Annotated in this window: 57 protein-coding genes and 1 tRNA gene (2 of these 58 only partly in view); 26 read left to right on the top strand and 32 right to left on the bottom strand. The window is 65.5% G+C overall.

Translation table 11 applies throughout. From position 1 onward, the window contains the following. Both G6N44_RS25640 and G6N44_RS25635 read left to right on the top strand, forming a co-directional pair. A protein-coding gene (locus G6N44_RS25640; RefSeq protein ID WP_163668895.1) for a class I adenylate-forming enzyme family protein crosses the window boundary here: on the top strand, nt 1–276 show its end. The gene continues 1227 nt to the left of window position 1, outside the view; only the last 276 of its 1503 coding nucleotides appear in the window; its start codon lies off the left edge, out of view; it ends in the stop codon at nt 274–276. Continuing rightward, nucleotides 273–575 (top strand): hypothetical protein, encoded by a 303-nt coding sequence (locus G6N44_RS25635; protein WP_163668892.1) that lies wholly within the window; start codon nt 273–275, stop codon nt 573–575. The genes G6N44_RS25640 and G6N44_RS25635 overlap by 4 nt, the downstream gene beginning before the upstream one ends. A gap of 99 nt (nt 576–674) precedes the next feature. Here G6N44_RS25635 and G6N44_RS25630 read toward each other — a convergent pair whose 3' ends face one another. From G6N44_RS25630 to G6N44_RS25600, 7 genes are all read right to left on the bottom strand, one after another. Beyond that, nucleotides 675–1412: an SDR family NAD(P)-dependent oxidoreductase gene (locus G6N44_RS25630; protein WP_163668891.1), complete on the bottom strand. Its 738-nt coding sequence runs from the start codon at nt 1410–1412 to the stop codon at nt 675–677. A 69-nt stretch (nt 1413–1481) separates the two neighbouring features. Next, complete coding sequence (locus G6N44_RS25625) at nt 1482–2501, bottom strand: phosphotransferase (protein ID WP_163670341.1); 1020 nt, start codon at nt 2499–2501, stop codon at nt 1482–1484. 50 nt (nt 2502–2551) lie between these two features. Next, a complete protein-coding gene (locus tag G6N44_RS25620; RefSeq protein ID WP_163668889.1) occupies nt 2552–3754 on the bottom strand; it encodes a cytochrome P450 in 1203 nt (400 codons plus the stop codon). A gap of 101 nt (nt 3755–3855) precedes the next feature. After that, nucleotides 3856–4842 (bottom strand): LacI family DNA-binding transcriptional regulator, encoded by a 987-nt coding sequence (locus G6N44_RS25615; RefSeq protein ID WP_163668887.1) that lies wholly within the window; start codon nt 4840–4842, stop codon nt 3856–3858. After that, nucleotides 4839–6185, bottom strand: coding sequence for an MFS transporter (locus tag G6N44_RS25610; protein ID WP_276039245.1), 1347 nt, complete (start codon nt 6183–6185; stop codon nt 4839–4841). The genes G6N44_RS25615 and G6N44_RS25610 overlap by 4 nt, the downstream gene beginning before the upstream one ends. Before the next feature lie 70 nt (nt 6186–6255). Then, entirely contained in the window at nt 6256–6789 is a 534-nt protein-coding gene (gene ahpD, locus G6N44_RS25605; RefSeq protein WP_163668885.1) for an alkyl hydroperoxide reductase AhpD, read from the bottom strand. Nucleotides 6790–6791: 2 nt separating this feature from the next. Continuing rightward, nucleotides 6792–7379 (bottom strand): peroxiredoxin, encoded by a 588-nt coding sequence (locus G6N44_RS25600; RefSeq protein ID WP_163668882.1) that lies wholly within the window; start codon nt 7377–7379, stop codon nt 6792–6794. Between the two features lie 244 nt (nt 7380–7623). Between G6N44_RS25600 and G6N44_RS25595 the strand changes: the two genes are divergently transcribed. The 4 genes from G6N44_RS25595 (at nt 7624) to G6N44_RS25580 (ending at nt 12042) form a co-directional block, all read left to right on the top strand. After that, entirely contained in the window at nt 7624–9057 is a 1434-nt protein-coding gene (locus G6N44_RS25595) for a neutral zinc metallopeptidase (protein WP_170309427.1), read from the top strand. Then, nucleotides 9054–9584, top strand: coding sequence for a DUF4333 domain-containing protein (locus G6N44_RS25590; RefSeq protein ID WP_235682875.1), 531 nt, complete (start codon nt 9054–9056; stop codon nt 9582–9584). The genes G6N44_RS25595 and G6N44_RS25590 overlap by 4 nt, the downstream gene beginning before the upstream one ends. Before the next feature lie 94 nt (nt 9585–9678). Then, nucleotides 9679–11511, top strand: a complete 1833-nt coding sequence (locus tag G6N44_RS25585) for a fatty acyl-AMP ligase (protein ID WP_163668881.1) — start codon at nt 9679–9681, stop codon at nt 11509–11511. 114 nt (nt 11512–11625) lie between these two features. Then, nucleotides 11626–12042, top strand: a complete 417-nt coding sequence (locus G6N44_RS25580) for a hypothetical protein (RefSeq protein ID WP_163668879.1) — start codon at nt 11626–11628, stop codon at nt 12040–12042. A 13-nt stretch (nt 12043–12055) separates the two neighbouring features. Here the strand turns inward: G6N44_RS25580 and G6N44_RS25575 are convergent, their stop codons facing one another. Beyond that, entirely contained in the window at nt 12056–12412 is a 357-nt protein-coding gene (locus G6N44_RS25575; RefSeq protein WP_163668877.1) for a DUF732 domain-containing protein, read from the bottom strand. Nucleotides 12413–12575: 163 nt separating this feature from the next. Here G6N44_RS25575 and G6N44_RS25570 point away from each other — a divergent pair, with 163 nt between their 5' ends. From G6N44_RS25570 to G6N44_RS25545, 6 genes are all read left to right on the top strand, one after another. Further along, nucleotides 12576–14033 (top strand): type I restriction-modification system subunit M, encoded by a 1458-nt coding sequence (locus G6N44_RS25570; RefSeq protein ID WP_163668875.1) that lies wholly within the window; start codon nt 12576–12578, stop codon nt 14031–14033. A gap of 2 nt (nt 14034–14035) precedes the next feature. Continuing rightward, nucleotides 14036–15217 (top strand): restriction endonuclease subunit S, encoded by a 1182-nt coding sequence (locus tag G6N44_RS25565; RefSeq protein ID WP_163670333.1) that lies wholly within the window; start codon nt 14036–14038, stop codon nt 15215–15217. After that, nucleotides 15217–16440 carry an exonuclease domain-containing protein gene (locus tag G6N44_RS25560; protein WP_163668874.1) on the top strand — a complete coding sequence of 408 codons (1224 nt, stop codon included), beginning with the start codon at nt 15217–15219 and terminating at the stop codon, nt 16438–16440. Before G6N44_RS25565 ends, G6N44_RS25560 begins: the two co-directional genes overlap by 1 nt. Nucleotides 16441–16524: 84 nt before the next feature. Continuing rightward, nucleotides 16525–17070 (top strand): hypothetical protein, encoded by a 546-nt coding sequence (locus G6N44_RS25555; protein WP_163668873.1) that lies wholly within the window; start codon nt 16525–16527, stop codon nt 17068–17070. Between the two features lie 159 nt (nt 17071–17229). Continuing rightward, a protein-coding gene (locus tag G6N44_RS25550) for an IS3 family transposase (protein ID WP_163668872.1) occupies nt 17230–18368 on the top strand; the annotation gives its coding sequence in 2 pieces (ribosomal slippage) (nt 17230–17500 and nt 17500–18368; 1140 coding nt in all). Between the two features lie 88 nt (nt 18369–18456). Beyond that, complete coding sequence (locus G6N44_RS25545; protein WP_163668870.1) at nt 18457–19032, top strand: 3'-5' exonuclease; 576 nt, start codon at nt 18457–18459, stop codon at nt 19030–19032. Nucleotides 19033–19161: 129 nt separating this feature from the next. Here the strand turns inward: G6N44_RS25545 and G6N44_RS25540 are convergent, their stop codons facing one another. After that, a complete protein-coding gene (locus G6N44_RS25540; RefSeq protein WP_163668868.1) occupies nt 19162–19980 on the bottom strand; it encodes a hypothetical protein in 819 nt (272 codons plus the stop codon). 368 nt (nt 19981–20348) lie between these two features. Here G6N44_RS25540 and G6N44_RS25535 point away from each other — a divergent pair, with 368 nt between their 5' ends. Both G6N44_RS25535 and G6N44_RS25530 read left to right on the top strand, forming a co-directional pair. Further along, nucleotides 20349–22130, top strand: coding sequence for an HSP90 family protein (locus G6N44_RS25535; RefSeq protein ID WP_163668866.1), 1782 nt, complete (start codon nt 20349–20351; stop codon nt 22128–22130). After that, on the top strand, nt 22127–23017 hold the full coding sequence (locus G6N44_RS25530) for a hypothetical protein (RefSeq protein ID WP_163668864.1): 891 nt from the start codon (nt 22127–22129) through the stop codon (nt 23015–23017). Before G6N44_RS25535 ends, G6N44_RS25530 begins: the two co-directional genes overlap by 4 nt. Nucleotides 23018–23033: 16 nt before the next feature. Here the strand turns inward: G6N44_RS25530 and G6N44_RS25525 are convergent, their stop codons facing one another. The 3 genes from G6N44_RS25525 to G6N44_RS25515 form a co-directional block, all read right to left on the bottom strand. Further along, complete coding sequence (locus tag G6N44_RS25525; protein WP_163668863.1) at nt 23034–23402, bottom strand: SpoIIAA family protein; 369 nt, start codon at nt 23400–23402, stop codon at nt 23034–23036. A gap of 55 nt (nt 23403–23457) precedes the next feature. Further along, on the bottom strand, nt 23458–23877 hold the full coding sequence (locus G6N44_RS25520; protein ID WP_179964441.1) for a hypothetical protein: 420 nt from the start codon (nt 23875–23877) through the stop codon (nt 23458–23460). Nucleotides 23878–23985: 108 nt separating this feature from the next. Then, nucleotides 23986–24639 carry a nitroreductase family protein gene (locus tag G6N44_RS25515; RefSeq protein WP_235682874.1) on the bottom strand — a complete coding sequence of 218 codons (654 nt, stop codon included), beginning with the start codon at nt 24637–24639 and terminating at the stop codon, nt 23986–23988. Nucleotides 24640–24934: 295 nt separating this feature from the next. Between G6N44_RS25515 and G6N44_RS25510 the strand changes: the two genes are divergently transcribed. Both G6N44_RS25510 and G6N44_RS25505 read left to right on the top strand, forming a co-directional pair. Then, nucleotides 24935–28348, top strand: a complete 3414-nt coding sequence (locus G6N44_RS25510; protein WP_163668861.1) for a DEAD/DEAH box helicase family protein — start codon at nt 24935–24937, stop codon at nt 28346–28348. Nucleotides 28349–28381: 33 nt separating this feature from the next. Then, nucleotides 28382–29134, top strand: a complete 753-nt coding sequence (locus G6N44_RS25505) for a potassium channel family protein (protein WP_372508118.1) — start codon at nt 28382–28384, stop codon at nt 29132–29134. Between the two features lie 45 nt (nt 29135–29179). On the opposite strand, the gene G6N44_RS25500 is transcribed toward G6N44_RS25505, so the two are convergent. Next, nucleotides 29180–29263: transfer RNA gene (locus tag G6N44_RS25500), tRNA-Leu, on the bottom strand. Nucleotides 29264–29689: 426 nt separating this feature from the next. Here G6N44_RS25500 and G6N44_RS29620 point away from each other — a divergent pair. From G6N44_RS29620 to G6N44_RS25485, 3 genes are all read left to right on the top strand, one after another. Then, nucleotides 29690–30094, top strand: coding sequence for an LAGLIDADG family homing endonuclease (locus G6N44_RS29620; protein ID WP_235682873.1), 405 nt, complete (start codon nt 29690–29692; stop codon nt 30092–30094). A gap of 172 nt (nt 30095–30266) precedes the next feature. Then, nucleotides 30267–30647, top strand: a complete 381-nt coding sequence (locus tag G6N44_RS25490; RefSeq protein WP_163668857.1) for a hypothetical protein — start codon at nt 30267–30269, stop codon at nt 30645–30647. Next, nucleotides 30644–30988 carry a DUF3817 domain-containing protein gene (locus G6N44_RS25485; RefSeq protein ID WP_163668855.1) on the top strand — a complete coding sequence of 115 codons (345 nt, stop codon included), beginning with the start codon at nt 30644–30646 and terminating at the stop codon, nt 30986–30988. Before G6N44_RS25490 ends, G6N44_RS25485 begins: the two co-directional genes overlap by 4 nt. 99 nt (nt 30989–31087) lie before the next feature. Here the strand turns inward: G6N44_RS25485 and rdgB are convergent, their stop codons facing one another. From rdgB to clpS, 11 genes are all read right to left on the bottom strand, one after another. Further along, on the bottom strand, nt 31088–31693 hold the full coding sequence (rdgB, locus tag G6N44_RS25480; protein ID WP_163668853.1) for an RdgB/HAM1 family non-canonical purine NTP pyrophosphatase: 606 nt from the start codon (nt 31691–31693) through the stop codon (nt 31088–31090). Further along, nucleotides 31694–32473, bottom strand: a complete 780-nt coding sequence (gene rph, locus G6N44_RS25475; protein ID WP_163668851.1) for a ribonuclease PH — start codon at nt 32471–32473, stop codon at nt 31694–31696. A gap of 17 nt (nt 32474–32490) precedes the next feature. Then, nucleotides 32491–33258, bottom strand: a complete 768-nt coding sequence (locus G6N44_RS25470) for a cyclic nucleotide-degrading phosphodiesterase (protein ID WP_163668849.1) — start codon at nt 33256–33258, stop codon at nt 32491–32493. A gap of 64 nt (nt 33259–33322) precedes the next feature. Then, entirely contained in the window at nt 33323–34147 is an 825-nt protein-coding gene (gene murI, locus G6N44_RS25465) for a glutamate racemase (protein WP_163668847.1), read from the bottom strand. Nucleotides 34148–34151: 4 nt separating this feature from the next. Next, the gene (locus G6N44_RS25460; protein ID WP_163668846.1) at nt 34152–34826 is read right to left on the bottom strand and encodes a rhomboid family intramembrane serine protease; all 675 of its coding nucleotides are present in this window, start codon (nt 34824–34826) and stop codon (nt 34152–34154) included. 45 nt (nt 34827–34871) lie between these two features. Then, nucleotides 34872–35843 carry a cysteine synthase gene (locus tag G6N44_RS25455; RefSeq protein WP_163668844.1) on the bottom strand — a complete coding sequence of 324 codons (972 nt, stop codon included), beginning with the start codon at nt 35841–35843 and terminating at the stop codon, nt 34872–34874. Between the two features lie 3 nt (nt 35844–35846). Continuing rightward, nucleotides 35847–36131, bottom strand: a complete 285-nt coding sequence (locus tag G6N44_RS25450) for a MoaD/ThiS family protein (protein ID WP_163668842.1) — start codon at nt 36129–36131, stop codon at nt 35847–35849. A gap of 12 nt (nt 36132–36143) precedes the next feature. After that, a complete protein-coding gene (locus G6N44_RS25445; RefSeq protein ID WP_179964613.1) occupies nt 36144–36524 on the bottom strand; it encodes a M67 family metallopeptidase in 381 nt (126 codons plus the stop codon). Nucleotides 36525–36569: 45 nt separating this feature from the next. Continuing rightward, nucleotides 36570–37589 carry a P1 family peptidase gene (locus G6N44_RS25440; RefSeq protein ID WP_163668838.1) on the bottom strand — a complete coding sequence of 340 codons (1020 nt, stop codon included), beginning with the start codon at nt 37587–37589 and terminating at the stop codon, nt 36570–36572. 5 nt (nt 37590–37594) lie between these two features. Beyond that, nucleotides 37595–38173: an oxidative stress transcriptional regulator AosR gene (gene aosR, locus G6N44_RS25435; RefSeq protein ID WP_163668836.1), complete on the bottom strand. Its 579-nt coding sequence runs from the start codon at nt 38171–38173 to the stop codon at nt 37595–37597. A 6-nt stretch (nt 38174–38179) separates the two neighbouring features. Beyond that, a complete protein-coding gene (clpS, locus tag G6N44_RS25430; protein ID WP_090434916.1) occupies nt 38180–38494 on the bottom strand; it encodes an ATP-dependent Clp protease adapter ClpS in 315 nt (104 codons plus the stop codon). Between the two features lie 65 nt (nt 38495–38559). Between clpS and G6N44_RS25425 the strand changes: the two genes are divergently transcribed. The 3 genes from G6N44_RS25425 (at nt 38560) to G6N44_RS25415 (ending at nt 43441) form a co-directional block, all read left to right on the top strand. Further along, the gene (locus tag G6N44_RS25425; RefSeq protein WP_163668834.1) at nt 38560–39870 is read left to right on the top strand and encodes a nicotinate phosphoribosyltransferase; all 1311 of its coding nucleotides are present in this window, start codon (nt 38560–38562) and stop codon (nt 39868–39870) included. Beyond that, nucleotides 39867–41906: an ATP-dependent DNA helicase gene (locus tag G6N44_RS25420; protein ID WP_163668832.1), complete on the top strand. Its 2040-nt coding sequence runs from the start codon at nt 39867–39869 to the stop codon at nt 41904–41906. Before G6N44_RS25425 ends, G6N44_RS25420 begins: the two co-directional genes overlap by 4 nt. Before the next feature lie 92 nt (nt 41907–41998). Continuing rightward, nucleotides 41999–43441 (top strand): neutral zinc metallopeptidase, encoded by a 1443-nt coding sequence (locus G6N44_RS25415; RefSeq protein ID WP_163668830.1) that lies wholly within the window; start codon nt 41999–42001, stop codon nt 43439–43441. Between the two features lie 4 nt (nt 43442–43445). Here G6N44_RS25415 and G6N44_RS25410 read toward each other — a convergent pair whose 3' ends face one another. The 3 genes from G6N44_RS25410 to G6N44_RS25400 all read right to left on the bottom strand — a co-directional run bounded on the left by G6N44_RS25410 (nt 43446) and on the right by G6N44_RS25400 (nt 47718). Continuing rightward, entirely contained in the window at nt 43446–44174 is a 729-nt protein-coding gene (locus G6N44_RS25410; RefSeq protein ID WP_235682872.1) for an MspA family porin, read from the bottom strand. A 77-nt stretch (nt 44175–44251) separates the two neighbouring features. Continuing rightward, nucleotides 44252–45100 (bottom strand): Vgb family protein, encoded by an 849-nt coding sequence (locus tag G6N44_RS25405; protein WP_163668828.1) that lies wholly within the window; start codon nt 45098–45100, stop codon nt 44252–44254. Continuing rightward, complete coding sequence (locus tag G6N44_RS25400; protein WP_163668826.1) at nt 45097–47718, bottom strand: glycosyltransferase family 1 protein; 2622 nt, start codon at nt 47716–47718, stop codon at nt 45097–45099. Before G6N44_RS25400 ends, G6N44_RS25405 begins: the two co-directional genes overlap by 4 nt. A gap of 167 nt (nt 47719–47885) precedes the next feature. Between G6N44_RS25400 and G6N44_RS25395 the strand changes: the two genes are divergently transcribed. Both G6N44_RS25395 and glgB read left to right on the top strand, forming a co-directional pair. Further along, a complete protein-coding gene (locus G6N44_RS25395; protein ID WP_163668824.1) occupies nt 47886–49940 on the top strand; it encodes an alpha-1,4-glucan--maltose-1-phosphate maltosyltransferase in 2055 nt (684 codons plus the stop codon). Nucleotides 49941–49947: 7 nt separating this feature from the next. After that, nucleotides 49948–52155, top strand: a complete 2208-nt coding sequence (gene glgB, locus G6N44_RS25390) for a 1,4-alpha-glucan branching protein GlgB (RefSeq protein ID WP_163668822.1) — start codon at nt 49948–49950, stop codon at nt 52153–52155. 16 nt (nt 52156–52171) lie between these two features. On the opposite strand, the gene G6N44_RS25385 is transcribed toward glgB, so the two are convergent. From G6N44_RS25385 to G6N44_RS25375, 3 genes are read right to left on the bottom strand one after another with little or no spacing between them, the layout of a single operon-like run. After that, nucleotides 52172–53083, bottom strand: a complete 912-nt coding sequence (locus tag G6N44_RS25385; RefSeq protein ID WP_163668820.1) for a tetratricopeptide repeat protein — start codon at nt 53081–53083, stop codon at nt 52172–52174. 13 nt (nt 53084–53096) lie between these two features. Further along, entirely contained in the window at nt 53097–53480 is a 384-nt protein-coding gene (locus G6N44_RS25380) for a DUF3817 domain-containing protein (protein WP_179964440.1), read from the bottom strand. Between the two features lie 44 nt (nt 53481–53524). Then, nucleotides 53525–54718, bottom strand: a complete 1194-nt coding sequence (locus tag G6N44_RS25375) for an acetyl-CoA C-acetyltransferase (protein ID WP_163668817.1) — start codon at nt 54716–54718, stop codon at nt 53525–53527. A gap of 83 nt (nt 54719–54801) precedes the next feature. Here G6N44_RS25375 and mce point away from each other — a divergent pair, with 83 nt between their 5' ends. Then, a complete protein-coding gene (gene mce / locus G6N44_RS25370) occupies nt 54802–55278 on the top strand; it encodes a methylmalonyl-CoA epimerase (RefSeq protein WP_163668815.1) in 477 nt (158 codons plus the stop codon). Here mce and G6N44_RS25365 read toward each other — a convergent pair. After that, nucleotides 55275–55556, bottom strand: coding sequence for an Rv1322 family protein (locus tag G6N44_RS25365; protein ID WP_163668813.1), 282 nt, complete (start codon nt 55554–55556; stop codon nt 55275–55277). The genes mce and G6N44_RS25365 overlap by 4 nt on opposite strands. Continuing rightward, nucleotides 55556–56242, bottom strand: a complete 687-nt coding sequence (gene nucS, locus G6N44_RS25360; RefSeq protein ID WP_163668811.1) for an endonuclease NucS — start codon at nt 56240–56242, stop codon at nt 55556–55558. Before nucS ends, G6N44_RS25365 begins: the two co-directional genes overlap by 1 nt. A 46-nt stretch (nt 56243–56288) precedes the next feature. Between nucS and G6N44_RS25355 the strand changes: the two genes are divergently transcribed. Beyond that, nucleotides 56289–57671, top strand: the 5' portion of a protein-coding gene (locus G6N44_RS25355) for an adenylate/guanylate cyclase domain-containing protein (RefSeq protein WP_163668809.1). Its footprint extends 222 nt past the window's final position; the window shows 1383 of its 1605 coding nt (coding positions 1–1383); its start codon is at nt 56289–56291; its stop codon lies beyond the right edge, outside the window.

The raw sequence follows: 57671 nt of genomic DNA, 5'->3' as shown, positions 1-57671 counted from the left end.
GACGTCCTCGTCGAACATCCCGAAGTCCGCGACGTCGCCGTCGTCGGGCCCGAGGATCCCCAGTGGGGACAGATCATCGTGGCCGTCGTGGTGCCCGTCGAGGGCACTTCCCCCGACCCGGACGCGTTGCGCGAACATGTCCGCAGCCAACTGCGCGGATCGCGCACCCCCGACCGGGTGGTGTTCCGCGACGAACTGCCCACCAACCCGACCGGCAAGGTCCTGCGCCGCCAACTCGTCGAGGAACTCGCACCGATCTCTAAGGAGTCAGCATGATCAAGAACGGCACCCGCCTGCAGAGCCAGGTGTGCGACACCCAGGTCATCGTGGTGCGTAGCGCCGACAGCCTCGACGATCTCCGCGCGGGCGGCGTGGCCATGGTGGCGCTCGATGCCGACAAGGACTCGGGCGCAACGATCGACGCGGCGTTCTCGGACGGCAACCTGATGGGCAAGCGCTACGTCGACGACGCCGGTGCCGAGGTGCTCGTCACCAAGGCCGGCGCCGGCACCCTGTCGGTGGGCGGCACCGCCCTCAGCCTCAAGGAAGCCAAGCCGCTTCCCGCCAGCGACTAGTCCCGGGCCAGAACGGCTGAGTGGCCAGTTACGACACAGACTCTCCGAGTTCACGTGTCATAACTGGCCATTCGTCGTCGCGGTGCCTCGCCAGGCCACTCACGCGTGACGGCTGGTCACTCCCCCGTCGACCACGAGCTGCGTGCCGGTGATGAACGACGCCTTCGGCGACATCAGGAACGCCACGGCCGCCCCGATCTCGTCGGGTTGACCGAGCCGGCCCAGCGGCGCGGCCTGTTCGAAGCTCGCGCGGAGCTCCTCGACATCCAGCGCCATCTGGAGCATCGGCGTATGGATGAAGCCCGGGCATACCGCGTTGACACGAATTCCCGACGGGCCCAACTGCGCAGCCATCGACCGCGTCATACCGAGCAGACCGGCCTTGGAGGCACAGTAGGCCGGGATGAACGGATTGGCGGCCAGGCCTTCGATGCTGGAGATGCCGACCACCGCCGGTGATCCGCCGTCCTTCGCGGATTTCTCCAGGTGTGGCAGCAACAATTGCACCAGCAGTGCCTGTGCACGCAGATTCACGTCGAGCACCGCGTCCCAGGACTCCTCGGTGAACGCGCCCACCGGTTCGGGAAGTACCCGCCCCGCGGCATGCACCAGTCCGTCGATACCGTCGAGCGCCTGCGCCGCCTCCTCGACGGCCGCCGTCATGGCACCGGTGTCGCACACGTCGATCACCGCGCAGGGCATTCCCAGACCCTCGGCCACGTCGCGGACCTCGGGCGCCATGTCCCACAACGCAACCCGCCGACCATCTGCGATCAGCGCCTCCGCGCTGGCCCGGCCGATCCCCGACGCTGCACCTGTCACCACCACACCTGTCATGCCGGACACCGTAGTGGCTCGGCCGGAGTCTGGATCGACGATTCCCGTCAGGCGGTCCGTTTGACGGGACTAACCGGTGAGATCGGCCAGCGCCTGTGCGGTCTGCAGGTCCTCGTAGGCCGCGGAATACCGCTGCGCCAGCGCCAGCGCGATATCGGGACGCTGCCACAACTCGCCCGCGCTGGCCGTCGCCAGCCAGGTCATCAGGCCGTGGGCGACCGATGCCCGGTAGCGCAACCAGATCTCGTCGGGCGACGGCAGTTCGTCGGCGGGCAGCCCGAGTTCGTCGCGATATTCCTCGAGCAGCGCACGCTCGGACACCCGGCGGTCCTCGGTGGTCAGCGCACCCTGCAGGAAGTAGCCGAGATCCAGGGAGAAGTTGCCGTGACGGGCCACCTGCCAGTCGAGGAACCCGAGATCACCGTCGGGCACCAGGTAGGTGTTCCCGATGTGCGGGTCCCCGTGCAGCAGCGTCTGGGACGTACCGGGCGAGGTCAACGTGCGGATGAAGGGTTTCCAGATCCCTTCCACCAGATGGTCGATGGTCAATGCGTGCACACTGGCCGGGGCGTCGTCCCCCAACCGCTCGAGCGCCGCGGGCAAGGGCGCCCACTGCATGCCGTCCCACGGCTCGAACGGTTCCAGCCACTCCAGGCCGGGCCGGTGCACGCGCTCACCCCAGTACGCGCCGTGCATCCGGGCCAGGCCGCGCACCCCGTTCGCGGCCTGCTCCACGGTCAGTGGACGGGTCGCATCGCGCGGATCGGCACCACGGGCGGTGAGATCCTCCATGACCAGCACGAAATCTTCGTCGCCCTCGTCGATCGGCGCGGCGTAAACCGTCGGATGTTCCAGCGGCAGAATAACTTTGGAGTTGAACAACCGGGGCTCATGGAGCAGCCCGCTGGTGTACTTGATCATCTCCTTGTGGCCGGGATCGACGGCCTTGGCGAACACCGTGGCAGGTCCCGAACCCGAGGAGTACGTGACCGACAGGCGGGCCCGACGGTTGGTGCCGTCGTCGCGCATGTCGATCGTCACGCGGTCCACCACCGCACCCGGGTGGTGGTCGGCCAGTGCCGCCGTCATCCACTCGGGCGTGACCTGCGTCCAGTCCTTGGGGACGGTCAGTGCGGCCGTCACCGGATAAACGCCGGCATCGAATCCCAGCCGCGGACAGTCGAAGTCGGCGACAACACCGCGTTGGACAGGTCGACATCCCACTCCGGGAAACGCTTGAGCATCTCCTCCAACGCGATCCGGCCCTCCAGCCGAGCCAACGCCGAGCCCAGGCAGTAGTGGGTGCCGACGCTGAACGCCAGATGCTGGCGCTGCTCGCGGTGGATGTCGAAAACCTCGCCGTCGGGCGGGAACTGGCGGCCGTCCCGGACGGCCGCGCCGATGAGCATCATCATCACGCTGCCCTCCGGGACCGTCTGGCCGTGGAGCTCGACGTCACGGGTGACGTAGCGGGCAACGTGGGGGGCCGGCGGCTCGAACCGCAGCAGCTCCTCGATGGCCTGCGGGATGAGCGCGGGGTTCTCGACCAATTGGCGACGCTGATCGGGATGCTCGGCGAGAACCTTGGCCGCCCAACCGATCAGCCGCGTGGTGGTCTCGTTGCCCGCACCCGCCACCACGTTGATGTAGATGAGCAGTTCTTCGCGGGTGAGCTTGCGGGTGACGCCGTGCTCATCGGTGAACTCGACGTTGAGCAGGTCGGTCATGATGTCGTCGGACGGGTTGTCCTTGCGCCAGTCGATGTAGGTCTCGAAGATCGAACCGTCGACCAGACCGTCCTGGGCCGCCTTCATCGGCTTGCCTGCCTCGGTCCGCATCTGATCGTTGCCGTGATCGCGGATCATCTCCTGGTCGTCCTCGGGAATACCGAGCAGCGCGCTGATCACCCGCATCGGCATGATCGCGCCGAAGTCCTTGATGAAGTCGATCTCGCCGCTGCCGACCAGCGGGTCCAACGACTGCGCGCAGAACTCGCGGATCTTGGGCTCCAGCGCGTTGATCTTGCGCGGCGTGAACATCCGGGCCAACAACTTGCGATGCACGGTGTGGATCGGCGGATCCTCGAAAATCAGTGCGCCCGAAGGTATGTCGATGTTGGCCTTGATCAGTTCGATGATCGCGCCGCGGGCCGAGCTGAAGGTCTCGTGATCGACGAGGCCCTTGTTGACATCGGCGAACCGGCTCAGCGCGTAGAAGTCGTACTGCTCGTTGTAGTAGAGCGGCGATTCCTCGCGGAGCCGAGCGAAGGTCGGGTACGGGTTGGCGTTGATCTCGACGTCGTAGGGATCGAAATATACGTCATTGGTGGTGCTCACACTCACGGCGGTCCGCCTCTCTGAGGGCTGCGGAGAGTTACTTACACGCGTAAGTTACACGCCGGACAATCACCGGACAAGGCCCGTCTGCCGGTCCCGCGTACGGCTCAGGTGGTGTCCCGCACGATCAGCCCGGCGGGGTCACTGGCCTCGACATCGGCGAGCGTGGGATATCCGAGTTCGGCCATCATGGCCGGTACTGCGGCATCGACGATCGTCTTGGCGTCGAACACGACTGACGTCAGCGGCGGACAACTCACCGCACCCAGCGGTATCGCGTCGACCCCCATGACCGCGAGGTCCTCCGGGCAGCGCACCCCGGCCCGACGTATCCCGTGCAACACCACGAACGCGGTCTCGTCGCTTTGCGCGCACACGGCCGTGACACCCGCTGACAGCCATTCCGACACCACGCTGGCCGCATCGGATCCGTCGGTGGCCACGGTGCCGACCTCGATCTCGGGCAGGCCGTGTTCAGCGGCGGCCACCCGAAGGCCCGACAACCAGTAGTCGCCCAATGGCCTCAGCACATCGGCACCGGAGTAGGCGAAGGCCAGGCGGGTGTGGCCGCGCGATATGAGATGTTCCACCCGCATCGCTCCGACGGTCAGGTGCAACGACCCGAGCGCGCGCAACTTCTCGCTGCCCAGGTAGATCTGCGGAATCCGCGCCGCCTCGACAGCCGCGGCAGCCGCACCGGTGAGCGGGAACACGCCCGCGACAGCCACCGGGTTGAGGCTCGCCACCGCGTCGACGATGTTCTGGCCGTCGTCCGTCTCCAGCTGCATCGACAGCACGATGCCGTGCCGGCCCAACGCGGTGGTGAGGCGACTGCCGACCTCCAGGGGCAGTTCGCCCAGGTCGGTCCGCGGCACGATGTAGAGCACCACACCACTGCCGCCGACGGCGAGGTTGCGGGCCGCGAGGTTGGGCCGGTAGCCCAGATCGGCGGCCGCCTTGCGCACCGCGGCCTGAGTCTGTTCCGAGATCCGTTGTCCCTCGACATTGTTGAGGACATAGCTGACGGTTGCGGTGGAGACGTTGGCCAGCTTGGCAACGTCGGCTTTCGTCGGGCGGCCTCTCGTCGTGCTCACGGTGTCATCGTGGCACGTTGCTGATCCGACGGGTCGTCGACGCCACGCATCGGTTGCCCCGCGCTCTCGCGCAACGTCAGGACGGTGAGAACCGAGACGACGCCCGCGGCAACCAGATACAGCGCCGGTGCCAGGCTGTTGCCGGTCGCCGCGGTGAGCCAGGTGACCACATAGGGTGTGGTCCCGCCGAACAACGCGACGGCGATGTTGTAGCCGATCGAGAAGCCGCTGTAGCGGACCCGGGTGGCGAACAGCTCCACACCGGCCGTCACCGCCGTTGCGACGTACACCGATTCGATGGCCGCCAGCAGGCAGTGCCCGACGATCGCCGCCGTCACCGATCCCGAATTCATCAGCAGGAAAAGCGGATACGCCAGCACGACGAAGCCCGCAGATCCCGCCAGCAGCAGTGGTCTGCGCCCGATCCGGTCCGACAGCGCGGCCAACGGCAGGATCAGGATCAACGCCACCAGACTGGCCAGGGTGATCGAGACGAATGCCTCGGTCTTGCTGAAGTGCAGGGTCTTGATGAAGTAGGTCGGCAGGAAGGTGAAGACGACGTAGTAGCCGACGTTGAACACGATGAACATTCCGATGACCTGCAGGATCGCGCGCCGTGCCGTGCCGACGGCTTCGCGTAGTGGCGAGGTCGACACCCGGTCCGCTTCGTCGAGCTTGGCGAATTCAGGGGTGTCATCGAGTCGCAGCCGGATGTAGAGGCCGACCAGACCCAGTGGTGCGGCCACCAGGAACGGGATGCGCCAGCCGTAGCTCTCCATCGCCTCCGACGGCAGATATGCCTGCAGCAGCGTGACGGTGACCGAGCCGAGCAGGAAGCCCAGCACGCCCGACCACGCGATGAACGTGACGGTGAACCCGCGCCGTCGGTTGCTTGCGTATTCGGCGAGATAGACTGCACCGCCGCCATATTCGCCACCGGCCGAGAATCCCTGCAGGCACCGCAGCAGGAGTAGCAGCAGCGGTGCTGCCACACCGATGGTGGCGTAGGTGGGCAGCAGGCCGATGCCCAGCGTGGCGGCCGACATCAGCAGGATCACCACGGCGAGCACCCGTTGGCGCCCCAATCGGTCCCCCAGCGGGCCGAACACGAACCCGCCGAGCGGACGCATGAAGAAGGCCGCGGCGAAGATGGCGAAAGTGTTGAGCAGCGCGGCTGTTTCGTTTCCCGTCGGGAAGAAGTTCGCGGCGATGTAGGTCGCCAGGAATCCGTAGATGGCGAAGTCGAACCACTCGACCGCATTGCCGATGGACGCACCGGTGATCGCCTTGCGCACGGTGGCATCTATGCGGGTGCCACGGGTGCCGCTTCTTGATTCCGTCAACAGAAAACTCGCCTCTCGGATTTCGAGAGGCGAGTTTATCTGTTCGGTTTTGAGCCCGGAGGCTTCTACATCAGACTCCGGCGAGCGCGTCCGCGGTGAGCAGCGCCTGGGCTACCCCCGAGACGATCGACGCCAGCCGGATGGCCTCGAAGATCGCCGTGCGGGACACCTCGGCGTCGCGCAGCACCGTCTCGTGCGCGGACAGGCAGTACGAGCAACCGTTGATCGCCGAGACAGCCAGCGACCACAGCTCGAAGTCCGCCTTGGGCACACCCGGGTTGGCGATGATGTTCATCCGCAGCCCGGCCCGCAGGTCGTCATAGCGGCCGTCGAGCTGACCCTTGCTGCGGTAGAAGACGTTGTTCATCCCCATGATCGAGGCAGCGCCGAGGGCGGCGTTGTACGCCTCCGCGCTCAGCACGTCGAGGGCGTCCTCGGAGATCTCCTTCAGCAGCTGCTGCGACTTGGTGGCAGCCGCCGTAGCGACCAGCGCGCCCCACAACTGCTGCTCGTTGAGCTCCGTGGACTTCACGATGCTGCCGAAGTTGAGCTTGAGGTCCTTCGCGTACTCCGGAAGTGCTTCCTTGATGTTGTCGATGCTCACGACTACACCGCCTCGGACAGCAGCTCACCGGCGTTCAGCGTCGGGTCGCCCTTCTTCCAGTTGCAGGCGCACAGCTCGTCGGACTGCAGCGCGTCGAGAACCCGCAGTACCTCGTCGACGTTGCGGCCCACCGAACCGGCGGTCACGGAGACGAACTGGATCTCGTTGTTGGGGTCGACGATGAAGGTGGCGCGGTCGGCGACACCGTCGGCGTTGAGCACGCCGGCCGCAGTGGTGAGTTCACGCTTGAGGTCGGAGACCATCGGGAAAGGCAGCTTCTTCAGGTCCTCGTGCTGTGCACGCCACTGGAAGTGGACGAACTCGTTGTCCACCGAAACGCCGATCACCTTGGCGTCGCGATCCTCGAAGTCTTCGTTGAGCTTGCCGAACGCGGCGATCTCGGTGGGGCATACGAAGGTGAAGTCCTTGGGCCAGAAGAAGATGATCCGCCACTTGCCGTCGTCATCCTTGTTGGTGACGCGCGTGAAATAATCGTCGGGCTGCTTGGCATCGACCTTGGACAGATCTCCGCCAACCACGGCCGTCAGGTCGTATTCCGGGAACTGAGAACCAATCGACAAGAGTGCCATTGCAACCTCTCCAATCTCGCATATCTTTCTGGAATGATTCCAGATTTACAACTCAATTCTGGCTCCCACCGGCGGTTATAGCAAATCCCTCGACCGTGATTGTGGACACAAACGACGGCCGGGTGAGGCGGGCCTCACGCGCGGTTCAGCCCGCCGAGTCCGCACCCGCCATCGACGACCCGCGCCGAATGTCATCGCGAACAGGTAGAACTGGCTGAGGTGAATCGCGTGGAAGGCGGATCAGTTGGCGAGGCTTCGCTGGTGGCTCGGTCTGGCCTGTTGTGCGGCACTGCTGGCCGGGTGCGGGAACGCCACCGTGATCGGAGGCAGGGCAACGTCGATGCTGTTCCTACCCGACCGGGTGGGCGGCCTGCCGGTGACCGACGGCCACAGCGGCACCCGGCCCGAGGCACCCGCTCCGACCCGCCGGGCCGAGAACACCGACGGCGGCCAGATCGACGATCTGACCCTGCTGGCCGTCGACGACATCGAGGACTTCTGGTCACAGAACTACAGCGGCGGCTCACTGCCGGGAACCTTCACCCCCGTCTCCCGACTGGTGTCCTACAACTCCGACGCCTCCCCCGGAATCGAGATCTGCGGGGAGAGCACGGTCGGCCTGACCAATGCGTTCTACTGCCTCAAGAGTGACGTGATGGCCTGGGACCGGGGCGTCGCAATTCCGGTGGCAGCGCAGTACTTCGGCCAGATGGGCGTGGTCGGGGTGATGGCCCACGAATACGGTCATGCCGTCCAGCAACAGGCGCGGCTGATCAACGAGGGCACGCCCGTACTGGTGGCCGAGCAGCAGGCCGATTGCCTGGCGGGGGTCTACCTTCGCTGGGTGGCGGCCGGAAAATCGCCGCGCTTCGAACTGAGCACCGGCGACGGACTCAACCACGTCCTGGCCGGGCTGATCTACATCCGCGATCCCCTGATGACCCGGATCGATGCCACCCTTACCGGAAACGAACACGGGTCCGCGCTGGACCGGGTCAGCGCCTTCCAGATCGGCTTCAGCGGCAACGTCGACCAGTGCGCGGCCATGGACTCCGACGAAATCACCAAGCGCCGTGGTGATCTGCCCAAATTCCTCGACTTCTTCGGCGGCCCGCAAAGTGCCAACAGCACGATCACCGCCAACCTGTTGGACCAGACCATGCAGTCGCTGCGGCAGGTCTACGCACCCACCAATCCACCCACGTTGAGCACCGAGCCCAGCGTGTGCCCCGACGCCGGACCGTCACCACCGGCGTCCTATTGCCCGGCGACCAACACCATCGTCGTCGACCTGGACGGACTGAAAGCCTTGGGGGAAGCCAGAAGTGAGAACGACGAACAGGAGCTCCTGCAGGGCGACAACTCGGCGATCTCCGTCCTGACATCGCGGTACGCCTTGGCCGTGCAACACGAGAAGGGCCTGACGCTGGACACCCCCGTGGCCGCGATGCGCACCGGCTGCCTGACCGGTGTGGGTCAGGCCGGGATGGCCGAGCCCGGCCTGCCGATCACGCTGTCGGCCGGTGACACCGACGAGGCGATCAGCAGCCTGCTCACCAACGGGCTGGCCGCCAGCGACGTCAACGGCCGGGTTCTGCCGGCGGGGTTCACCCGCATCCTGGCCTACCGGTCCGGCCTGCAGGGCGATGACGCACAGTGCTACCAGAGGTTCCCGTGAGCGGCCCCGAACAGCCATGGTGGGCGCGGCCGGGCGGCGCGCCCGTGCCGGGTGGAACGCCGCGACCGGGCGCTCCACCGCCCCGGCCGGTGCGGATGCCCCCACCGGCCCGACCGCCGTCGCCTCCGCAGCCGCCGCACCGTGCGCGGCCCGCAACACCGCCGTCGCCGCCGCCGCGGCCCAGCCCCCGCCCCGGGGACCGACGCCTGCTCATCGGTGCGGTGATCGCCGTCGTGGCAGTCGCGGTGATCGGTGCCGGGCTCTGGGCGTGGAGCCGCGCGGACACCAACGGCACCCGGCTCGACGTCCGTCAGGCCGAGGCCGGGGTGGCACAGATCCTGACCGATCCGATCAACGGCTACGGGGCCAACCGCGTCGCCGCGGTGGCGTGCAACAACGGGAAGAATCCGGTCGTCCGGGTCGGCTCGACGTTCACGTGCGCGGTTGAGATCAACAACACATTGCGCCGGGTGATCGTGGAGTTCACCGACGATAACGGCACTTATGCTGTCGACGGACCCCGCTGAACAGAGACGCACGCCACACTTTCGAGACCGCGTGAGAACCCACACCGGACCGCGCTGCCAGGCTTTATTAGAACCGCTATTAGTCTTACGGGTTATGGGTCGGGATCCCTCCACAACCAGTGCCGTTGATTCGTCGACGGCGAATATCGAGAACTACGTCCGCGACGACGGCACGATCGTCGTACCCGACGGCGTCACTCTCACGTCGTTCCTGGATCGCAATCGGTTGATCTACGGGGACGAGCCGTCCTACCGCTTCCTCGACTATTCGACGGATCCCGACGGCCGAGCCATCGAGCTCAGCTGGAACGCCCTGTGGTCACAGGTGTGCGCTGTCGCCGCACGGTTGCAGCAGGTCACTCAACCCGGCGACCGGGTGGCGATCCTGGCCCCGCAGGGGGTCGAGTACGTCGCGGCCTTCTTCGCGGCGGTACACGCCGGCAACGTCGCCGTCCCACTGTTCGCGCCGGCGCTGGCCGGTCACACCGAGCGACTGGCCGCGGTGCTGGCCGATGCCAAGCCCACCGTGGTGCTCACCACGACCGCCGCAGCCGAATCCGTCCGCACCTTCATCAAGACCCTGCCCGCCGCCGAGCGGCCCCGCATGATCGCGGTCGACGCCGTCCCGGACACGCTCGCCGAGATGTACGTCAGCCCCGAGGTCGACACCGACGACATCGCCTACCTGCAGTACACGTCGGGATCCACCCGCACACCCGCCGGTGTGGAGATCACCCACCGCAACGTGTGTACCAATGTCATCCAGATGGTCCTGGCCGGCGACCTCGACACCGGTATCCGCAGTGTCAGCTGGCTGCCGCTGTACCACGACATGGGCCTGATCATGATCATGTTCCCGGCGCTGTGCGGTGGCCACATCAGCCTGATGGATCCGATGGCCTTCGTCCGCCGTCCGTACCGCTGGATCAAGCGACTGGCCGAGGAGGCGGCCCACGGGCGCACCTTCGCCGCTGCCCCGAACTTCGCCTTCGAGCTGGCTTCCGAACGCGGTCTGCCGCCGGCCGGCGAGACGCTGGACATGACCAACGTGGTCACGCTCCTCAACGGATCCGAGCCGGTCACCATGGCCGCCGTCGAGAAGTTCACCTCCGCGTTCGCCCCGTACGGGCTGCCCGCCACCGCGATCAAGCCGTCCTACGGCATGGCCGAGGCCACCCTGTCGGTAGCCAGCATCGCGCCGAGTGCCGCGGCCGGTGCCGTGTACCTCGACCGCGACCAGCTCAGCGCCGGGCGCGCGGTGACCGTCGCTCCCACCGATAACGGCGCGGTGGCCCACGTGTCCTGCGGACAGCCGATTCCCAACCAGTGGGCCGTGATCTCCGGCCCCGACGGCGACGAACTGGCCGACCGCACCGTCGGCGAAATCTGGCTGCACGGCAACAATGTCGGCCAGGGGTACTTCGGCCGCGCCGAGGAAAGCCAGCGGGTGTTCGGCAACAAGCTGCAGACCCGGCTCACAACCGGCAGTCACGCCGCCGAGGTCCCCGACAACGGGCACTGGCTGGCCACCGGCGACCTCGGCGTCTACATCGACGGCGAGCTGTACCTCACCGGCCGGATCAAGGACATGATCCTGATCGACGGACGCAACCACTACCCGCACGACATCGAGACCACGGTCAGCGCGGCGTCACCCGCAGTGCGCTCGGGCTACGTCGCGGCGTTCTCGGTGAACGGGGACCGCGGCGAGGAACTGGTGATCGTCGCCGAACGCGCCGCCGGAGCCGGACGCGCCGAGCCCGGCCCTATCGTCGATGCGATCCGCGCTGCGGTGTCACGCCATCACCAGATCCGGGTCGCCGATGTACGGATGGTCGCCGCCGGCGTCATCCCCCGGACCACGAGCGGCAAGCTCGCCCGAAATGCCTGTCGCGTCGAGTATTTGAACGGCAAGTTCGACAAGTAGGGCTGGTTTGGGCTTCTGCACGCCGAGCGCAACGCTATGGTTGCGCTTCGACGCGTGGAGCGACCCTAGCGTTGATTTCGGTGCTTTCCCCTCCGAACCGTAGAGGCGTCGTAGATGACCCGACGTAAGTGGCTGATTCTCGGCGGGATCGGCCTTGTTGCGACGTTGGCGCTTGCTGCGAGCGTATTCGTGCTTTCCAATCGTCCGGCCTCGGATTGTGCCGTCATACGGTCGATGCTCGACTACAACAAGCAGTTCGCCCAAGATGTCATCTCCAAGAAGGATGCTGGGGTCGAAGTCACCGCAGCTGATTACACGCAGTGGTCGGCTCAGCTACATGGGTTCGCTGATCAGATCCACGGCGACCCGGGCCTGGCCGAACGAGCCGACACGATGGCCGACCGGGCAGACGAGATGGCCAAGCTCACTCCACGCGCTACCGGGCTAAAGCCATCGCTTCGCGAGTCCTTGTATGCGTCAGCGGAATTCAATGAAATTCTTACCGTGCTCGAGGGCGCGTGCTCAAGTTAGCGTGCAGCCGCATCTAGGTGTGGGCGACAGGACCGGCATCGGCGTTGGCGTACGCAGCCAGGATCGGCATGACGTCGGGGCACATGTTCTGCGCGGCAGCCACGGTGATGATGACCGCCTCGTAGTCCGCGAAGCCGTCGCCGGCGGCGTAGTTGAGTGCCGCAGGCACGCTGGCGCCACCCCGCAGCATGCGGCAGACCATCTTGCCGTCGTCAATCACGCCGATGATCGACGAGTAGTACACACCGCGACTGTCGATTTGCGCGACATAGTCGTACTGGTCTGCCTGTGCAGGGACTGCCAGCAACAGGGCCGACGCTCCCGTGATCACCGCGGCTGTCACGATCCGCCTCGGTAGGTGCGTGTTCATGGCGGACCTCCTCCTTCTGTTCGGATGCCCGCAACTGCGAGCCCCACAAAATGGCACTTGCCACCGACAAGGCGCGCCGATGGCGATATCGGTCCATTTGTCGGCGCGGTCCTATATACAGTTCGGTTCGGTTCGGTTCTTTTCGGCAGCAAGGGGCAGTGCAGTGATCACGGGTGAGTTGAAGAGCAAGGTCGACAGGGTTTGGGACGCGTTCTGGTCCGGCGGTATTTCCAACCCCCTGGAGGTGATCGAGCAGATCACCTACCTGCTGTTCATCCGCCGCCTCGATGATCTGGAGATCCTCGCCGAGAAAAAGGCCCGGGTGACGGGCAAGTCCGAGGGGCTGCGGTTCGGCCCGGATCAGCAGGGTCTGCGATGGTCGCAGTTCAAGAACGCCGAACCGGCGGTGATGTTCACGACGGTCGCCGACAAGGTGTTCCCGTTCCTACGGGACCTCGGCGGGGACGGGTCGACGTACTCCGAGCACATGCGTGACGCACGATTCACCATCCCAACGCCGGCGCTGCTGTCCAAGGTCGTCGACATGCTCGACGACATCCCGATGGCCGACCGCGACACCAACGGCGACCTGTACGAGTACCTGCTGTCCAAGATTGCCGCCGCCGGGGTGAACGGGCAGTTCCGCACGCCCCGCCACATCATCGAACTGATGGTCAAGATGACGGCGCCCAAGCCCACCGACGAGATCTGCGATCCGGCGTGTGGAACTGGCGGATTCCTGGTGGCGGCGTCGGAGTATGTGCGCGACGAACATTCATCGGTGCTGACTGACGCGGCCCAACGTAAGCACTTCCACAACAGCATGTTCCACGGCTATGACTTCGACTCGACCATGCTGCGGATTGGTTCGATGAACATGCTGATGCACGGCATCGAAGCCCCCGACATCCGCTACCGGGATTCTCTGTCGGAAGGCGCCAGCGAGGACGCCGAGAAGTACACCCTGATCCTGGCCAATCCCCCGTTCGCCGGCTCACTGGACTACGAGGCCACCTCCAAGGATCTGCAGCGGGTGGTCAAGACCAAGAAGACCGAACTGCTGTTTGTCGCACTGTTTTTGAAGCTTTTGAAGCCGGGCGGGCGCGCGGCGGTGATCGTGCCGGACGGCGTGCTTTTCGGTTCATCGAAGGCCCACAAAGAGTTGCGGCGAGCCCTTGTCGAGGATCAGAAACTCGACGGGATTGTGAAGCTTCCGTCTGGTGTTTTCAAACCGTATGCCGGGGTTTCAACGGCAATCTTGTTGTTCACCAAGACCAACTCCGGCGGCACTGAGAATGTGTGGTTCTACGATGTGACTGCCGACGGGTACTCGCTGGACGACAAGCGGAATCCGGTGGAGGCCAATGACCTTCCGGATGCGTTGTCGCGGTGGGTTTTGAAGGACTCATCGGAGCTGGAGCGGACGCGGACCGGGCAGTCGTTCTGTGTGCCGAAAGAAGACGTCGTCGCGCAGGGATACGACTTGTCGTTGAACCGGTACAAGGAGATTGTCCACGACGAGGTCGAGCATCGACCTCCGTTGGAGATCATCGCTGAGATCGAGAAGCTCGAAGGCGAGATCGCTGTTGGGCTGGCCGAATTGCAGGCGATGTTGTCGTGAAGATGCAGACAGTGCCGCTAGCGTCCATCGCTGAAGTCAAATTGGGTCGGCAGCGTTCGCCGCAGAACCACAGCGGCCCGTCGATGCGAAAGTATCTGCGTGCAGCGAATGTGGGTTGGAACGGCCTGATTCTCGCTGACATCAAGACTATGAACTTCACCGACGAGGAGATGGCAACCTTCCAACTCAAACCCGGCGACCTTCTCCTCAACGAGGCATCCGGATCGCCGAAGGAAGTCGGCAAACCTGCCCTCTGGAGCGGTGAGATCGACGACTGCGCCTTTCAAAACACACTTCTCCGCGTACGGCCCTCGTCCGAGGTCGATCCAAAATACCTTCTCCAGTTCTTCAGGCAACAAGCTGCCATCGGCGCATTCGCTCGCGGGTCACGAGGTGTCGGGATACATCATCTTGGTCGAGAAGCTCTGTCTAAGTGGCAAGTTCCCCTCCCTCCGATCGACGAGCAACGCCGTATCGCCGCGATTCTCGACCGCGCTGACGCTATTCGCGCCAAACGTAGGACTGCAAACACGTATTTCGGCGATCTCATACTGTCGATTTTCATCGACTGCTTCGGCGCGCATCCAGAAGCCACGACAGCACCACTTGACGAGGTAGCCGTGGTGACATCAGGAATTACGAAAGGACGCAAGACGTCCGCACCAACAACCCCGGTACCGTTTCTGGCCGTCGTCAACGTCCAGGCTGGACATCTCAACATGAAGGTCGTCAAGGAGATCGATGCCACTTCGGCGGAGGTCGAACGGTACGCGCTCCGAGATGGCGACCTCGTACTGACCGAAGGCGGAGACCCCGACAAGCTCGGTCGTGGAACTGTGTGGCGGGGTGAGCTTCCGCTATGTCTGCACCAGAACCATATCTTTCGCGTTCGGATTCGCGACGATACCAGAATCCACCCCGACTACCTCTCGGCATTCATTGGCAGTCCCCCTGCTCGGTCCTACTTCCTCCAAGCGGCAAAGCAGACGACCGGTATCGCTTCCATCAACATGACTCAGCTCAAGGCCCTCCCTGTGCATATACCGCCGGCCGATAAGCAGCAGCGTTACCTCGATCGACTTCAAGCCATCAATGCTCGAGGGACCTCGCTAGCAGCCGCCGCAACCGCCCAAGACGAACTCTTCGCCTCCCTCCAGTCCCGCGCGTTCCGAGGAGAACTCTGATGCCCTACGCCGTAATCGATTTCGAGACGACCGGCGTCGTACCAGAGCGCACCGATCGGGTGGTCGAGGTCGGAATCGTGTTGACCGACGACACCGGCCGCATCGAGGACGAGTGGACCACACTCGTCAACCCCAACCGCGACCTGGGACCCACGAATATCCACGGCATCACTGCCGCCGATGTTGCCGATGCTCCTGTCTTCGCCGATGTCAGCGATCACGTCCTCGACATGCTGGACGGCCGCGTCGTTGTCGCCCACAATGCCTCATTCGACATGCGGTTCCTCCACCGCGAACTGCAGCTGGCCCGCTACCAGATTGTCGAACGCCCAGCCGCACTGTGTTCGATGAAGTGGGCCGGCCGCATGATGGGTGCGGCCAAGCTGGCGCATTGTTGTGAGGCACTGGGCATTTCGTTGGTCGACGCGCACTCCGCGCTCGGTGATGCCCACGCTACTGCCGAACTGCTGCCACACCTGATCGGCACCTGCCGCACCTCCTCAGAGTGGCGTGCCGATCACCAACGGTGTTCCACATTTACATGGCCGGCCCGGTTACGCCGGGCCATTCGGGTGGGCACGGTACGTCGTGGACATACCGCCACCGATGGCCATTCGTGGTTGAAATCAGTGCTGCGGGCCGCGTGGATTCCCGGGAATCCCGAGAACGAGGCCACCTACATGACGGTGTTGGACAACGCGCTGCTCGACCGGTCGATTTCACGATCCGAGGGCAAGCAACTCCTTGCCACAGCGGAGGCGGCCGGGCTCGCCCGCGGCACCGTCGCTCAGCTCCACCAGGACTACCTACGCTCTGTGGCCGTCGAAGCTCTGGCCGACGGCGTGGTGACCGACGAGGAACGCGCCGAGTTGCAATCTGTCGCAACGGTATTGGGACTCGGCGCGCCCTACGTCGATGAAGCGTTGGACTGGGCGAAAGAAACCGCCCAGGACAAGGACCGTGGCGGCGCCGGATTCGCGCTGTGCCCTGGCGACCGAGTCGTTTTCACTGGCGAGATGAGCCGCCCCCGCGACGAATGGGTGGCCGAGATCTGCGCGGCGGGCCTGGCCACCGGAGGGATCAGCAAGTCGACCCGACTCGTGGTAGCCGAAGACCCGGACTCCTTGAGCAGGAAAGCCGTCAAAGCCCGTCAGTACGGCATTCCCGTCGTCGACGAGAAAACCTTCGCGCGATTCTTCGCCAGCTACCGGGCCGCACACTGACCGAGCCGCAGAACCGATTTCACCTACCCCTGTCGGCATTCGCCTCAGGATTGCGTTCGACACCACGATGACGAGAGGGATTTCATGACGACCAATGCCGATGTTGTGGCACTCATCAACAAACACGGCGATCGCCTCGCGATCTGGCACGTCGTGATCGACCCGAGTTGGCCCATGAGCCGGTTGTGCGGGGCCTGGGTCGACACCGTGGCTCCGGCGCTCTACCAGCAGCGGTATCTCCTGCCGTTCGACGAACGTTTACCCGATGAACTGGCCCACCTCACGCCTCACAGTGCGGGCGCGTTGGACGCCAACGCAACCCGCGAGGCGATCGTATCCGTCATCGACAAACTGGAAGCGCGGCATAAAGAGTCGCTCACTAAGGCCGGTAAGCCACGTGCCCCAATCACGTGGCCGCGCCTGCCCGCACCGTTGGATTGGGCGAGCCTTCCCGAGCCACCCCGCGGCGTGGCCGACGACCCGTTGACCAGCGAGACAATCGCCGTCGCCTGCTGGGTCTCCCAACTGGCCGCCGCCTGGTCCAGCATCGAGGTAATTCGACTGTCACGTGACTACCTCGCTGATGATGACGTGACGCCCCGACCGATGCCCGTTGTCCTGCGCAACTAAATCCCCATCAGCAGTAACGAATTTCGTCACCTACCGGCAGTCGACGTCCTCGCAGCCCCTAGGTGAATCGGATGTGCGTTTGAGGTGAGCCCTTCGTAGTGGTCCAGTTGTTGTGCGACTCTGATGCCCGGTGTTCGGGCAGGAAGAATCGACGACGACATGGCATCGAACAAGCGCCGGCGGCACACGCCGGATCAGATCATCCGCAAGCTCGCCGAGGGCAACAAGCTCCTCGGGACCGGGCAGGAGCTGGCCGAGGTGTGCCGGCACCTGGAGGTCACCGAGTCGACCTGGCATCGCTGGGTCGCCCAGTACGGCGGCATGAAAGCCAACGAGGCCAAACGGCTCAAGGAACTCGAGGCCGAGAACGCCCGGCTCAAGAAGCTGGTCGCCAATCAGGCCCTCGACATCGACATGCTCAAGGAGATCTCGTCGGGAAACTTCTGACCCCGGATCGCAAGCGCAGCGCCGTCACGGCGTTGCGTGAGCGGTTCGGGGTCTCTGAGCGTCGAGCCTGCACGGTGGTCGGCATTCACCGCTCCACGATGCGACTGACGCCGCCACCGATCACCGACGAGGAAGCCGAGCTGCGGGCCTGGCTGCGGAAATTCTCCACCGACCGGCCCCGCTGGGGCTGGCGACGAGCGGCGATTGCCGCACGAAAAGCGGGCTGGGTCGTCAACAACAAGCGCGTCCGCCGACTGTGGCGCGACGAGGGCCTGCGAGTCCCGCAGCGCCGCAAGAAGAAACGTCTGACCGGCATCGGGACCGCGGTCGGCGCGATGTGCCCGATCCAGCCGAACGTGATCTGGGCGATGGACTTTCAGTTCGACACCACCGCCGACGGGCGCACCATCAAAATGCTCAACATCATCGACGAGTTCACCCGCGAAGCCCTGGCGATCCACGTCGATCGCGCCATCAACGCCGACCGGGTCGTCGACATCCTCGACCAACTGGTCGACCAACATGGCGCGCCGCACTACGTGCGCTTTGACAACGGGCCCGAGTTCGTCGCCCACGCGGTCAACGACTGGTGCCGGTTCAACGGCACCGGCTCACTTTTCATCGACCCCGGATCACCCTGGCAGAACGCATGGATCGAGTCGTTCAACGGCCGACTGCGCGACGAGCTGCTCAACTCCTGGCGCTTCGACTCACTGCTCGAAGCCCGGGTGATCATCGAAGACTGGAGGATCGACTACAACGCCAACCGACCGCATTCGGCCCACCGCGGACTCAGCCCAGCCGAGTTCGCCCTACAGTGGACCACGACCCACCAACCCCAAGCCGCATAGCGACTGGACCACCGAATGGGTCCCCCTCACGTTGCCCTTCCCCCGCCCTTTTCGTGGCACGACAGGTAGTCAGGAGAAACGACTTCCAATGGATTTCGTCGCAATAGATTTCGAAACTGCCAATCCCAACTACGCATCGGTGTGCGCCATGGGCTGGGCGACCGTACGCAACGGCGTCGTAGCGGACCGGGGCTCGTGGTTGTGCCGACCGCCAGCGGGGCTGCACGAATTTGGACCGTATAACGTCCGGGTTCACGGTATTACGGCCGAAACGGTGGCCAACCAACCAACATTCGCCGAGCGGGTACCCGAGCTCCTCGAATGCCTCAACACAGGACTGCCCATCGTGGCACACAATGCGGTATTCGATATCGGCGTTCTGGATCAGGCACTCGCTACCTGCGGCCGGTCAAGGCCACCGATCCCCCATCACTGCACGAAGGTCTGGGCGAAACGGCTGATTCAGCTTCCCAAGTACACCCTGCCCCAGGTTTGTGCGCATCTTGGTGTCGTTCTGGGCAAGCACCATGAAGCCGGTGACGACGCTCACGCTGCTGCGCTGGTCGCGATCCGCCTCGCAGAATTTGCCGGCGTCTCGACAATTGGCGAGTTGGACTCCACCTCGGCAGCTCGCTCCAGAGCTCTACCCCGTAGTCGGCGGTGAGCCTGATGAATTCTCCGTGATCCGTCTGCACGGGACCGCATTCTGATTGTCGATTTGATAGAGAAAACACAGGCCATCAGAGGGCGGCTGCAGTCGGTGATGGCCCAGCCCGCCTGAGGCACCGCACCGTCAGGGACTGCACTCCCGCGTGAACCACGCCAGGTCACTTTCCCAGTCGGCGATCGCCTCTGAATAGTCGGCGTTCTTGCGCCGGTTGAGTTCGGAGAAGCCGGCCAGACACCGTTCGATCTTCGCCGCGCGTTGCCTGCTATTTGGAGCGCCCCATTCCCCCACGTACGACTCAGCCTCGGGCATTGTGGCCACCAACTCGACTATCAACGCGTTGCGGAGGATGTGTCGCCTCACAGACGGGCCGAGACCGTTCTTTCCAACCTTGTAGCCCAATTCACCCAGAACACCGGAGGTGGGCCACGAACCCGTATCGATGTTGACGACCAGCCGATAGACCGGTCTGGCGTTGATGTCATCGGCCGTTTCCATCGGTGACCAAGGATCGGCGGGCTGCTCAGACGCAGCATTGCCCTCTGATTTGGCAGGGCGGGAAACCTTTTCGGGTTCGTCGTGCACCCACGGCAGAAACCCCACCACCTGTTGCCAAAAGCTCTTGGATCTCGGCGGTTTGGTGTGGCTGAACCGTTGCTTGTCGGTATCCACCACGGCCAGCGCCTGATCTGTGTCAGCCTCCAGGTCAGTGAAGAAGCGTCCGCCGCGCTCCACGAGCAGAAATCCGCCCCCGCCGTTGATGTGGCGACAGACATCCGCAGCCTCGTCCAGTAACCGCGACAGCCCGCTGACGAAGATCTGATATCGGCCCGTGAGGTCAACGGTGGAAACGGCGCCGTTAGCTTCGACACCAAACACTGCCGGCCGAGCCTTGGGCGAGATCGCACGCAGAATCCAAAGCTCGACGGGATCGGCGGCAAGCATAGCCGGTCGGCCCCGGGGCGGGGCGTCTGCGAATCGCGTCATCGGCGGCAGCGCACCGCCCCACCAATTCTCGACTCGTCGCCCGAGTTCAGCGACAGCGCGTTTGTGGACACCATCATCAGCGATTGGCAGCTGGCGCAGCCTCTCCATCATCCGTGACCGCTGGGTCGCCAGTTGCGCAAAAGGCAGTCGTTCCACCCTCCCAAAACCTCCTCCGCACGCCGCTCGGTCCGCTGCGGAGTCAACCTAGCGCGACTTGAGCGCTCAGTGGTGAATTTCAAGGCTGCAGAACGGCTGCACTTCAGACTTGTCGGTACCCCATGCGACGCTGTGCGGCTCTCGAGTGAACCGACATAGGAAGGCCGGAAATGCACGAGCTTCAGCAGCAGAACTTCCGAGTGAATCTCGGCGGGGTGATCGCACTACTCAGTACGAACCTGTATTCCAGCCCCGGTGTGTACGTGCGGGAGCTGATCCAGAACGCGATGGACGCCATCGTCGCCCGCGACGCCCTGGGCGGCGCTCCCGCCCCGCGCACCATCTCGATCTCGCCCTATGGGGTTGCCTCGCCGGACTCGCCGGCCGACGAGTTCATGCTCACCGACGCCGGCATCGGCGTCAGCCCGGAGCAGGTCGAGCAGTTCCTGGCGACCGTGGGCGCCAGTTCCAAAGCTGACGAGCTCCAGCGGGGTCGTCGGACCTACATCGGCCAGTTCGGCATCGGCTTGCTGAGCTGCTTTCTCGTCGCCGATGAGATCACCGTCGTCTCCCGCAGTGCGACCGGTGCCGAGCCGATCGAGTGGGTCGGCCGAAGCGACGGCACCTACACGATCCGCACAGGCACCGAGGACATCCCCGCCGGAACGACGGTGCGGCTGCGACCCCGCCCGGACATGATCGGGTGGGCACGGGCCGAGCAGGTGCGTCCCCTGGTGCAGAAGTACGCCGAATTCCTCTCGGTCGAGGTCCGTGTGCTGACAAGCCAAGGACCGAAGGACGTTTCGCGCGAGTATCCGTGGGAGCGCGATTTCGGTGCCCACCGTTCCGCTGTGCTGCAAGGTGTTTCACCGGTCTACGGCGGCTTGGGCGTCGGCAGACAGTTCGACGCCATCGAGGTCGCCGATACGGACCTTGGGTTACGTGGCGTCGTATATATCGGCGCCACCCCGGCGAGGTCCAAAACCGCTGCACGCAACCGCGTCTACGTCAATGACATGCTCGTCAACGATGCCGAGGGAGCGCTGCTGCCGCCGTGGGCGTTCTTCGCCTGGGCCGTCGTCAACTCGACCAAGCTTGAGCCGACCGCCAGCCGCGAGGCCGTCATGAACAACGCGGCTCTGACCGAGACCCGGCGCACACTCGGGCAGGCCGCGCTGAAATGGCTGCGTTCCCTTGCCGACGCCGACCCGGAGCGGTTCGCCGAGTTCGTCGCCGACAACGAACTCGAACTCAGATCCGCAGCGACCCACAGCGCCGACGCCGAGAATCTGGAGCTGGCCGAGGTCGTACTCCCGATGCTCACCATGCAAACGACTGAGGGGCGCATGCGGTTGGTCGACGTGGTCGGGCGGAACCCGAACCTCCTCTATGCCGCCTCCGTCAACGAGTTCCGCACCATCGCGAGCTTCAACCCGGGCGGACGGATCGTGGTCAACGCCGGCCACGCCCTGGACCAAGAGGTGCTGCTGATGCTGCCGCAAGTGATGTCCGGGGTGACCGTCACCCGCGCCTACCCGGCCTCCGAAATCGCCGGGCTGGCAGGACCATCGGCCGACTCCGCCGGGGAGGTACTGGCGCTGGAACAGCGCGGCACACAGGCGCTCTCGGCATCCGGTTGCCGCGTGGTGGCCCGCCAGTTCCCATCGACCGATCTGCCTGCCGTCTTCATCGGCCGCGGGCAGATCGACATGACGTCACCCGGCTATGGCGACCTCGCGCACCTGGTGGTCAACTGGGACAACCGGGCCGTGCGGGCACTGACCCGAACGACCGACGACCTCGTGTTCAGCCGGCTCGTGCAACTGCTGTTCGTCCAGGCCCGGATGGCCGCCCAGTGCGACGGCCCCGAGGACCGGGTCCTGCTGTCGGAGGCGCTCGACGACATCATCCTGCTGGCCGCCGGCGTCGACGGTACGGAGGTCACCCGATGAACGAGCAACCGACAATGTCGGCTGAAGAGCTCGAACAACTCGGCGATGAGGCGCTCTCCGCCGAGCAGTTGGAACAGGCCCTACAGCACTACGAGGAGGCACGCCAGATCCTTGGCGTGGCACTCGATCTCGTCGTGGAAGCGGATGCAGATTTCGAAGTATTCTCCATGATCACCGACGATCTGAGCCGCGTCCGCGATAAGGCCCACGACGCCTGGAGCCGCCTTCAGCCGCCGCCGAAGTCGCACGAGGAGCAGGCAGCGGAGCTGCGTGCCATGGCGGACAAAGCCACGGAGGAAGGCGATCTCGCTCACGCCTCGCACATGAGCTTCCGGCTCGGTGAGACGCTTGAGGACCTCGGTGACCTCGAGAATGCCGAGTCTGCCTACCGACAGGCTGTGGTGCTCGCACGGGAAGTCGACGCGTGCGACCCGGAGTTGATGCTGGCGGCGTTCACCTCGCTGATCCACTTCCTCTCCCCCTCAGAGGAATCGGTGGCCCTCGCCCAGGAAATGGCGGCGAACCTGATCGACCGCAAGGAGATGTATCACCCGATGCGGGCGGCCGACGCCGCCTACCACTGTGCGATCGCTGAACTGGACTTCGCCGAAGTGGCACCGCACCGGATGGATCACGCGATCGAAGCGATCGCGCGTCCAACAATCAAGATGCTCGACGACATCTGTTTCCACGACAAGAGCCAGTCACTGCAGCGGTTGGTCGCCGACGTCCTGCGCAGCGCCGGTCGCGATACCGAGGCGGACCAGTGGCAGGCCGATGCGGACAGGTACGAGGACTGGGAAATGTTCATGGACCAGGGGATCCCCGGCCACGTCCACCTGTGGGACATCCGGTTCGACGCCCCCGACGGCGCCGGGGACGAATGACGGCGATCCGTCGATCTCAGCCCGCGGCCCACTCCTTGGCCGCGTCGAGCTCCTCAAGTCCGAATACCTTGAGCTCCCCCGGAATCATCCACGCGAACGCATGCATGGCGTGGGCTACCCAATCCTTGTCGGACACCACGGCGATCCGTTTGAATGCGGAATGATGGCGCAGCAACATGCCGAAGCCGACCTTCATATCCGCCACCAGCCCGCCGGGCCCGAAACCCTCGTAGTCGGGTGAGATGACCTCGACGATCCTGATCTCACCGGACGCCAACATTTCATCCATCTTCGGCCGGAAGTCGCTCAGGTCATCACCACGCACCCGGCCGGACACACGGATACCGAACACACCCTCGGGCATATCGGGAAGGACATCGATCATCGGTTCTCCTCCGTTCGCACACCTCGAGTCTGCCCCTCATCGATGGCCGTGTGGCTCAGGAACGCGAAGACTCCCAGCGGCCCGATATCTCCGCGGGTACGTTCTCGGTTTCGACGCCGGCCCTGGTCCATCCGCCCTTGGCACCCGGAGCGATCTTGTGGACCCCCACATCGCCCGAATACACCCAGAGCTGTTCGGGTTCGGTGGACAACCAGCTGATCATCACACCGTCACGGGGGTTGTATGCGGAACGGTCACGAAAGACCTCGTTGCCGGCCTGGTCCCGAACCAGCACGACCCAGGCTTTCACCCCGTTGTCCTCAGGCCCCTCCCGGATGTAGGCGGTATACGTGCCCGACGGTGATGTCTGGGCTTGGTTGGGCGTGACGATCGCAGCGGCCGCGTCATCGCTCTTGCCACAGCCCACGGCGATCGCTATCACTGCCAGAATCACTGTGAGTATCCGCTTGCTCACGTGTGTTGATTCCTTTCCGCGCTGACGAGACGCCGTACGACATGAATGTTCCGGAGAGGTGGAACGATACGGTCTGGCCGGCGCGGGCCACCCAGCCAGTCGCGTTGCCTACAGAAACGCTCGATTGCCGTAGCGGTCGAGTGAGACGAATTCTCCGACCGGCCGACGTGTCGTCGGCCCGTACTTGCCCTTCGGCCAGCCCAGCGGGATGACCGCACACGGAGTGACGTTCCACGGCAAGCCCAGGGCGCGCCGCGCCAACAACTTGCTCCACAACGGCATGGTGATCAGTGCTGCGCCCAACCCAGCCGCACGTGCCGCCAGCAAGAGGTTCTGCACCGCGGGGAAAATGGAACCGTAGGCACTGCTCACCGCCACCGACGGCCAGAGCGGAATGACACCCTTGAGGCAGGCGACGACTACGACGGGGATCTCGTCGAAATGATCCGCCTGCCATTGCACCGCCTTCTCGATCCGCAGCATCTGGTCATCCATGCGGCGGACAACGACGCGCTTGTAGATCGGACCGCCGAACTTCAAGGCTCGGCGATTCAAGCCGCCGAGTTTCGCGACGACCTCGCGGTCCTTGACGACGATGAACTCCCAATTCTGTGCGTTCGAACCCGTCGGCGCCTTCATCGCGAGTTCCAGAATGTGAAGCACGAGTGCATCATCAACGGGCTCACCCTTGAGCCGACGGATCGCCCGTTGAGTACGCATCGCCTCTTCGAGCGGCATGGCCAAGGGCTCGTGCTGCGTCATGACCACAATTCCAACACGCCCGGTCCCGCCAAGGGGCGTTCTCAGCCGAACGGTCGAAACCTTGCAGGCACGGAACCCCAGGGCGATGTCGGAGGCATCTGGTACACAAACCGGTTCGGTTCCACCTGTGCGCATGAGGAGATGCGATGTCCGACGGCTTTTTGGCGCCCGAGTTGGCATGTTCTCGACCGGTCGATAGAAGTTGGCAGACCGAAGTTGATAAGTTCCATTCACCAGCCGATCAGGCGATCAATTCGCATTACGCCGATAATCGGGCCAGCGCAGAGGGGGCGCCGTGACCAACTTCGCTTTCGTCGGCGCCGCAGACTGGCCCGAGATCCACGAAGACTGTGCCCGCGCCGAAAGTTATCTCAGCACCGATCCACGCTCGGCGTGCATCTACAGTCGGCGGGCCATCGAACAACTCGTCGGCCTGATCTACGACATCCTCGATCTGCCGCTGCCCTACAAGAACGACCTGTCGGCCCGGATCAACGAGCCGCCGTTCCGCTCCAAGGTGCCACCGGCAATCGTGCAGAAGCTCAACCTGATTCGTAAAGCCGGCAATGCGGCCGCACACGAACAGAAACCGATCGCCCCGAACATCGCACTGGCCGTACTGCGCGAACTGCACCACATCATGGTGTGGGCGGTGTTCCACTATTCGGCCTATCCGAAGGCCGCGCCGCTGAAGTTGCCTTTCGACCCGAAACTGGCGGCCAAGGCTGCTCCGCTGACCCGCCAGGAAGCCGGCCAACTCGCCGCGAAGTTCGCCGCCCAAGACGAGAAGCACGCCAAAGCGCTGGCCGAGAAGGACGAGCTTGCCGCCGCTCGGGATGCCGAGATCGACCGGCTGCGTGAGGAAATCAAGAAGGCCCAGGCCGCCAATAAGCAACCCGACGACCGCGATTACTCCGAAGCACAGACCCGCGACACCTTCATCGACCTGCTGCTCAACGAAGCGGGCTGGCCGCTCGCCGACGCCAAGGATCGCGAGTACGAAGTCACCGGCATGCCGACCGAGGGTGGACGCGGCTTCGTCGACTATGTGCTGTGGGGTGCCAATGGCCTGCCGCTGGCCCTCGTAGAAGCCAAGCGCACCAGCAAGAGTCCGCACATTGGTGAGCAGCAGGCCACGCTGTACGCCGACTGCCTGGAGAAAATGACGGGCCAGCGCCCGGTCATCTTCCTCACCAACGGCTATGAGCATTGGATCTGGGACGACGCCGCCGGCTACCCCTCCCGACAGATTCAAGGGTTCTACACCCGCGACGAGTTGGAACTGATGATCCAGCGTCGCCAGACCCGTCAGGCGCTCGCCGACGCTCCCATCGACTCGGCGATCGTCGAACGTCACTATCAGCACCGCGCCATCCGGGCGATCGACGAAACCTTCACCGGCAAGCGCCGCGAGGCCCTGCTGGTGATGGCCACCGGTTCGGGTAAGACCCGCACCGTCATCGCCCTGGTCAAGCAACTCATGGAGGCCAACTGGGCCAAGCGCGTGTTGTTCCTGGCCGACCGCACCGCACTGGTCACCCAGGCCGCCAACGCGTTCAAGACCCACCTGCCCGACGCCACCACGGTGAACTTGCTGACCGAGAAGATCACCGACGGGCGCGTCTACGTCAGCACCTACCCGACGATGATGAACCTCATCAACGACACCGGCACGGGGACAAAGAAATTCGGACCCGGATACTTCGACCTGGTGGTCATCGACGAGGCCCACCGGTCCGTCTACCAGAAGTACCGGGCCATCTTCGAGTGGTTCGACTCGCTGCTGGTCGGGCTGACCGCAACCCCCAAGGACGAGGTCGACCACAACACCTACCGACTGTTCCACCTCGAGGACGGCGTGCCGACCGACGCCTACGGTCTCGACGACGCGGTCAAGGAGGGATTCCTGGTGCCGGCAGTGGGAATCTCCGGTGGCACAAAGTTTCTCGACCGCGGAATCCGCTACGCAGATCTACCGGAGGCCGAAAAAGACGAGTGGGAAGCCCTGGACTGGGGTGATGACACTCCCGAGGACGTCACCACCGAAGAGATGAACAAGGTCCTGTTCAACGAGAGCACCGTCGACATGGTGCTCGCCGATTTGATGGCCAAGGGGCACCGCGTCGCCGCCGGTGACCGCCTGGGAAAGACCATCATCTTCGCCAAGAACCGCGACCACGCCGAGTTCATCGCCCGCCGCTTCGACATCCAATATCCACATCTGGCCGGGCATTTCGCGCGCGTCATCACCCACGGAACCTCCCACGCGCAATCACTCATCGACGACTTCTCCGTCGCCGACAAAGCCCCGCACATCGCAGTCTCGGTCGACATGCTCGACACCGGCATCGACGTACCCGAGGTCGTCAACCTGGTGTTCTTCAAGCTGGTCCGCTCGAAAACCAAGTTCTGGCAGATGATCGGACGCGGTACCCGGCTGCGCCCGGACCTGTTCGGGCCGGGGCAGGACAAACAGAACTTCTACGTTTTCGACTACTGCGGCAACCTCGAATACTTCAGCCAGGACCTGCCCGGCTCCCCTGGATCGTTGCAGAAGTCGTTGAACCAGAGACTGTTCGAAACCCGGCTGGGTTTGATCACCGCGCTCGATCACCTGCAGCCACCCACCGACGCCGATCCGGGCGAAGGACAGGGCACCGAGACAGACCGTGGTCTGCGCGTCGATGTGGCGTGGTCATTGCACCGCATCGTGGCCGGCATGACTCTGGACAACTTCCTGGTGCGCCCGCATCGACGCCTGGTCGAGCAGTATGCGCGGTGGGAGCCGTGGGCCGGCACCCTGAGCACCGAGACTGCCGGCGACGTCGCCGAATCCCTGGCCGGGCTACCGTCGACACACAAAGACGACGACGAGGACGCCAAACGCTTCGACATGCTGGTCCTGCGCCGCCAACTCGCCCAGCTCGAAGGCGACGCCCTGGCCGCCGAACGGCTACGCGAGAAGATTCAGGACATTGCGTCAGGACTGTTGAATCAGACCGCGATTCCCTCGATCGCCGCGCAGCAGGAGCTGCTGGACGAGGTCGCCGGCGACCAATGGTGGGTCGACGTCACGCTGCCGATGCTCGAGCATGCACGCCGCAAATTGCGTGGGCTGCTCCGCTTCCTGGAGAAGGCCAAGAAAGTCATCGTCTACACCGACTTCGCCGACGAACTCGGTGAGTCCACGCTCGTCGACCTGCCCGGCATCACGCCCGGCACCAATTGGGAACGATTCGAACTCAAGGCGAGGGCCTACCTCAAACAGCACCAGGACCACGTCGCGCTGCAACGCCTGCGCCGCAACAAACCACTCACCACCGCCGACCTGGCCGCCCTGGAACAGATGCTGGTCGACAGCGGCACCGGAGGCGCCGACGACATCGCGCTGGCCAAGGAACAGGCGCACGGACTGGGATTGTTCATCCGTGGGTTGGTAGGCCTGGACCACGAGGCTGCCGTCGACGCCTTCTCCGCATACCTGGACGGCGCCAAGTTCGGCGTCGACCAGATCCGGTTCATCAACCTGATCATCACCGAACTCACCGCCACCGGCGTGGTTGAACCGGCCCGCCTGTACGAATCGCCCTACATCGACCACGCACCAACCGGCCCCGATCATGTGTTCGCCGATGCCGACGTCGACAACATCGTGCAGATTCTCAACACCGTGAAAGGCAACGCGGTACCCATCGACGGGGTCGCCTGAGCTCACCGCGGATTCCTACCGCACACTTTTCCGGTGACGATGCAACAGCGCCTCGACAGGTGGGAGGCACGCGCCGAATGGCCACTGGCCTCGGTGGCCGCCGTGTTTCTCGCCGCCTACTCGGTGGAGGTGCTGGTGCAACCCCACGGAGTGGCGGCCCGGCTTGTCGAGTTGGCGACCCTGGTCACCTGGGCGGTGTTCACCGCCGACTATGCGGCCCGGCTGTATCTGGCCCCCAACCGCAAACATTGGTTCCGGACGCACCTCGTCGACCTGGCGATCGTGGTGTTGCCGCTGCTGCGACCGCTGCGACTGTTGCGTCTCGTCGTGTTGATCGGTGTGCTGCAGAAGGCGGTCGGCCACGCGATCCGCGGCAAGGTCATTGTGTACACGATCTCGGGCGCGATCCTGCTGGTGTACGTCGCGTCGTTGGCCGTCCTCCAGACCGAACGCGGCGCACCCGACGCCCACATCACCAACTTCGGTGACGCGCTCTGGTGGGCGATGACGACGATCACGACCGTCGGCTACGGCGACATGTATCCGGTGACCACGACCGGGCGAGTCATCGCCGCGCTGTTGATGATCGGCGGGATCAGCCTGGTCGGCTCGATCACCGCGACGATCGCGTCGTGGATCGTGCAGACCGTGGCCGTCGATGACGCCGCCAGCGCGGCCGTCACCGCGGCCCACATCAACGACCTGCGCACCGAGATCGCGGCGCTGCGGGACGAACTACGTCGGGTGCCTGCCGTCGACGCCTCTGGAAGCGACCCCCGACCGTGAAACCTGGTACCGCGTGCGGTACCAGGTTTGGAGGAGTGGATTGAGTGCGGGCGGTGGGACTCGAACCCACACGCTCTTTCGAACACGGGCACCTAAAGCCCGGGCGTCTTCCAATTCCGCCACGCCCGCAGAGTCCTGATAGTACCGCCCTGCGTCACAACCGCATCTGTCGGTCGGCGCCAATACGTTGGAGGCATCGGCGGTCGAGAGGGGCCCGATGTGCGGTCGGCGGACGAGTTCAACAGAGTCCGGGCGCTTATCGCGCTCGGTATGAATGACTGCGCGATCGCGCGGCAAACCGGCATTCCGCGTCTGACGGTACGTGACTGGCGAACCCGGCCACCCAAACGGCTCCGACTCCCCGGTGCGTCCTCGGCATGCGGTGTTCATCACGACTTCTCGGTGCTGCCCCCGCGCGAATATGCATACCTGCTCGGCCTGTACCTAGGCGACGGATGCATTTCGCAACACGCACGGGCGTTTCGGCTCAGGATCACGCTTGATCGCAAGTACCCGGGGATCATCGATAGCTGTTGTGCAGCCATCGACGCCCTGATGCCTGCACAACACGCGTCGGTCAAGCAACAACCAACTGCGTGCGTCGTGGTGTCCCTGTACAGCAAGCACTGGCCGTGCTTGTTTCCTCAGCACGGTCCGGGCAGGAAGCACAACAGACCAATCCAGCTCGAACCCTGGCAGCAGGACCTCATCGACCGAGCCACCGAGGAGTTCGTGCGCGGTCTGATCCACAGCGACGGTTGCCGGGTGGTCGCGAACGACCGCGGCGTCAAGAGCATCCGGTACCACTTCACGAATCACTCGGAGGACATCCTGAACCTGTTCACCGCTGCACTGGACCACCTCGGCATCCCGTGGACCCGTTCCACCAAGTACGTCGTCTCGATCTACCGCAAGGCCGCCACGGCTCGCCTTGACGAATTCATCGGCCCCAAGGTCTAGACAGCCGGACGCGCCTGGCCCGACATGTCGATCAACCGGTCCCGTTCGTCGAAACGGAACTCGGCTTGCCTGTCGGGCAGCGCGATCCGCAGATCCCCGGCACCTCGTCGACCTGGGGCCCCATCCGGGCACGTATTTTCAACCCCCGAGCTCCTCGCGGTACCGTGGACGAATGTCCACTACACGGCGTAGGAGACCAGCGCTCATCGCGCTGGTCTGTCTTGGCGCCGCCGGCTGCCTGGCACTGGCGTGGTGGCAATGGACGCGCTATGAATCGGCGTCGGGCACTTTCCAGAACTTGGGCTACGCCTTGCAGTGGCCGATGTTCGCCGGGTTCTGCTTCTACTCGTACTACAAGTTCGTCCGCTACGAGGACGCACCGCCGGAGCGACCCGCCGGCGAGGTCACCGAGATCCCCGCCGGTCTGCTGCCGGAACGTCCCAAGTCCGTGACCGCAGACGCCGGCGACCAGGAACTCTCCGAGTACAACGCCTACCTAGCCGAGTTGGCCAAGTCGGACCAGTCCGACACGAAAGACAGGACCGATAGATGACCGAACCGCAGGCCGTCATCACCCCCAAGGAGACCATCCGCAAGGCCCTGGTCAAGTACCGAGCGTTGGCGTGGATCACCGGTGCCTGGCTGATCGTGCTGTGTGCCGAGATGGTCGCCAAGTACATCTTCGGAATCGACTACTCGTGGTTCAAGTTCATCGGCATGATCCACGGCGCCTTCTACATGCTCTACGTGTTCTTCACGCTCGATCTGGCGATCAAGGCGCGGTGGCCACTCGGTAAGGCCGGCGGGATCATCCTCGCCGGAACGGTCCCGTTGCTCGGCGTCATCGTGGAGCATTTCGAGACCCTCGCACTCAAGAAGCGCTTCGAGCTGTAACGCAGTCCGCGTTCGTAACGTGGTGGCGGCCGGATCGCGAAATCCTCGCCACCAGGTTACAGACGCGACGTCGCCCTGCGACCGCCGTCGGTGAGACCCCTACGACCCGGCCAACTCCCGCAGCGCAGGCACCAACAATGCCAGCGCCCGGCCGCGATGCGATACCGCGTCTTTCTCGGCGGGCGTCAATTCCGCTGCGGTGTGGGTAGATCCGTCCGGTAGGAACACCGGGTCGTACCCGAACCCGCCGTCACCCCGGGGCTCGTGGGTGACGGTGCCGGGCCACTCGCCGCGCACCACGGTCTGGCCGGATGCGGAGACCAACGCACACGCCGACACGAAAGCGGCGCCACGGCGCGAATACGGCACATCGCCCAACTGCGCCAACAGCAACGCGGTGTTGGCGGCGTCGTCACCGTGTACACCCGACCAGCGCGCCGACAACACGCCCGGCATACCGTTCAGTGCATCCACCGAGATACCGGAATCGTCTGCCACACAAGCCAACCCGGTGGCCCGGAAGCCGTCCATCGCCTTGGCCAGTGCATTGTCCTCGAACGTCGCGCCGGTTTCGGGCGCCTCGTCGTATGCAGCCACGTCGGCCAACGACAGCAGCTCCAAACCAACCACCCCGGCGGCGTCCAGGACCCGCCTCAACTCGGCCAGCTTCTTGGCGTTACGGCTGGCCACCAGGAGCGCAGGCACTCAGCTACCGAACGACTTCTTGGGCGCGGGACCCTCCGGCAGCACACCCGGATACGGCAATTCCAATGCCTCCTGCTGGATCACGAACAACTGCTCGCAACCCGCCAGCGCGGCGTCGAGCATCTTGTCCAGGGTGGACCGCGGGAAGGTCGCGCCCTCGCCGGTGCCCTGGATCTCCACCAGGGTGCCGGTGTCGGTGGCGACGACGTTCATGTCCACCTCGGCACGCGAATCCTCGGTGTAGGGCAAATCCAGACGCACCCGGCCGTCGACCACGCCGACCGACACCGCCGCGATGGCGCACGACAGCGGGCGCGGATCGGAAAGCCGCCCGGCCGCAGCGAGATACGTGACCGCATCGGACAGCGCCACGTACGCGCCGGTGATGGCGGCGGTGCGGGTGCCGCCGTCGGCCTGCAGTACGTCGCAGTCGATCGCGATGGTGTTCTCCCCCAGCGCTCCGAGGTCGATGCACGCGCGCAGTGAGCGCCCGACCAGGCGGCTGATCTCCTGGGTCCGCCCGCCGACGCGCCCCTTGACCGATTCCCGGTCGGAGCGGTCATGCGTGGCGGCGGGCAACATGGCGTATTCGGCGGTCAGCCAGCCCTGCCCGGAACCCTTACGCCAGCGCGGCACGCCTTCGGTGACCGAGGCGGTGCACATGACGCGGGTCTGGCCGAACTCGACCAGTACCGAGCCGGCGGGATGCAATGTGAAACCGCGGGTGATGGTTACCGGGCGCAGCTCGTCGTCGAGACGACCGTCTTCTCGCTTGGACACCCGCCAACCCTAGCGGGTCAGCGCCGGGTGACGTCGAAGGTCTCGCCGCTCAGCACGGCGTGCACCGGGCCGTCGAACTCGGCCTTGGCCTCGCTGATCACATCCTCGCGCGACGTCCACGGCGGAATGTGGGTGAGCAGCAGCTCACCGACGCCGGCTTCAGCGGCGGCCCGCCCGGCCTCGGTGCCCGACAGGTGCAGGTGCGGCGGCCGGGACGGGTCGTGCGTCCACGATGCCTCGCACAGGAAGACGTCGGCCCCACGGGCCAGCTCGACGAGCGCGTCGCAGTATCCGGTGTCGCCGCTGTAGACCAGGATTGCCCCGGACGGATCGGTGAAGCGCATGCCGAAGGATTCGGTGGGGTGACACACCAGCCGCGGCGTCACGCTGAGCGTGCCGAGCTGCACCGGGACGCCGTCCTCCCAATTGCGGACGTCGAAGATGTCGGTGAAGTCGTCGATCTCGCCGCCCTCCGGCGATGACGCCGCACCGAGCCGGCCCCAGGTGTTGGCCGGCCCGTACATCAGGCCACGTTCGGTCGCCGGAGCGGGGTGATAGCGCCGCCACACGAACAGGCCGGGCAGATCCAGACAGTGGTCGGCATGCAGATGCGACAGCAATACGTTGACCGAATTCGGATCGGCGTAGCGCTGCAGCGCACCCAGGACCCCCCCGCCGAAGTCGACGACCATCGGAGTGGTGTCAGGTGCGGTGACGAGATAGCCGGAGGCTGCCGAATCCGGGCCGACGACGCTGCCGGAGCATCCGAGGATGGTCAATCGCACAGTGTCCAGCTTGCCATGCTCGGTGTGGGCGTTGCCAAGACATCGCCGGTTTGGGCGATGGAGATCATTTTCCGGCTCCCACGTGACGCCGGACCTGTCGCGCACCGTCCAGCCCCGGCCCCAGGAATCGGGTGGCGAGCGTGGTGAACGCCTCGGGATCTCCGGTGGCCTCGAACACCCGTTGGGCCGGACCGGATTCGTGCGGTTTGAGCAAATCAAGCTCGGTGAGCACCCGCAGCAGGTCCTTGGCGGTCTCCTCGGCCGAGGACACCAACGTGACGTTGTCGCCCATGGCCAGCTGGATGAGCCCGGACAGCATCGGATAGTGCGTGCACCCCAGCACCAGGGTGTCCACCTCGGCGCGCTGCAGTGGCTCCAGGTAGCCCTCGGCCAGACCCAGCACCTGACGTCCACTGGTGACCCCGCGCTCCACGAAGTCGACGAACCGCGGGCAGGCCACCCCGAACACCTCGGTGTCGCGTGCTGCGGCGAACGCATCCTGATAGGCGCCCGAGGCGATGGTCGCGGCGGTGCCGATCACCCCGATGCGTCCGTTGCGGGTGGCGGCCACCGCGCGCCGCACCGCGGGCAGGATCACCTCGACCACCGGCACCGGTGAGTAGCGTTCGCGCGCGTCGCGCAGGGACGCCGACGACGCGGTGTTGCATGCGATCACCAGCGCCTTGACGCCGCGGGCCACGAGGTCGTCACCGATGGCCAACGAGTGCGCCCGGATCTCGGGAATGGTCAGCGGACCGTACGGTCCGTTGCCGGTGTCGCCGACGTAGATGATGTCCTCGTCGGGCAGTTGGTCGATGATCGCCCGGGCCACGGTCAGACCACCGACGCCGGAGTCGAAGATGCCGACGGGTGCGAGTGGGTCGCTCATATGTTCATGCACTCAGACGCGGTTGGACGGAACTCTTCCGTGCTTCCCGAGCCTTGCGTTCCGGTCCGGACAACAGGTAAGCCGCCACCACACCGGCGATGGCCCCGCACAGGTGCCCCTGCCAGGACACCCCCGCATTACCTGGCAGCACCCCGAACAGCACGCCGCCGTAGACGAACAGGACGACGACACCGACCACGATCTCCCACGCCTTGCGGGTGAAGAATCCGAACACGATCAGGAACGCCAGCCAGCCGAAGATCAGGCCCGACGCTCCGATGTGGGTACTCGTGCACTGCACCGACACGTAGGGACAGTGCAGGCCGATATTGCCGATGAGCCAGGTGCCGATGCCGCCGAGAATCCAGATGATCGCGGTCGCAGCGATGAACCGTCCCATCCCGGCCAGCGTCATGAGAAAACCCAGGACGATCAGCGGAACGGTGTTGGCGATCAGATGCGGCCACCCACCGTGCAGCAGCGGCGCCCAGAGGATGCCCCACAAACCATCCGTCTGCAGCGGCCGGATGCCGTCCTGGTCGAGCCGGTGGCCCATGGTGGTGTCGACGAACTCGATCACGTACAGCAGTACGACGAAACTGATGATCGTCACACCGCCGACCATCCATGCCGGCGGTTTTTTCGGTGCGCTGGACGCAGGTAGACCCGGCTGTGTCATGCGCGATCCGCCTCCGGCTTCTCGCTGGGTGTCATTCCTGCCCGCTCATGCCCATAGCTGTCCTTCCAACGCATCCTCTGCGTCATCCAGGCTACCGGCGTAGGCACCGGTCGACAGATACTTCCAACCGGCGTCGGCGACCACGAAGGCGATGTCGGCGCGCTCGCCGGCCTTGATCGCCTTGGCCCCCATCCCCAGCGCGGCGTGCAGCACCGCACCGGTCGAGATGCCCGCGAAAATGCCTTCGCGGGTGACGAGATCACGGGTGCGTTTGACCGCGTCGTAGGAGCCCACCGAGAACCGCGTGGTCAGCACCTCGGGGTCATATAGCTCGGGGATGAATCCTTCGTCGATGTTGCGCAGCGCGTACACGCCCTCGCCGTAGCGCGGTTCTGCGGCCACGATCTGTACACCGGGCACGTGCTCGCGCAGGAAACGGCCGGTACCCATGAGCGTGCCGGTGGTACCGAGCCCGGCGACGAAATGCGTGATCTCGGGCAGGTCGGCCAGCAGCTCGGGACCGGTGCCGTAATAGTGCGCGTCGGTGTTGGCCGGGTTGCCGTACTGGTACAGCATCACCCACGAAGGATTTTCGGCCGCAAGCTCTTTCGCGGTCGCGACGGCGGTATTGGACCCGCCCTCGGCCGCGCTGTAGATGATTCTCGCGCCGTAGAGTTCCAGGATCTGACGCCGCTCGACGGAGGTGTTCTCGGGCATCACGCAGATCATGTTGTAGCCCTTGAGCATCGCGGCCATCGCCAGCGAGATCCCGGTGTTGCCGCTGGTGGGCTCCAAGATCGTGGCGCCCGGGCTCAGCAGCCCGTCACGCTCGGCCTGCTCGATCATGCGGAGCGCGGGCCGGTCTTTGATCGACCCGGTGGGGTTGCGGTCCTCGAGTTTGGCCCACAACCGCACGTGCGGCCCGTCCTGGTTTTCCTCCCACCGAGGCGACAGGTGCTGCAGCCCGACCAACGGGGTGTTGCCGAGGGCCTGCAGCAGTGAGTCGTACCGTGCCATCGGCTATCCGCCTGCCACCGCAGGCAGGATCGTCACCGAGTCGCCGTCGGCGATGGTGGTGTCCAATCCGCCGGAGAACCGCACGTCCTCGTCGTTGACGTAGATGTTGACGAAGCGGTGCAGCTTGCCGTTGTCCACCAACCGGTCGGAGATTCCTGAGTAGTTGGCCTCGAGGTCGGCAATCACCGCCTGCAGGGTGTCGCCGGAGGCGCTGACGCGCTTCTGCCCGTCGGTGTGGGGACGCAGGATGGTCGGGATCGAAACGGTGACGGATTTGGACTCGGTCATGTCAAAGCCTTTCTAGTACTGCTCGACGATGTCGACGGGTTCCTCGGTGACGACGCCGTCGGTGATGCGATAGCTACGCAGTTCATGCTCGTCGGGGTCCCGGGTGGACACCAGCACGTAGTGCGCATCGGGTTCTTGGGCCAACGAGACGTCAGTGCGGCTCGGGTAGGCCTCGGTCGCGGTGTGCGAGTGGTAGATGACGACGGGTACTTCGTCGGCTGCGTCCATCGCGCGCCACACCTTGAGCTGTTCGCCCGAATCGAACCGGTAAAAGGTCGGCGAACGCTCGGCATTGGCCATCGCGATGAAGCGCTCGGGCCGATCGGAGCCCTCCGGCCCGGTGATCACCCCACACGCCTCGTCCGGATGATCGGCGCGGGCATGCGCCACCATGGCCTCGACGAGATCCCGGCGGATCACCAGCACGTCAGCTCTCCTTCATTCGAACGCTCCGGGCAACATGCCACGGTAGGTCGGTATTCCGGCCACCGGCTCAGCGGCCAGCAGCCCGACCAGCACGGCGCGGGCCAGCACATCGGCCGCGGCGGCCCCCACCCTGGTCACCAAGGCCGTCTCCGGCGACATCGCCACCGGGGTCTTGTCGTCCGGATCGACGGTCACCGCGCCGGTCGCCAGCGCAAACACCGTATCGCCATCGATCGGGGTGTGACACGGCTGGATGGTCCGGGCCAGCCCGTCATGCGCGGCGACGGCCACCCGGCGGCAACCGGCGGGGCTCAGCGCCGCATCGGTGGCCACCACCGCGATGGTGGTGTTCAGCGGACTCAATTCGGTGTGGAGATCGGCGTAGGCGGCGAGTTGGTCGGCAGGCGGGGCCGTCAGCCCGAATTGCGCCGTCAGCCGAGTCATCCAAGGCAGACCGGTGGCCGGATCGACCACGTCACCGGCGGCGTTGAGCACGACCAGCGCACCCACGGTCACCCCGCAATCCAGCGTCACCGAGGCGGTGCCGACGCCACCCTTGAGCACCCCGGCCCGCGCGCCGACCCCACCGCCGACGGTGCCGAGCGCGAACTCGGTGGACGCTGCCTGGGCCGCTGCATAACCGAATTCGGCGGTCGGACGGTTCGCCCAGCCGCCGACCGGTAGATCGAAGATCACCGCGGCGGGCACGATCGGCACCACGCCACCGTCCATCGCCACTCCGCGGCCCTGCTCCTCCAACCAGGTCATCACGCCGTCGGCGGCGGCCAGTCCGTAGGCGCTGCCGCCGGTCAGCACCACGGCGTCGACGTGGCGCACCGTGTTGATCGGGTCGAGCAGGTCGGTCTCACGGGTGCCCGGGGCACCGCCGCGTCCGTCGACGGCACCGACGGTGCCCGGCGGTGCCAGCACGACCGTCGAGCCCGATGCCCATCCCGAGCCCAGCGACACATCGGGGTCGATGCGGTGATGGTGGCCGACCAGGATGCCGCCGACGTCGGTGATCGAACCCATCAGGTTTATCTCCCCATCAGGCCCAGGACGAGGTACTCCTGCAGCACGGTCAGCCACTGGTAGACGTCGACGTGCCCGGCCATCGGGTGCTCGGCCGGCAACTGCTCGGGCCCCTGCGCGCCGACGTCGAGCATGGTGCCCAGCGCCAACCGGATGTCGTTGACTGCGGCGGCCCACGCCTCGGCATCGTCCTCGGTCAGCTCGAACTTCCCGCCGCCGTTCGGAATGGTGTCCAACAAGCGTTGAGTCGCTTCACGTTTTGCGTCGATGATGGCCGGCTCGTGCAGTCCGCGCAGCGCGCTGTTGAGGCTCTCGGCGGTGCCCGACCCGGCGGGATGCTCAGTCTGCGGCCGGTAGAAATCGGGGAGCAGACGCTTCATCGTGACGTCCTCCGGCGGCTGCGGATTGCCCGTCTTCATACCGGTGATCATCTCGAGTTCGTCTGTGGGCCCTGATGATCCGCGTTCGTCGAGCATCCCCAGCATCGAGATGCCCAGGCTCGACAGCAACGCGGCCTCGTGGGTCTCCAATGCCGAGCGATACCGCAGACCGTCGGCGGTCTCGACCCGTTTCCATTTGCGCACAGTCGATCAACGGTCCTGTTGCATGGTGGCCCACAGCCCCGCGGCGTGCAGTTTGGACACATCGGTTTCCATCGACTCGCGGCTGCCCGCCGACACCACGGCCTTGCCCTCGTTGTGCACCTGCAGCATCAATTTGGTGGCGTGCGGCTCGCTGTACCCGAACAGCTTCTGGAACACGTAGGTGACGTAGTTCATCAGGTTGACCGGATCGTCCCAGACGATGGTCACCCACGGGCTTTCGGTGGCGGTATCTTCCCGTGGCGCTGCCTCGACGCTGCGCTCCTCGCGGGTCCCCGGTCGGGCCTTCGCCGGTGTAACCATGGGCCCACAATACCGGCAGGGGAGCCGCGATATTGAAGCAGCTGTGAACAGCTACGGTTGCTGGTGTGACCGTCGCGATGCTCACCGACAAGTACGAGCTGACGATGCTCGCGGCCGCGCTGCGCGACGGCACGGCGCACCGCCGCACCACATTCGAAGTCTTCGCCCGCCGACTGCCCGAAGGGCGCCGGTACGGCGTGGTCGCCGGCACCGGACGGTTTGTGGAAGCGTTGGCGCAGTTCAGCTTCTCCCCCGAGGATTTGACCACACTCTCCACGTTCCTCGACTCCGAGACACTGGATTTCCTGGCGAGCTACCGGTTCAGCGGTGACGTCGACGGCTACCCCGAGGGCGAGCTGTATTTCCCCGGTTCGCCGGTCCTTTCGGTCCACGGAACCTTCGCCGAGTGTGTGCTACTCGAGACGCTGACGCTGTCAATTCTCAACCACGACACCGCGATCGCCTCGGCAGCGGCACGGATGACCACCGCCGCTCACGGCCGGCCGATGATCGAGATGGGCTCGCGACGGACCCACGAGTCGGCCGCCGTGGCCGCAGCGCGCGCGGCCTACCTGGCCGGGTTCGCCGGTTCGTCCAATCTGGCCGCCCAGCAGCGCTACGGCGTGCCTGCGCTGGGCACCGCGGCACACGCCTACACACTGCTGCACACCACTGAGGCCGGCCCCGACGAACAGGCCGCGTTCCGCGGTCAGGTGGCCGCGCTCGGCATCGACACCACGCTGTTGGTGGACACCTATGACATCACCGCCGGCGTGGCCAACGCGATCGCGGCAGCCGGCCCGCAGCTGGGCGCTGTCCGCATCGACTCGGGTGATCTCGGGGTGCTGGCCCGCCAGGTACGCCAGCAGCTCGACAGCCTGAGCGCGACCGGAACCCAGATCGTCGTCTCCGGTGACCTCGACGAGTTCGCCATCGCCGCCCTGCGCGCCGAACCCGTCGACAGCTACGGCGTCGGCACTTCGGTGGTCACCGGATCGGGCGCACCGACCGCGGGCATGGTCTACAAACTCGTCGAGGTCGACGGGATGCCGGTGGCCAAGCGCAGCAGCCGCAAGGAATCCCATGGTGGCCGCAAGCAGGCTCAGCGGCTGGCCAAGTCCTCGGGCACGATCGTCGAGGAAGTGGTCCACCCGTGCGGCCAGGCTCCGTCGGCGCCCGCGGGGCTGACCGCACGCCCACTCACGGTGCCGCTGGTCACCGGCGGCACCCCGGTCGACGGGCACCACCCGTCCGCCGACCTGACCACCGCGCGCGAACGCGTGGCCGCAGGGCTGCACAGCCTGCCGTGGGACGGTCTCAAACTGTCCCGTGGCGAGCCGGCCATCCCCACCCGAGTCGTGGCGCCCCAGACATGACGCCCAAATCCAAGCCATCCCGTGAGGTGGCCAATGTGGTGACCAACCTCCTCAAGATCGCCGTGAAAGGGCTCGGCGGTGCCGGCCGCCCCGGTCAGGTCCAGATGGCCGAAGCGGTCGCCAACGCCTTCGAGTCCGGTGAACACCTGGCCGTGCAGGCCGGGACCGGCACCGGAAAATCACTCGCCTACCTGGTGCCGTCGATCGCCCGCGCGCTGCAGACCGAGCAACCGGTGATCGTCTCGACGGCAACCATCGCCCTGCAGCGTCAGCTCGTCGACCGGGACCTACCTCGGTTGGTCAACTCTCTGGCCGATGCCCTGCCCCGCAAGCCTACTTTCGCACTATTGAAGGGGCGCGGAAATTATCTGTGCCTCAACAAGATCCACAACGGAAGCGAGGAGCCGGCCGACCGCCCTCAGGACGAGCTGTTCTCCCCCATGGCGGTCAGCGCCATGGGCCGCGATGTGCAACGGCTGACCGAATGGTCCTCGGACACCGAGACCGGCGATCGCGACGAGGTGATCCCCGGCGTGCCGGACCGGTCGTGGTCGCAGGTGAGTGTGTCGGCACGCGAGTGCATCGGCGTATCGCGCTGCCAGTTCGGTACCGACTGCTTCGCCGAGCGGGCCAGAGAAAGCGCCGCCGCGGCAGATGTGGTCGTGACCAATCACGCACTGCTGGCCATCGACGCACTTTCGGATTTCTCGGTGCTGCCCGAGTACGAGCTGCTGGTGGTCGACGAGGCTCACGAACTGGCCGACCGGGTGACCGGGGTGGCCACCGCGGAACTGTCGGCGACGTCCATGGCGGTGGCGCACCGCAGGTTGTCCCGTTTGGTGGATGACGAACTGGCACAACGGTTCGAGGCCGCAACCGCGACGTTGTCCTCACTGCTGCACGAACTCGACGCCGGTCGTATCGACGTGCTCGACGAGGAATTGGGCACCTACCTGACCGCATTGCGCGATGCGGCCAATGCGGCACGCACCGCGATCGACACCGCGCCCAGCGACCCGCAGGCCGCCTCGGCGCGCACCGAGGCCGTCACCGCGCTGAGCGACGTCAGCGACACGGCCACCCGGATTCTCACCTCGTTCGTCCCGCCCATCCCCGACCGCGTCGATGTGGTGTGGGTGGAACAGGCCGACGGGTCGAACGCCGGAAACACCGGCGCGCCCCGACCCGGGCGCAGCCTGCTGCGGGTGGCACCGATGTCGGTGTCGGGCCTCTTGCGCACCAGGCTGTTCGCCAACACCACCGCGGTACTGACCTCGGCGACGCTGACCCTCGGAGGCAACTTCGACGCGATGGCGCGCAACTGGGGGCTGGGCGGCTTCGAGGGCGAAGGCGAGCCGGCTAAACCGGGCTGGCGCGGCCTCGACGTGGGGTCGCCTTTCGACCACGCCAAATCCGCAATCCTCTACGTTGCCAAGCATTTGCCGCCTCCCGGGCGGGACGGCACCGACACTCGGACTCTGGACGAGATCGAAGGACTGATCACCGCGGCCGGTGGCCGCACTCTTGGCCTGTTCTCGTCGATGCGCGCCGCCAAGGCCGCCGCCGAAGTCATGCGCGGACGGCTGTCCACCCCGGTCCTGTGTCAGGGCGAGGACACCACTTCGGCTCTGGTGCAGAAGTTTTCCGATGATCCGGAGACATCGCTGTTCGGCACCCTGTCGCTGTGGCAGGGCGTGGACGTACCCGGGCCGTCGCTGTCGCTCGTGCTGATCGACCGGATTCCGTTCCCCCGCCCCGACGATCCGTTGCTGACCGCGCGGCAGCGGGCGATCAGCGCACACGGTGGCAACGGCTTCATGGCGATCGCCGCCAACCATGCCGCGCTGCTGCTCGCCCAGGGCACCGGGCGGTTGCTACGCCACACCGACGACCGCGGCGTCATCGCGGTCCTGGACTCCCGGTTGGCGACTGCCCGCTACGGCGGTTACCTGCGCTCGTCGCTGCCGCCGTACTGGTCCACCACCGACCCCGACCGGGTACGTCAATCGCTGAAGCGGCTCCGCGGCGCGGGCTGATATCGCAACCTTGGCTCGCTCGGTTAACTAGTGTGTGCGGCATTACCCGCGCGGACGGTTGTGGCCGCCAGAGTGCATCGGAAGGCGAAACCATGAGCCGACGCGCCCTGTTCGGGATCGCCGTTGCCCTGTGCACGGTGTTGCCGCTGGCGGCCTGTTCAACCCTGGTGGGCGGTACGGCAGTGTCGGTGTTCAGCGATCCCTTCTCGGTTGCCGGCATGCCCGCCACCGACGGTTCGAGCGGTTTGCGCCCCGACGCCGAGAAGCCCACGCGCCGGGTCACCAACGGCGACGGCGGGACGATCGACAATCTGGCGGCCGGTGCTGTCAGTGACCTTGAGCAGTACTGGTCGGACGCCTACTCCGAGGCGTTCGAAGGCGAGTTCAAACCGGTGCGCGCGCTGATCTCCTGGGACGCCGAGAGTTTCGGCGACGCGTTCTGCGGGCTCGAGACCTACGGACTCGTCAACGCAGCGTTCTGCAAACCGGATCAGACCATCGGCTGGGACCGGGGCGTCCTGATGCCCAGCTTGCGCCGGCAGAACGGCGACATGGGTGCGGTCATGGTGCTCGCCCACGAGTACGGCCATGCGATCCAGCAGCATGCCGGACTCGTCAACCGCAACACGCCCATATTGGTCGCCGAGCAGCAGGCGGACTGTCTGGCGGGAAGCTATATGCGATGGGTGGCCGAAGGTAATTCCCCGCGGTTCTCGCTCAGCACGGCCGACGGGCTCAACAAACTGCTGGCCGCCGTGATCGGGTTCCGGGATCCGCTGCTCACCGAGGCCGAGGCCCGGGTCGGGATCGACGAGCACGGGTCGGCGTTCGAGCGGATCTCGGCCTTCCAGTTCGGGTTCACCGACGGGCCCGCGGCCTGTGCCGCAATCGACGTCAAGGAGATCGACCAGCGGCGGGGCGACCTCCCCGTCCTGCTACCCGAAGACCAGAGCGGCGACCTGGACATCACCGAGCACTGGGTCCGCTCGGTGGTCGACGCGCTCAACATCCTCTTCAAGCCGGCCATTCCCCCGCAGCTCAACTTCCGGCCTGAGACGGCAGCAGACTGCCCCAGCGCGCAGCCCAGCCCCCCGGCCTCCTACTGTCCTGACACCAACACCATCGTGGTCGACCTGGCCGAGATGCAAGCGCTTGCCTCACCGTCCGACGAGGTCGAAGTGGGCGGCCTGGCGGGCGGTGACAACACCGCGTTCTCGGTGCTGATCTCCCGTTACGCGCTGGCCCTTCAGCAGGCCCGGGGTCTGGTGCTCGACAACGCCGAAGCGGCGCTCCGCACCGCCTGCCTGACCGGGGTGGCCACGGCCAAGATGACCAAGCCCGTGACCCTGCCCAATGGCGACACCATCCTGCTGACCGCGGGCGACGTCGACGAGGCGGTATCAGGCATCCTCACCAACGGATTGGCAGCCAGCGACGTCAACGGCGAGTCGGTGCCCTCGGGGTTCGCCCGCATCGACGCGTTCCGGGTCGGCATCCTCGGCGACGAGGAACGTTGCCTCAAGCGCTTCGCGTGACTGCTCAGACCACCTTCGTAGTGCCGTACCACGCAAGTACCGCCTCGGATTCGTCGGTAGAGCGGGTCAGCACCGCATAGGACCGGATGAACGACTCGCCCACACAGCCGTCGATCTTCACCCGGAAGTTGCTGATCATCACCCACGGCTCGGCGCCCTTGAACTCCTTCTTGGCCACCGGGATGAGGTTGATGATGCCGGGCTTGAGTCCTACCGTGATGCCGCCGCCGATGTTCGCACCGACTCCCGGCAGGATGCCCTCGGGCCAGGGCGAGATCATATCGGTGCCGAGAATCCCGATCGAGCTGTTGAGTCCGGCGGTGCCCGTCAGCGAGACGCCGTTGGACGTGCTCATGTCGATGCCGCAGCCGATCTGGTAACCGGCCTCCAGGGTGCCGCGTGGATCATCACCGGTGTCGGGTCCGGTCATCGCACCGCGGTAGGTTCCGCCGACCACGTATTCGCGCGAGGACACCGCTGTCGTCAGAGGCGACACCACGGCCTGCGTCTCGTCGGCGGCCGACACCGTCAAGTTCCAGTCATCCGGAGTCTTGAGGGTGGCCGGTGCGGTCGACTCAACCAGATCGGCGGCCGCCGGTTCGCCCGGTGCGGGCACTACATCGGCAACCATCTCGACGTCGGGAGCGACGGCGGGATCGGCCCACGCCGGCGCGACCGACGCCGCGCACGCCACAGACACGGCGCTGAGCAGTCCCAACGAACGAATCAACACAAGCGGCCTCTCGTTACAGTTCCCCGCGGGAACAGGACTGCCTATGTAATTACCCGACCACTGCCCCCCGCCGGCACTCAGGTGGGCATTTTCAGGACGAATCCACACTCCAGCGCCACCCAGCAGGCGCCGTCGGGGCCGATCGCCAACCCGTGCGGTTCGCTGCCGGGCGGCAGGTCGATGGTCACCACCTCGCCCTCGCCGCTGATCCGGGCGATCTGGTCGGCACCCCACAGACTGACCCACACCCCGTCGGTCGGGTCGGCGACCACCGCATGCGGCTTGCCCGGCAGGTCCAACTCCTGGATGGCGTCGTTGACCGGGATTCTGCCGACCTTGTCCGCACGGATCTCGGTGAACCACACGGCATCGTCATGGGTGGCCGCGATACCGACCGGACCCGCTGCGGCAGTGGGCAATTCACGCACAGTGAGAGATCCGTCAACGGTCAGCCGGCCCACCGCGTCGGTCTCGTTGAGCGTGAACCACAACGCATCGTCGGGCCCCTTGGTGATCATCGACGGCATCCCGCCGACCGCTGTCTGGCAGCTGATCTCACCATCGACGCCGATCCGGACGATCTCGCCCGATGACATCGTGGTGAACCACAGTGCGTCGTCGGGGCCCGCGGCGATACCGAACGGCGCACTGCCCCGGGGTAATTCGAACGAACTCAACTCCCCCGTCGTGGTGATCCGGCCGATGCGATCATCGCCGGCGCAGGTAAACCACAGCGCCGCGTCCGGTCCGGCCGCGATGATCGACGGACGCGAGGATTCCCCGACCGGGTAGGTGGTCACCTCGCCGGTGGCCGAGACCCGGGCGATGGCGCCACCGTGCACCAGGGTCACCCACATCGCCCCGTCGCTTCCGGCAGCCAGCGCGTACGGTCCGCCGTCGAGTTGAACTTTGAGCGCGTTACTCAAGCCAGCGCCACCAGGCCCAACTCGTTGTCAGCGGTCAGCAGCCGATGGTGCGGTAACACCCGGACGGTGTACCCCACCGGCCCGGCCACCGGCAGCGGCGTGCTGGTCGAGAACACCTCGGTACCACCGTCGGCCGAACCGGTGTGCGCCATCGGCACGGTCACCGGGTCCACGATCACGTCGCCGGAGTCCACCCGGCCCAGCACGGCCTGCACCGTGACTTCATCGGGTCTCAGTCCGGCCAACTGCACCGTCGCCGTCAGTGTCAGCTGCGAGCCCAACAGTGGCGTATCGGGGAGGCCGTAACTGTCCACATCGGTGATCTGGATCTTCGGCCAGGCGTCCTGGGCGCGGCGCCGGTAGTCAGCCAGTTCGCGGGCTGCGCCGAACGGCTCGCCGGAGGTGGATTGGACGGTCTCGCGCAACGACCGCGCGGCCGGCAGGTAGTACTTCTCGGTGTAGTCGCGCACCATGCGCGAGGCAAGCACCTTCGGCCCGAGCACCTGCAGCGTGTGGCGCACCATCTCGACCCAGCGGGTCGGCAGCCCGTTCTCGTCACGCTCGTAGAACTTGGGCGTGACCGCACGCTCGAGCAGGTCATACAGGGCGGCGGCCTCGAGGTCGTCGCGACGGGACTCGTCGTCCACCCCGTCGGCGGTCGGGATCTCCCACCCGTTCTCGCCGTCATACAACTCGTCCCACCAGCCGTCTCTGATCGAGAGATTCAGCCCGCCGTTGAGCGCACTCTTCATCCCCGACGTACCGCAGGCCTCCAACGGCCGCAGCGGGTTGTTGAGCCAGACATCGCAGCCCCAGTACAGGAACCGGGCCATCGACATGTCGTAGTCGGGCAGGAACGCGATCCGGTGCCGCACCTCCGGCCGGTCGGCGAACCGCACGATCTGCTGAATGAGCGCCTTGCCACCGTCATCGGCCGGATGCGACTTGCCGGCCACGATCAGCTGCACCGGCCGCTTCTCGTCGAGCAGCAGTTTCTCCAGCCGCTCCGGGTCGCGCAGCATCAGCGTCAGCCGCTTATAGGTCGGCACCCGCCGGGCAAAGCCGACCGTCAGCGCCGACGGATCGAAAGCCGTTGCGATCCAGCCTAGTTCGGCCTCGGACGCACCACGCTCCAGCCAGGACCGACGCAGGCGGTCACGCACATCGGCGATCAACGTCTCGCGCAACTGCGATCGGATCCGCCACATATGACTCGCGTCGACCTCCTGCAGGCGTTCCCACACCGCCGGCTCGGCAGCCTCAGATCCGATCAACTCGCGCCCCAGGGCCAACCACTGCGGTGCTGCCCAGGTCGGGGCGTGCACACCGTTGGTGATCGAGCCGATCGGCACCTCGGCGCGGTCGAATCCCGGCCACAGATCGTTGAACATGCCTCGGCTGACCCGACCGTGCAACAGCGACACCCCGTTGGCCCGCTGTGCCAGCCGAAGACCCATGTGCGCCATGTTGAACTTCGACGGATCGTCCTCGACACCGAATGCCACCACCCGCTCCAACGGCACACCGGGAAGAAGGCGACTGTCGGGCGGTCCGCTCCATTGATGCTCTTCGCGCGAGCGCTCATCGGCCGGGCTGCCGAAGTAACGTCTGATCATCTCGACCGGGAACCGGTCGATCCCGGCGGGAACCGGGGTGTGCGTGGTGAACACCGTCGACGAGCGCACCACGGTCAACGCCGTGTCGAAGTCCAGCCCTGCGGCGACCAGTTCGCGGATCCGTTCGACCCCGAGGAAGCCGGCGTGTCCCTCGTTCATATGGAAAACCTCAGGGGCAGGCAGGTTTTCGATCTCGGTGAAGGCGCGGATCGCCCGCACTCCGCCGATACCGGCCAGGATCTCCTGCCTTATCCGGTGCTCCTGATCGCCGCCGTACAGCCGGTCGGTAACCCCGCGCAGTTCGTGCTCGTTCTCCGGAACGTCGGAATCGAGCAGGAGCAGCGGAATCCGGCCCACCTGGGCAATCCACACCCGGGCCCGCAGCTCACGGGCATCCGGCAACGCCAACTCCACCAGTACCGGCGCTCCGGATGCGTCGCTGAGCAGACGCAACGGCAGCCCCTGCGGGTCGAGCGACGGGTAGGTCTCGTGCTGCCACCCCTCGGCGGTCAGGGACTGCCGGAAGTACCCCGAGCGGTAGTACAGGCCCACCGCGATCAACGGCAGTCCCAGATCCGATGCGGATTTCAGGTGGTCACCGGCCAGGATGCCCAAGCCACCCGAATAGTTGGGCAGCACCTCGGCCACACCGAACTCCATCGAGAAGTACGCGATACCCTTCGGCATCTCGACCCCGTCGTCGAGCTGCTGCTGGTACCACAGCGGACGGCTCAGATATTTGTCCAGGTCCGCGGCCAGCTCATCCAGGCGGCCCAGGAATGATTCGTCGCCGGCCAGTTCGTCCAGTCGTTGCGGACTGACCGCACCCAACAACGCCACGGGGTCGCCATTGGTCTGCTGCCACAGCTCGGAATCGAGCACAGCAAACAGATCCTGAGTGGGCTTGTGCCAGGACCAGCGGAGATTGATCGACAGCCGTTCCAGCGCCGCCAACCGCTCGGGAAGGTGCGCGCGGACGGTGAACCTTCTGAGGGCTTTCACGCGACCCAACCTTACTGACAATTCCGTCTCGTGCAGCGGTGAGCGCGGTGGTCAGGTCGCGCTTCACCCCCGCGAGATTGGGCAGCCCACTACGGTGGGTATGAGACGCGACAAGGCGAGTGCACACAGACAGCCGCTTGACCGAAGACGACGTGAGGAGTGGATGGGTGGCCGGTCGTATCGGGATTGACGACGTCGCGCCAGTGATCTTCGGCGGACAGTACCCGGCAAAAGCCGTGGTCGGTGAGGTGGTGCCGGTACGGGCCACGGTGTGGCGCGAGGGCCATGACGCGGTCTCGGCCAACCTGGTGGTGCGGTATCTCGGGACGGACTACCCACGGCTGACCACCGAAGCCGACACCGCCACGGTGCCGGTGTCGATCAGCATCAAGCCGCAGACCCTGCCGATGTCCACCGGACACACTCCCGATATTTTTCATGGCCAGTTCACCCCTGACACCGTCGGATTGTGGACGTACCGGGTTGACGGCTGGGGCGATCCGCTGGCCACCTGGCGCCACGCCGTCGAGGCCAAGCTGGGTGCCGGTCAGAGCGAAGCCGAGTTGTCCAACGACCTGCTGATCGGTGCGCGTCTGCTGGAGCGCGCCGCGGCCGGGGTTCCCCGCAAACTGCGCGATCCGCTGATCGAGGCCGCCGCGGTACTGCGCACTCCCGGGGACCCGTTCCGGCGCGCCGGCGCGGCGTTGTCCGATGAGGTCGGCGAGCTGCTCGAGCAGTACCCGCTGCGCGAGTTGGTCACCCGCGGTGAGCAATACGGGGTCTGGGTGGACCGGCCGCTGGCCAGGTTCTCCTCGTGGTACGAGATGTTCCCGCGGTCCACGGGTGGCTGGGACAAAGCCGGCCACCCGGCGCACGGCACGTTCGCCACCGCCGCCGAGGAACTCCCCCGGATCGCACGCATGGGCTTCAACATCGTCTACCTGCCGCCCGTCCACCCGATCGGCAAGGTGCACCGAAAAGGACGCAACAACGCGGTCACCGCCGCGCCGGACGATGTCGGGTCGCCGTGGGCCATCGGTAGCGACGAGGGCGGCCACGACGCCGTGCACCCAGCGCTGGGCACCATCGACGACTTCGACGACTTCGTGGCCGCCGCCCGCAAGCAGGGCATCGAGGTGGCCCTGGATCTGGCGCTGCAGTGCGCACCCGACCATCCTTGGGCCACAGCGCATCCGGAGTGGTTCACCGTACTCCCCGACGGCACCATCGCCTACGCGGAGAATCCACCCAAGAAGTACCAGGACATCTACCCGCTCAACTTCGACAACGATCCCGCTGGCCTGTACCACGAGGTGCTGAGGGTCGTGAGGTTCTGGATCTCACACGGCGTCAAAATCTTTCGCGTCGACAACCCGCACACCAAACCGCCGAACTTCTGGGTCTGGCTGATCGCCGAGGTCAAGAACGAGGATCCGGACGTCCTGTTCCTGTCCGAGGCCTTCACCCGACCGGCCCGCCTCTACGGGTTGGCCAAGCGTGGCTTCACCCAGTCCTACTCGTACTTCACCTGGCGCACCACCAAGTGGGAGCTCACCGAGTTCGGCAACGAGATCACCGCGAACGCCGACAGCGCACGACCCAGCCTGTGGGTCAACACGCCCGACATCCTGCACGCGTCGCTACAGCACGGCGGTCCGGGCATGTTCGCGATCCGAGCGGTACTGGCCGCGACCATGAGCTCGTCGTGGGGCATGTACTCCGGCTTCGAACTGTTCGAGCACCGGGCCGTCCGGGAGGGCAGCGAGGAGTACCTGGACTCCGAGAAGTACGAGCTGCGTCCCCGCGACTTCGCCGCGGCACTGGCCGAGGGGCGCTCCCTTGAGCCTTTCGTGTCCCGCCTCAACGAGATCCGGCGCCTGCACCCGGCCCTGCGCCAGCTGCGCACCCTCACCTTCCACCACGTGGACAACGACGCCCTGCTCGCCTACAGCAAGTTCGACCCGATCACCGGAGACACCGTGCTCGTGGTGGTCACGCTCAACCCGTTCAGCGCTGAGGAAGCCATGTTGTGGTTGAACATGGAGGCGCTGGGTATGGAATCACATGACCGGTTCTGGGTACGTGACGAGATCACCGGCGAGGAATACCAATGGGGGCAGTCGAATTACGTCCGCATCGATCCCGCCAAGGCGGTGGCGCACGTGTTGAACATGCCGCTCGTACCCTATGAGCAACGACTGGGCTTGCTACGCAGGGAATGAGAACGAGATGACGAGAAGCAACCACCTCACCGACCTACATCTGCGGCCCGACCCGTCCGACATCCAGCGACTGCTGATCGGGCAGCACCACGATCCGCATTCGGTGCTCGGCGCCCACGAATACAGCGGCCGGACCGTGATCCGGGCTTTCCGGCCACATGCCACCAAGGTCGTCGCGGTGATCGGCGGTGACCGATTCCCCTTGCAGCACATCGACTCCGGGCTTTTCGCGGTATCCGTTCCGTTCACCGACCTGGCCGACTACCGCCTGGAGATCGGCTATCCCGGCGCCGACGAAACGATCTTCACCCACACCACCGCCGATGCTTACCGGTTCCTGCCCACGCTCGGTGAACTCGACCTGCACCTGTTCGCCGAGGGTCGCCACGAACGCCTGTGGGAGATCCTCGGCGCACATCGGCGCAGCTTCACCACAGCCGACGGGGTCGTCGAAGGCGTGTCCTTCGCGGTGTGGGCACCGAACGCCAAGGGCGTCAGCGTCATCGGTGATTTCAATCACTGGGACGGCAACGAGGCGCAGATGAGGGTGATGGGCTCGTCGGGGGTCTGGGAGTTGTTCTGGCCCGGATTCCCTCCCGACGGTCTGTACAAGTTCCGCATCCACGGCGCCGGTGGGGTCACCGCCGATCGTGCCGACCCGATGGCATTCGCCACCGAGGTGCCGCCCCAAACCGCATCGCGGGTCACCTCCAGTTCCTACACCTGGACCGACGCCAAGTGGATGGCTCGGCGCGCAGCGCAGAACCCGGTGTTCGAACCGATGAGCACCTACGAGGTGCACCTGATGTCCTGGCGTCCCGGACTCAGCTACCGGCAGCTGGCTACCGAACTCACCGAATATGTTGTGGAACAGGGTTTCACCCATGTCGAACTGCTCCCGGTGGCGGAGCATCCGTTCGGCGGATCGTGGGGCTACCAGGTCACGTCCTACTACGCGCCGACCTCCCGATTGGGAACCCCCGACGACTTTCGGTACCTGGTGGATGCGCTGCACCGCGCCGGGATCGGGGTGCTCGTCGACTGGGTCCCGGCCCATTTCCCCAAAGACGCCTGGGCACTCGGCCGCTTCGACGGCACCCCGCTCTACGAGCATTCCGACCCGCGCCGCGGCGAGCAGCTCGACTGGGGCACCTACGTTTTCGACTTCGGCCGACCCGAGGTACGCAACTTCCTGGTCGCCAACGCGTTGTACTGGCTGAAGGAATATCACATCGACGGCCTTCGGGTGGACGCCGTCGCCTCGATGCTCTACCTCGACTACTCGCGCCCCGAGGGCGGTTGGACGCCGAACATCCACGGTGGCCGGGAGAACCTGGAGGCGGTGCAGTTCCTGCAGGAGATGAACGCCACCGTGCACAAGGTGACCCCGGGAGTCGTCACCATCGCCGAGGAGTCGACCTCCTGGCCCGGTGTCACCCGCCCGACCAACCTTGGCGGCCTTGGCTTCTCGATGAAGTGGAACATGGGCTGGATGAACGACACGCTCGACTACGTCAGCCATGACCCGGTGCACCGCAGCTATCACCACCACGAGATGACGTTCTCGATGCTGTACGCCTTCAGCGAGAACTATGTGCTACCGATCAGTCACGACGAGGTCGTGCACGGCAAGGGCACGCTGTGGAGCCGGATGCCCGGCGACGACCACGCCAAGGCCGCAGGCCTGCGTAGCCTGCTGGCCTATCAGTGGGCCCACCCGGGCAAGCAACTGCTGTTCATGGGTCAGGAATTCGGACAGCGGGCCGAATGGTCGGAGGAACGCAGGCTGGATTGGTTCCAGCTCGATGAGCAGGGCTTCTCCGGTGGCGTGCAACGGTTGGTCCGCGATCTCAACGGGATTTACCGCCGCCGCCCCGCGCTGTGGAGCCGCGACTCCAGCCCGGAGGGCTATTCGTGGATCGATGCGAACGACTCGGCCAACAACGTGCTGAGCTTCCTGCGGTTCGGCGCCGACGGTTCCGTGTTGGCCTGCGTGGTCAACTTCGCCGGCGGCGAGCACCGCGAATACCGGCTGGGTCTACCGCACACCGGTGACTGGCAGGAGGTGCTCAACACCGACGCCACGATCTACAACGGGTCGGGCATCGGGAACATGGGCACGGTGCAGGCCACCGACGAACCGTGGCACGGTCGTCCGGCGTCGGCAGTCATGGTGCTGCCGCCGCTGGCGATGCTGTGGTTCGAGCCCGCCTGACGGTTTTCTCGGACTGCTAGTACAGCGCGTTGGCCAGATTGCGACGGCCGGCGATGACCTCGGGGTCGGCCGGGTCGAACAGGTCGAACAACTCGACCAGCCGGGTCCGCACCTTGGTCCGGTCGTCGCCCGCGGTGCGCTTGATCAGTGCGATGAGCCGATTGAAGGCCGCCGACACCTCTTGGGCCAGGACCTCGGCGTCGGCAGCGGCGAGGGCGAGGTCGATGTCGTCGGGAGCCGCGTCGGCGGCGACCATCGCGTCGGGACTCGTCGTACTGGCACGTTCGAGGAACGCGATCTGGCGCACCGCGCCCTTGGCCTCGGCGTGATTGGGCTGGGCGTCGAGAATCGCCTGATATGCGGCCGATGCCGCGGCGAAGTCACCTTCGTCCAGGAGGGTCCGGGCCGCGGCCAACTCGGGGTCGACCTGCTCCTCGCCACCGTCGCCATCACCGTCACCGGATCCGGTCAACTTGCCCGCGGTTGCTTCGAGCAGCGAATCGACCCAGCGCCGCAATTCCTCGGTAGGTTGCGACCCCTGGAAGCTGGCGATCGGCTGTCCGCCCGCGAGGGCGACGACCGTCGGCACGCCCTGGATGCCGAACATCTGCGCCACCCGCGGAGTGGTGTCGACGTTGACCAGCGCCAGCGACCACTTGCCGTTGTCCGCCGCAGCCAGACCGGCCAGGGCATCCCCCAGCGCCGCGCTGGACTCGCTGCGTGGCGACCACAAGAGCACCACCACCGGCACCTGGCCCGAGCGGACCAGTACCTCGGCTTCGAAGTTGACTTCGGTGACCTCGGTGGCATTCGGGCCGCCGGCTGCACTGGGGCCCGTACCGCCCGATGCGGCGGGCCGCTGCTTGAGTGCCGATAGGTCAACCGCACCGGCCAGCGCCGGACCGACAGAAGGTCGTGGACGAGTCACGCCGACAAGTCTGTCACGTTGTTTCCGGGACAGCCCGGGCCGGTTGTGTCACCGACGCCGAAACCTCGCCCGAGGAGATACGGGCAGTCCGATCAGCCCACATGACGAAGATCACACTACCCATCGGCACAATGCTGGCCAGCAACGCCAGAATCCAGGTGCCGATGTCCCATTTACGGGCCACGCCGACCAGTACGGCGGCCACCACGAACGCGAGGAATACGCCGCCGTGGATAGGACCGAACACCTTCACACCGATCTCGGTGCTCGGAGTGCCCAGGTACTTGAAATACATGCCGATCAGCAGACCGGCCCAGCTCACCGCCTCGGCAAGGGCGATGAGCCGGAACCAGCCGGCGATCGTGCGCAGGTCGAAGGAGCGTGTCATGGCCGCCATTGTGCCGGAACCGGCGGCCAGCTACTACGTAGCGTCGTTGGTAGCTACGGGCGACGCAGGATCAGGGCATCACCCTGGCCACCGGCACCACAGAGTGCGGCCACCGCGTAGCCGGACCCCTTACGGGCCAGTTCCAGTGCCGCATGCAGCGTGATGCGGGCACCCGACATGCCGATCGGGTGGCCGATGGCGATCGCGCCGCCGTTGACATTCACCTTGGCCGGGTCGACGCCGAGTTCCCGGGTCGAGGCCAGCGACACTGCAGCGAACGCCTCGTTGATCTCGAGGACGTCCAGCTGATCGATGCTGATGCCCTCCCGCTCGACCGCCTTCTTGATCGCATTGGCCGGTTGGCTCTGCAGCGTGGAGTCCGGACCGGCCACCACACCGTGGGCCCCGATCTCACACAGCCAGTCCAGGCCCAGCTCCTGTGCCTTGGCCTTGCTCATCACCACGACCGCAGCCGCACCGTCAGAGATCTGCGAAGACGAGCCGGCCGTGATGGTGCCGTCCTTGCGGAAGGCCGGACGGAGTCCACCCAACGATTCGGCGGTCGTGTTGGCCCGGATGCCCTCGTCCTCGGCGAACTCAATCGGGTCGCCCTTGCGCTGCGGGATCGACACCGGCACCACCTCGTCGGCGTATACCCCGTCCTTCCACGCCGCGGCGGCCTTCTGGTGCGACTGGGCAGCAAACTCGTCCTGCTCGGCGCGGGTGAATTTGTCGTCATCATTGCGCTGCTCGGTGAGCGCGCCCATCGGCTGATCGGTGAACACGTCGTGCAGACCGTCATAGGCCAGGTGATCGACCAGCGTCGCATCGCCGTACTTGTAGCCCTCACGGCTCTTGGGCAGCAGGTGCGGGGCCTGGCTCATCGACTCCTGCCCGCCGGCGACGACGACCTCGAACTCGCCGGCCCGGATCAGCTGGTCGGCCAGCGCGATCGCGTCGATGCCTGACAGGCACATCTTGTTGATGGACAGCGCGGGCACGTCCCACCCGATGCCGGCGGCCACCGCGGACTGGCGAGCGGGCATCTGGCCGGCGCCTGCGGTGAGCACCTGGCCCATGATCACGTAATCGACCAGCGAAGCATCCACCTTCGCCTTCTCCAGGGCGCCGCGGATCGCGATCGCACCCAGGTCACTGCCGGAAAAATCCTTCAGTGAGCCCATCAATCTGCCAACCGGAGTACGCGCTCCAGCAACGATCACCGATGTGCGAGATTCCGCAGTCATTTCCTACCTCCAAAGCCTGGTTCCAAGAGCTGTGTGGGCGATCACACATACGCAAACGCTCAGGTAGAGGTTACCGTTACGTTATGACCGCCGATCAGGTTGATACCCGTACCGCACTGGCTTCCGCGCTGGTGACGGCGATCGATCACGTCGGTATCGCCGTTCCCGATCTGGATGCCGCAGCCAAGTGGTACCACGACAACCTCGGCATGATCGTCCTGCACGAGGAGATCAACGAAGAGCAGGGCGTGCGCGAGGCCATGCTCTCGGTGCGTGGTGCCCCCAAGGGCAGCGCCCAGATCCAGCTGCTGGCCCCGCTGAACGAGAAGTCGACGATCGCCAAGTTCATCGATCGCAGCGGCCCCGGCCTGCAGCAGCTGGCCTACCGGACCAGTGACATCGATGCACTGAGTGAGCGCCTGCGCAGCCAGGGAGTTCGGCTGCTCTACGAAGCCCCCCGCAAGGGCACTGCGAATTCGCGGATCAACTTCATCCACCCCAAGGATGCCGGCGGCGTGCTGATCGAGCTGGTCGAACCGGCCGCGGATTCAGAGCACTAGGACCACTTTCTCGTCGGGCCGCGGTTGGCCCGATTCGCCCAGCAGGCGGTGTGCCAGTGCCTGCGGTCCTCGACATCGCCGATATCGACCGGCAGCACCACCACGTGCGCGGTCGCCACGCGAATCTCGTGGTCGCATCCTGGGCACCGATAGACCTTCACCGCACGCGAGGCGGCAACCGCCCGCACCTCGTAGTCGTAACCGTCGGGCCCCGTCTCGACGCGACGCGACGGCGGCAAGGGGGCCAACCGACGGTGTTCACGGGGCCGGCGACGCATCAGAACAGCCGGTATTCGTCGCTGTCCATGCCCCGCATCTGGTCATAATCCAAAGTCACGCAACGGATTCCACGGTCAGTAGCCAGCGTTCGGGCCTGTGGTTTGATCTGCTGGGCGGCGAATACTCCTGCCACCGGGGCCAGCACGGTGTCGCGGTTGAGCAGGTCGAGGTACCGGGTCAGCTGTTCCACACCGTCGATCTCACCGCGACGTTTGATCTCCACGGCCACCGAACGGCCCAGCTCGTCACGGCACATCAGGTCCACCGGACCGATCGCGGTCGGATACTCGCGCCGTACCAGGCTGTACCCGGCGCCGAGCAACTCGACGTGCTCGGCCAGCAGTTTCTGCAGATGGGCCTCCACGCCGTCCTTGACCAGGCCGGGATCGACACCCAATTCGTGGCTGGAGTCGTGCTCGACGTCCTCGACGGTGATCCGCAGCTGCTCACCAGCCTTGTTCTCCACCACCCACAGCAGAGGTGCGCCGTCCCCGGATGATTCCGGAGCCGACTCGACGACCCAGCAGGGTGGACTCATCCAATTCAGCGGCTTATAGGCACGGTCGTCGGCGTGGACACTGACGGAACCGTCGGACTTGAACAACAGCAGCCGGCGGGCCGATGGGAGGTGGGCGGTCAGCCGCCCGACATAGTCGACGGTGCACTGGGCAATCACGAGGCGCACCCGATCCACCTTAAGGGCATGGGCAACGAACTAGGCTGACGCCACAATGAAAGCCGACAAATCGCTGGCGCGGCAGCTGGGTCGAGTCCTTGAGGGCGTCACGCGCCAGAACAGCAGGCTGCCGAACACACCGGAATACGGATCATGGGTGCTCGGCCAGGTATCGGAGAGCCAGCGCCGTCGCAGGGTGCGTATCCAGGTCATTCTCACGACGTTCGTGATCCTCGTGAACCTGCTCGGCATCGGCATCTCGATGATCATCGTCACGTTGCTGTTCCCGACTCCGGATGTGTTCGATCCGACGGTCCGCTGGATCACCTTCATCGTGGCCCCCATCTATATGGTCGCGGCGTTGATCGTCGGGGTCTTCTGGGCGACGACCCGGGTGATCGACAACGTGCGGTGGGCGATCGAAGAGCGACCACCCACCCTCCAGGATCAGCGGAACACGTTCTTCGCTCCGTTCCGGCTCACTCGCGTACTGCTGTTCCTGTGGGGAGCAGGCACCGCGCTGTTGACGACGCTCTACGGTCTCGCCGACACGGACTACATTCCGAAGTTCCTACTGGGCATCAGCTTTCCCGGCATCGTGGTGTCGGTCAGCTGTCATCTGTTCACCGAGTTCGCACTGCGACCGGTCGCCGCGCAGGCGCTGGAGGCCGGGCCGCCCCCGGTCCGGCTGGCTCCGGGCATCATGGGCCGCACCATGGTGGTCTGGGCGCTGAGCTCAGGCGTACCCATCCTCGGCATCATGCTGGCGGCGGTGTTCGCCGTGACGCTCAATACCCTGACCCCGACCCAATTCGCTTACGCAGTCATCGGTCTCGGCTCGTTCGCGTTGATCTTCGGCTTCCTGCTGATGTGGATCCTGTCCTATCTGACCGCTACCCCGATCCGGGCGGTGCGTGCCGCCCTCAATCGCGTAGAACAAGGCGATCTAGACACCAATCTGGTGGTGTTCGACGGGACCGAACTCGGCCAGCTGCAACGCGGTTTCAACTCGATGGTCCACGGTCTGCGCGAGCGCGAGCGGGTCCGTGACCTGTTCGGCCGTCACGTCGGCCGCGAGGTCGCCGCCCTGGCCGAACAGGAGAAGCCCGTCCTCGGCGGCGAGGAGCGCCACGCCGCAGTGATTTTCGTCGATGTCATCGGCTCGACGCAGCTGGTGACCACGCGACCTGCGGTCGAGGTGGTCGATCTGCTCAACCGGTTCTTCGCGGTCATCGTCGACGAGGTCGACAATCACCGCGGTCTGGTCAACAAGTTCGAGGGTGACGCAATCCTGGCCGTGTTCGGTGCGCCGGTCTCACTGCCAAACGCCGAGGATGAAGCCCTGGGAGCCGCACGGGCGATCGCGCGGCGGCTGCGTACCGAGGTGCCCGAGCTCAAGGCAGGCATCGGGGTGGCAGCCGGCCAGGTGGTGGCAGGG

Origin of the sequence: Mycolicibacterium alvei (genome assembly GCF_010727325.1) — a bacterium.
GTDB lineage: Bacteria > Actinomycetota > Actinomycetes > Mycobacteriales > Mycobacteriaceae > Mycobacterium > Mycobacterium alvei.
This window is presented reverse-complemented; position numbering and strand designations above follow the sequence as displayed.

Excerpts from the sequence above, each read along its gene's own strand:
- G6N44_RS25635 (WP_163668892.1), top strand. The coding sequence starts at position 273 with ATGATCAAGAACGGCACCCGCCTGCAGAGCCAGGTGTGCGACACCCAG.
- G6N44_RS25630 (WP_163668891.1), bottom strand. The coding sequence starts at position 1,412 with ATGACAGGTGTGGTGGTGACAGGTGCAGCGTCGGGGATCGGCCGGGCC.
- G6N44_RS25625 (WP_163670341.1), bottom strand. The coding sequence starts at position 2,501 with ATGACGGCGGCACTGGCCGACCACCACCCGGGTGCGGTGGTGGACCGC.
- G6N44_RS25600 (WP_163668882.1), bottom strand. The coding sequence starts at position 7,379 with ATGGCACTCTTGTCGATTGGTTCTCAGTTCCCGGAATACGACCTGACG.
- G6N44_RS25585 (WP_163668881.1), top strand. The coding sequence starts at position 9,679 with ATGGGTCGGGATCCCTCCACAACCAGTGCCGTTGATTCGTCGACGGCG.
- G6N44_RS25580 (WP_163668879.1), top strand. The coding sequence starts at position 11,626 with ATGACCCGACGTAAGTGGCTGATTCTCGGCGGGATCGGCCTTGTTGCG.
- G6N44_RS25575 (WP_163668877.1), bottom strand. The coding sequence starts at position 12,412 with ATGAACACGCACCTACCGAGGCGGATCGTGACAGCCGCGGTGATCACG.
- G6N44_RS25565 (WP_163670333.1), top strand. The coding sequence starts at position 14,036 with ATGCAGACAGTGCCGCTAGCGTCCATCGCTGAAGTCAAATTGGGTCGG.
- G6N44_RS25560 (WP_163668874.1), top strand. The coding sequence starts at position 15,217 with ATGCCCTACGCCGTAATCGATTTCGAGACGACCGGCGTCGTACCAGAG.
- G6N44_RS25555 (WP_163668873.1), top strand. The coding sequence starts at position 16,525 with ATGACGACCAATGCCGATGTTGTGGCACTCATCAACAAACACGGCGAT.
- G6N44_RS25545 (WP_163668870.1), top strand. The coding sequence starts at position 18,457 with ATGGATTTCGTCGCAATAGATTTCGAAACTGCCAATCCCAACTACGCA.
- G6N44_RS25540 (WP_163668868.1), bottom strand. The coding sequence starts at position 19,980 with ATGCTTGCCGCCGATCCCGTCGAGCTTTGGATTCTGCGTGCGATCTCG.
- G6N44_RS25535 (WP_163668866.1), top strand. The coding sequence starts at position 20,349 with ATGCACGAGCTTCAGCAGCAGAACTTCCGAGTGAATCTCGGCGGGGTG.
- G6N44_RS25530 (WP_163668864.1), top strand. The coding sequence starts at position 22,127 with ATGAACGAGCAACCGACAATGTCGGCTGAAGAGCTCGAACAACTCGGC.
- G6N44_RS25525 (WP_163668863.1), bottom strand. The coding sequence starts at position 23,402 with ATGATCGATGTCCTTCCCGATATGCCCGAGGGTGTGTTCGGTATCCGT.
- G6N44_RS25515 (WP_235682874.1), bottom strand. The coding sequence starts at position 24,639 with ATGACGCAGCACGAGCCCTTGGCCATGCCGCTCGAAGAGGCGATGCGT.
- G6N44_RS29620 (WP_235682873.1), top strand. The coding sequence starts at position 29,690 with ATGCCTGCACAACACGCGTCGGTCAAGCAACAACCAACTGCGTGCGTC.
- G6N44_RS25490 (WP_163668857.1), top strand. The coding sequence starts at position 30,267 with ATGTCCACTACACGGCGTAGGAGACCAGCGCTCATCGCGCTGGTCTGT.
- G6N44_RS25485 (WP_163668855.1), top strand. The coding sequence starts at position 30,644 with ATGACCGAACCGCAGGCCGTCATCACCCCCAAGGAGACCATCCGCAAG.
- murI (WP_163668847.1), bottom strand. The coding sequence starts at position 34,147 with ATGAGCGACCCACTCGCACCCGTCGGCATCTTCGACTCCGGCGTCGGT.
- G6N44_RS25460 (WP_163668846.1), bottom strand. The coding sequence starts at position 34,826 with ATGACACAGCCGGGTCTACCTGCGTCCAGCGCACCGAAAAAACCGCCG.
- G6N44_RS25455 (WP_163668844.1), bottom strand. The coding sequence starts at position 35,843 with ATGGCACGGTACGACTCACTGCTGCAGGCCCTCGGCAACACCCCGTTG.
- G6N44_RS25450 (WP_163668842.1), bottom strand. The coding sequence starts at position 36,131 with ATGACCGAGTCCAAATCCGTCACCGTTTCGATCCCGACCATCCTGCGT.
- G6N44_RS25445 (WP_179964613.1), bottom strand. The coding sequence starts at position 36,524 with ATGGTGGCGCATGCCCGCGCCGATCATCCGGACGAGGCGTGTGGGGTG.
- G6N44_RS25440 (WP_163668838.1), bottom strand. The coding sequence starts at position 37,589 with ATGGGTTCGATCACCGACGTCGGCGGCATCCTGGTCGGCCACCATCAC.
- clpS (WP_090434916.1), bottom strand. The coding sequence starts at position 38,494 with ATGGTTACACCGGCGAAGGCCCGACCGGGGACCCGCGAGGAGCGCAGC.
- G6N44_RS25420 (WP_163668832.1), top strand. The coding sequence starts at position 39,867 with ATGACGCCCAAATCCAAGCCATCCCGTGAGGTGGCCAATGTGGTGACC.
- G6N44_RS25415 (WP_163668830.1), top strand. The coding sequence starts at position 41,999 with ATGAGCCGACGCGCCCTGTTCGGGATCGCCGTTGCCCTGTGCACGGTG.
- glgB (WP_163668822.1), top strand. The coding sequence starts at position 49,948 with ATGACGAGAAGCAACCACCTCACCGACCTACATCTGCGGCCCGACCCG.
- G6N44_RS25380 (WP_179964440.1), bottom strand. The coding sequence starts at position 53,480 with ATGGCGGCCATGACACGCTCCTTCGACCTGCGCACGATCGCCGGCTGG.
- G6N44_RS25375 (WP_163668817.1), bottom strand. The coding sequence starts at position 54,718 with ATGACTGCGGAATCTCGCACATCGGTGATCGTTGCTGGAGCGCGTACT.
- mce (WP_163668815.1), top strand. The coding sequence starts at position 54,802 with ATGACCGCCGATCAGGTTGATACCCGTACCGCACTGGCTTCCGCGCTG.
- G6N44_RS25365 (WP_163668813.1), bottom strand. The coding sequence starts at position 55,556 with ATGCGTCGCCGGCCCCGTGAACACCGTCGGTTGGCCCCCTTGCCGCCG.